Genomic DNA, 56,772 nt, shown 5'->3' on the forward strand with positions numbered 1-56,772 from the left:
ACGCACCGCCGCGGCGCAGCAGGCTGCCGATCACCGGCATGTTGAGGTTGATGCCGGCGGCGATGTGCGGCGGCGTCAGGCCGTTGCGAAACAGCAGGTACGACAGCAGCAGGTAGTCGATGTGGCTGCGATGGCAGGGCACGTAGATCACCTCGTGCCCCGGCGCGATACCTTGCACCTGTTCGATATGGTTGACCTTGATGCCGTCGTAGATCTTGTTCCAGAACCAGCTCAGCACCACTTCGAGGAAGCGGATGGCGGTGTAGGTGTAGTCCGAGGCGATCTCGTTGCCATAGCGCAGGGCCTGAGCCTCGGCCTTGGCCAGCGGGATGTTCTCGCGCTGGGCCTCGTCGCTGATGGCCTGGCGTACCAGCGGGTCGTGGATCAGGCCCTTGACCAGGTTGCGCCGGTGCGAGATGTCGGGGCCGATGACGGCGGTCTTGAGGTTGCGAAAATGCACCCGCAGCAGGCGCTGGGCCATGCGCACGGTGCGTTCGTGGCCCTTGTTGTGCTCGACCAGCTCACGCAGATGGATCGGCGCGGAAAACTGCACGCGGGTCTTGCGCCCCAGGATCAGCACGGTGAGCAGCCGGCGCAGGCGCCCGGTGACGGCCCAGCTGTCGGCGAACAGCAGCTTCCACGGGCTCGATTCGCTGGCCGGCGACTGGCCCCAGAACACGCTGACCGGAATGATCTGCGCGTCCTGTTCGGCGTGCTGGCTGACCAGGTTGACCAGGCGCGTCAGCGTCGGCGGTGCGCCGCGCTTGTCGTGGCGGCCCAGCCAGTCGGGTTCGGGGGTCAGGTAGAAGAACGCCGCCGGCTCCATCATCGGGCCTACCGCCACGGGCAGCACCGGGCGCGGAAGCCCGGCTTTGGTGCATTCGCGGTCGAGCACGGCCAGATCGGTGAGCGCGGGTGATTGCAGCACGTAGAACACCGGACGGCTGCGGTCCAGGTTCAGCGAGAAGGATGACTGGTTGATGGTTTCGGAGCGCACCCACAGGTACAGCAGTCGGCGCAGGGCGCCGAAGATCAGGCGGCGCAAGGGGGAACGGGTCATTCGGTAGGTGCCCTGGGTAATGGGATTCGAGCAGATGCTCAGTAGGTTAGTGTGCCGTATCCGCGCAAGTTCAGCAAAAAGCGCCCCGGTCATGAAAATTGTTGAATGGCTGCGTTATAGTCGGTCCGCCACTTGCAGGACAAATCCGCAAGCGGCGTAGGTGGGGCCTGGTGAGGCCCTGCCGACAAGGCGATTCCAAAATAAAAATCCGGAGTAGTTCAGATGTCGTCTCGTGAGACTGGAAGTGTGAAGTGGTTCAATGACGCCAAGGGATATGGCTTCATTCAGCGTGAGGGCGGTGCGGATGTGTTCGTGCATTACCGCGCGATCCGCGGTGAAGGGCATCGCACCCTGCTGGAAGGGCAACAGGTCGAGTACAACCTGACCCAGGGCCAGAAAGGCCTGCAGGCCGAAGACGTAGTGGGGCTGTAAAGCGGCAGGCGCCAGCCTTGCTGGCGATGGGCTGCGCAGCAGCCCCTTGGCCCGGCGATGCCGGGCTTCGCCAGCAAGGTTGGCGCCTAAGCAGAGCCGGTCAACGGCTCAACTGGTACGCCAGGTGATCTCTTCCTCGCCATCGGCGCTGATGCGGATCCAGCGGTCGGCGTCTTCTTCACCTTCCTCTTCCACCCAGCTACCCGGCGCGCAGCGTACTTCGACATTGAGTGCGGCGAATGCGGCGCGGGCGCAGGCGATGTCGTCCTCCCACGGGGTCTGGTCGCTTTCCAGGTACAGGCTGTTCCATTTGCCCACAGCCTTGGGCAGCCAGGTAACAGGTACGTTACCGGCCTTGCACTTGTAGGTCTGGCCCTTCTGCTGCCAGTCGCTGCACGGGCCGAGGGCCTGGCCCAGCCAGGCGGCGATCTGCTTGTGATCGACGTCGGCGTCCTTCAGGTAAATCTCGATATCGGGTTGGCGCATGGGGCTCTCCGGGTGCGGCTCAGTCTTGGCGCACAAAGTAATCGTAACGCATCGATACCGTCACCTCTAAGGGCTCGGGGTGATCGATGACGGCCGCGCGTCTTTCTGCGCTGGCGCGCCAGCCATGGGGGGTCATGGCCAGCAGGTTGGCGCGGTCGGCCGGGGCCGCCAGGCTCAGGCGAAACTCCAGCACTTCGCCGTGGGCGTGGTGCATGCCCTCGGGCACCAGGGCCAGGTGCTTGTCGTCGGCATAGTCGCGCACTTCATCGTACAGCCGTTCGCGCAGCTCCATCAGGTGGCCGCGGGTGGGGCCGACGCGCATCAGGCCGCCGCCGGGGCTGAGCAGGCGCTTGGCTTCCTGCCAGTCCAGCGGGCTGAACACGCTGGCCAGGAACTGGCAGCTGGCATCGGCCAGTGGCACCCGGGCCATGCTCGCCACCAGCCAGGTGAGTGCCGGGTTGCGCCGGCACGCACGCTTGACCGCCTCGCGGGAGATGTCCAGGGCATAGCCGTCGGCCTGGGGCAGGGCGTCGGCCAGTTGCGCGGTGTAGTAGCCTTCGCCGCAACCGATGTCCAGCCAGCGCGCGGGTGCGCGCTCGGCCGCAAGCTCGGCCAGGCGCCGTGCCACCGGGGCGTAGTGCCCGGCATTGAGGAAGTCGCGACGTGCCTCGACCATGGCCTGGTTGTCGCCAGGGTCACGGCTGTTCTTGTGCTGCACCGGCAACAGGTTCAGGTAGCCCTGGCGCGCCCGGTCGAAGCGGTGCCCGGCAGGGCAGCCGACACCGTTGTCCAGGGCGCCGAGCGCGGCGCTGCAGATGGGGCAGATGAGCATCAGACGAGCAACCGGGTCAGGGTCTGGTAGTAGATCTCGGTCAGCACGTCCAGGTCGCTGGCCAGGACCCGCTCGTTGACCTGGTGAATAGTGGCGTTGACCGGGCCCAGTTCGACCACCTGGGTGCCCAGGGTGGCGATGAAGCGCCCGTCGGAGGTGCCGCCGCTGGTGGAGGCCTGGGTGTCGCGGCCGGTCACGGCCTTGATGCTGGCCGACACCGCGTCGAGCAGGTCGCCCGGTTCGGTGAGGAACGGCAGGCCCGACAGCGCCCAGTCCACCTGCCAGTCCAGGCCGTGCTTGTCGAGGATCGCCGCCACGCGGGCCTGCAGCCCTTCGACGGTCGACTCGGTGGAGAAGCGGAAGTTGAACAGTGCGGTCAGCTCGCCTGGCACCACGTTGGTGGCGCCGGTCCCCGAGTTGAGGTTGGAGATCTGGAAGCTGGTGGGGGGAAAGAAATCGTTGCCCTCGTCCCAGTGCTCGGCGGCCAGTTCGGCCAAGGCCGGGGCGGCCAGGTGGATCGGGTTCTTCGCCAGGTGCGGGTAGGCCACGTGGCCCTGCACGCCACGCACGGTGAGCCTGGCGCCAAGCGAGCCGCGACGGCCGTTCTTGACCACGTCACCGACCAGGGTGGTGCTCGACGGCTCGCCGACGATGCACCAGTCCAGGCGTTCGTTGCGCGCCGCCAGGCGTTCGACCACGGCCTTGGTGCCGTGATGGGCCGGGCCTTCCTCGTCGCTGGTGATCAGGTAGGCGACCTTGCCCTTGTGGTTCGGGTAGTCGGCGACGAAGCGCTCGGTGGCCACGATCATGGCGGCCAGGCTGCCCTTCATGTCGGCCGCGCCGCGCCCGCAGAGCATGCCGTCGGCGTCGATCAGGGCGTCGAACGGGTCGTTGGCCCAGGCCTGCACCGGGCCGGTGGGCACCACGTCGGTGTGGCCGGCAAAGCACAGTACCGGGCCGTCGTCGCTGCCGTGGGTGGCCCAGAAATTGTCGACGTCTTCGATGCGCATCGGTTCGAGCATGAAGCCGGCATCGCCCAGGCGCTGCATCATCTGTTTCTGGCAGTCGAAGTCCAGCGGGGTCACCGAGGGACGACGGATCAGGTCGCAGGCCAGTTCAAGGGTAGGCGAGAGGTCGGCTGGGGCCGTCATGAAGGACTCCGGGGTGCAAGGCTGGGGCAAAAAGAAGGGGCGTTATCTTATAGCAAAAGTGCGGGGAAGGGACTGTGGATCTGTGCTGTCTGTGCGGGCCTATCGCGGGTCAAGCCCGCTCCCACAAGGTACTGCGCAATCCCTGTGGGAGCGGGCTTGACCCGCGATGGCGGTTTATCAGGCGGCAGGTGCGGGCTGCGTGACATCCGCGGGCTTGGGCAGCGACGACAGCATGGCCATGATCAGCGCCGCCAGGTACGGCAGCGATTGCACCAGCAGCATGGTCACCCAGAAGCGCATGTCGTTGCTCGGCAGGCCCTGCACCAGGTAGATGCCCAGCGCCGCGCCCCACAGCAGCAGCATGATGAACAGCTCCTCGCGGGCCTCTGCCAGTGCCACCAGCAGCCCGTGGCTGTCGGCGTTCTTCGGCGTGCGGAAGAACGGAATGCTGCTGGTGAAGAACCCGTACAGCACCGCCTTGGCAATGGTGTGCGACAACGCCAGCCCTGCCAGCGCCGCCGAGAATGCGTCCTTGAGGTTGACCCCGACCGCGCGGCGGTACAGGAACACGATCTTGCCCACCTTGAACACGAACAGCGCCAGCGGCGGGATCGCGAAGATCAGCAGCGGCGGGTCGACCCGCTGCGGCACGATGATCATGGCCGCCGACCACAGCAGCGCACCCACGGTGAAGAAGATGTTCATGCCGTCGGCGATCCACGGCAGCCAGCCGGCCAGGAAGTGGTAGCGCTGGCCGCGGGTCAGCTGGGTGTCCTTGCCGCGCAGCAGGCTGGAGGTGTGACGCTTGATGATCTGTATCGCGCCGTAGGCCCAGCGAAAGCGCTGCTTCTTGAAGTCGATGAAGGTGTCGGGCATCAGGCCCTTGCCGTAGCTCTCGTGGGAATAGGCTGCCGAGTAACCCTTCTCGAACACGCGCAGGCCCAGTTCGGCATCTTCGCAGATGCACCAGTCGGCCCAGCCGAGCTCTTCGAGCACCGAGCGCCGGGTCATGGTCATGGTGCCGTGCTGGATGATTGCATCACGGTCGTTGCGGGTGACCATGCCGATATGGAAGAAGCCCTTGTACTCGGCGTAGCAGAGCTTCTTGAAGGTGCTTTCGTTCTGGTCGCGGTAGTCCTGCGGCGACTGCACCACGGCGATCTTGGGGTCGGCAAAGTGCGGCACCATGTGCTTGAGCCAGTTGCGGTCGACACAATAGTCCGAGTCGATCACCGCGATCACTTCGGCGTCCTTGGCGGTGTGCGGGATCAGGTAGTTCAGCGCGCCACCCTTGAAACCTGCCAGCGGTGCCACATGGAAGAACTTGAAGCGCTCGCCCAGCAGCTCGCAATGGGCCTTGAGCGGCTCCCACACGGCCGGGTCCTTGGTGTTGTTGTCGATGATCAGCACTTCGAAGTCCGGGTAGTCCAGCGCCGCGAGGGCATCGAGGGTCTGCTTGACCATCTCCGGGGGCTCGTTGTAGCACGGCACATGCACCGACACCTTGGGCCGATAGGCGCTGTCGGCCTCCACCGGCAGGAACAGCCTGCGGCGCTTGTGCGTCCATACCGCCTCGGCCAGTTCATGGGCCTCGGTCAGCAGCACGATGAACACCCCCAGCGCGCCGAGCGCCAGCAGGAAACCCACAGTGAGGCTGAACCAGGTGCTGTACTGCTGGCTGTAGTCATAGCCGATCCATACCAGCACCGAGCCGCACAGGAACGCGATGAAGGTCAGGAAGGTGCGCCCGCGCTGGCGCAGCGCCGAGCCGTCGATCAGCAGCAGGGTCAGCGACAGCATCGCCAGCACCACCGAGCCCACGGCCAGCACGCGCCACTGCGGAATGGCCACCACCGGGCCCTCGAAGTTGAATTTCTGCTGGCGCGCGGCATTGAACACGCCCCAGTAGGCGCCCACCGAACCTTCGTCACTGGCTTTCCAGGGCTGGTCGTAGGCTTCGATCACGAAGTAGTTGTAGCCCTGGCGGTTGAGCAGGTTGACCAGGCTGCGCAGGTAGATGGCCTGATCCGCCTGGGTGGCGTCGGCACCGCCGCGCATGCGGCCATTGCTGGGCCAGCCGACCTCGGACAAAAGCAGCGGCTTGCGCGGGAACAGTTGCTTGAGCTCGCGGGCGCGGTCGAGCACGAACTGCTCGGCCTGGCTCACCGGGATGAATTCCCAGTAGGGCAGGATGTGCGCGGCGATCAGGTCGGCGTGCCCGGCAAGCTCGGGGTTTTCCTTCCAGATGTGCCACTGTTCGCTGGTGGTGACCGGCACCTTCACTGCGGCGCGCACGCGGTCCATGTAGTCCATCAGGGCCTGGGGGGTGACCTCTTCGCGAAACAGCGCCTCGTTGCCGACCATCACCCGCACCACGCTGCGCGAGGTGTTGGCCAACTGGATGGCGGTCTCGATTTCGCGCTCGTTGCGTTCCAGGTCGGGGCTGATCCACACACCCAGGGTCACGCGCAGGCCGAACTCTTCGGCCAGACGCGGGATCAGCGCCTGGGTGCCTTCCACCGTATAGATGCGGATGCTGTCGGTCAGCTTGCTCAGTTGCTCGAGGTCTTCGCGCAGCTCGGCTTCGGTCGGGTACTGGCCCTTTTGCGGGCTTTCGCCCAGGCGAAAAGGCGAATACGAGAAGCCGGAGATCTGCTCCGGCCAGTCGGGGGCGGACACCGGGCGGTTGATCAGTGCCCAGAACCCGGTGAATAGCGCGGCAATCGCCATGACGACCACCAGGTTGATACCAAATTTACGCGATGACATAGATATTTCGGGTTCCGAAAAGTGGAACGGGCAAGCGCCGGCGGGCACGGATCCTACGCACCAGGCAGGTAGCGTGGTATAGGAAACGGGTGCATGTAGCGCTTGGATTTTCCTCAGATGCTGAAGTTCTGAAGCCCGTACAATTGCCGTCCAAAGCAGGGTTTGCACCGGTCATTAAAGCAGGGTTGGCGCCAGGTTTACCAATTCATGGCAATCAGTGCGTCGGTTGCGGGCTGTCATCCTGCGTTGTGGGGCCTATAATGCGCGCCGGTTTTTTCAGGGTTGGGCCATGAGTACAGAAGATCCACGCTTTGCCGGTGTTGCCCGGTTGTATGGCCAGCAGGGCTTGCAACGCCTGCGCGAGGCGCATGTGGCGATCGTCGGCATCGGCGGTGTCGGCTCGTGGGCGGCCGAGGCCATGGCCCGCAGCGGCGTTGGCGAAATTTCGCTGTTCGACCTGGATGACGTGTGCGTGAGCAACACCAATCGCCAGTTGCATGCGCTGCAGGGCAACGTGGGCAAGCCCAAGGTCGAGGTGATGGCCGAGCGCCTGCGCGCAATCAACCCGGACTGCAAGGTGCACGCGGTGGTGGACTTCGTCACCCGCGACAACCTGGCCCAGACCATCACCGATCATATCGACTGCGTGATCGACTGCATCGACAGCGTGATGGCCAAGGCTGCGCTGATTGCCTGGTGCAAGCGGCGCAAGATCCAGGTGATCTGCACCGGCGGTGCGGGCGGGCAGCTCGACCCCACGCAGATCCAGGTGGCCGATCTCAACCGCACGGTCAACGACCCGCTGGCCTCCAAGGTGCGTTCGACGCTGCGCCGCGACCACGGGTTTTCGCGCAACGTGAGCCGCAACTACGGGGTGCCGTGCGTGTTCTCCACCGAGCAGTTGCGCTATCCGCTGCCCGATGGCGGTATCTGCCTGCAGAAGAGCTTCGTCGGGGACGGGGTCAAGCTCGACTGCTCGGGCGGTTTCGGCGCGGTGATGATGGTGACGGCGACCTTCGGCATGGTCGCTGCCAGCAAGGCCGTGGAGAAACTGGTGGGTGGCAAGCGCCGCCCGGCCGATCGCGTAGCGGCTCAGGCGCCGGCGGCGAGCTGAGCCATGCGCTGCAGCACGGCGTTCAGGCCGTTGCTGCGGGACGGCGAGAGCTGTCGGCCAAGGCCCAGGGCGGTGAACCAGGCGGGCAGGTCCAGCTGCTGCAGCTGGCTGCCGGTCAAGCCGTCGGCCCGCACCAGCAGCAGCGCCAGCAGGCCGCGCAGCAGCCGCGCATCGCTGGCGGCCTTGAAGTGCCAGCGACCTTCGACCTGCTCGGCCACCAGCCACACCTGACTTTCGCAACCGTGCACGCGGTTGGCCTCGCACTGCTGCGTCGCGTCCAGGGGGGCCAGGCGCTCGCCCCATTGCATCAGCAGGCGGGCGCGCTGCTCCCAGCCGGCAGCCTGTTCGAATACATCCAGCGCCTCGCGGGCGGCGTCGGGCAGGCTCATCGCAGCAGCTCCAGGGCCTGGTCCAGGGCGCTGAAGAAGCGCTCCAGGTCGTGGGAATCGTTGTACAGCGCCAGCGACACGCGGATCGCACCGTCCAGGCCCAGGCTGTTGACCAGCGGCATGGCGCAGTGATGGCCGGCGCGCACGGCGATGCCCTGTTCGGTCAGCAGGTGCGCAAGGTCGGCATTGTGCACGCCCTCGACCACGAAGCTGGCCAGGGCCAGTTGCGGCGCGCCCAGTATCCGCACCCCTTCACGATCGTTGAGGCCGCGCAGCAGATGGCGGTGCAGGGCGGCTTCATGTTCGACCATGCTGGTGGCGTCGAGGCTGGCCAGGTAATCCAGGCTGGCACCCAGCCCGATCACGCTGGCGATCGGCGGCGTGCCGGCCTCGAAACCCAGCGGGGCGGGGCGAAAGCTCGACTGCTGGTAGCCGGCCAGTTGCACCATCTCGCCGCCGAACTGCCAGTGACGCAGCAGGCCCAACGCCTCGCGGCGCCCATAGAGCACGCCAAGGCCGTCCGGGCCATACAGCTTGTGACTGGAAAACACATAGAAGTCGCAGCCCAGTTGCTGTACATCGTGACGCCCGTGCACCACCCCCTGGGCGCCATCGACCACGCTGAGGGCGCCCTGGGCGCGGGCGTGGTCGAGCAACGGTTGCAGCGGCTGCCAGGTGCCGAGCACATTCGACAACTGGCTCACCGCCAGCACGCGGGTACGCGGGCCGATCAGTTGCAGGGCCGCCTCCAGGTCGATATGCCCGTCGGCGTCGAGCGGCAGGATCACCAGCCTGAGGCCCCGGCGCTGGGCCAACTGCTGCCAGGGCAGCAGATTGGCGTGGTGCTCCAGGGCGCTGACGGCGATCTCGTCGCCCGCCTCCAGGCGCCATTCCAGGCCATAGGCCAGCAGGTTGAGCGCCGAGGTGGCGCCATGGGTGAACACGATCTGCTGCGCATCGGCGGCATTGAGCCAGGCGGCGACTTTTTCGCGGCTGGCCTCGAAGGCCTGGGTGGCGAGTGCGCCGGGCAGGTGCTGGGCCCTGTGCACGTTGGCCGCACCCTGGGTGTAGTAGTGGCTCAGGGCGTCGAGCAGGTGCTGGGGTTTCTGTGTGGTGGCAGCGCTGTCCAGGTAGGTCTGGTGCTGGCGTTGCAGGGCGGCGATGGCAGGGAAGTCTGCGCGCCAGGGAGAGGGCTGGAACATGATGTGTAGGGCCTGATATCGGGTCTGGCAGAGGGCCAGACCCGATCGTACCACTTAGTTGTGGGCGTGCAGCGCTTCGTTCAGCTCGATGGCCGACTTGTGGGTCTTGCACTCGACCGCGCCGTTTAGCGAATTGCGGCGGAACAGCAGGTCGGTCTGGCCAGCCAGGTCGCGGGCCTTGACCACCTTGACCAGCTCGTTGTTCTCGTCGAGCAGGTTCACCTTGGTGCCGGCGGTGATGTACAGGCCGGCTTCGACGGTGTTGCGGTCGCCCAGCGGGATGCCGATACCGGCGTTGGCGCCGATCAGGCAGCCTTCGCCGACCTTGATGACGATGTTGCCGCCGCCCGACAGGGTGCCCATGGTGGAGCAGCCGCCGCCCAGGTCCGAACCCTTGCCGACGAACACGCCCGCCGAAACGCGGCCTTCGATCATGCCCGGGCCTTCGGTGCCGGCGTTAAAGTTGACGAAGCCTTCGTGCATGATGGTGGTGCCTTCGCCGATATAGGCACCCAGGCGCACGCGGGCGCTGTCGGCGATACGCACGCCGCTCGGCACCACGTAGTCGGTCATTTTCGGGAACTTGTCGACCGAGAACACTTCCAGCAGCTCGCCCTTGAGGCGGGCTTCGAGTTGCTGCTCTGCCAGTTCGGCCAGGTCGATGGCGCCCTGGCTGGTCCAGGCCACGTTCGGCAGCAGCGGGAAGATGCCGGCCAGGCTCAGGCCGTGGGGCTTGACCAGGCGGTGCGACAGCAGGTGCAGCTTGAGGTAGGCCTCAGGGGTGGAGCTCAGGGTGGCGTCTTCGGCCAGCAGCGTGGCCACCAGCGGCTTGTTGCTTTCGGCCAGGCGGGTCAGCAGTGCAGCCTGGGCGGCGTCGACGCCCTTGACGGCCTCGGCCAGTTGCGCGGCCTGGGCGTTGCTGAACGCGATGGCCTGGTTGCCGCCTTCATAGCCCAGGATCGGGGCGACGGCTGCGACCAGCTCGGCGCTCGGGGCGAGCAGTGGCTGTGCGTAGAAGACTTCCAGCCAGGCGCCTTGACGGTTTTGAGTGCCGACGCCGAAGGCCAGGCTGAACAGTGAAGTGGACATGCGGTTACCTCTTGCGAAATTGAGTGAAGGCGTCGCGGTTCAGCGCAGGGCTGCCGCGTACAGGTCCGGTTTGAAACCGACCAGGGTCTTGCCGCCCAGGTCGAGCACCGGGCGCTTGATCATCGAGGGTTGTGCCAGCATCAGCTCGACGGCCTTGGCCTGGTCGAGGTCGGCCTTCTGCGCGTCATCGAGCTTGCGGAAGGTTGTGCCTGCGCGGTTGAGTACCACCTGCCAGCCGTGCTCGTCGCACCAGCGGTTCAGGTGGTCCCGGTCTATACCCTGGGTCTTGTAGTCGTGAAAGTCGTACTGGATGTGGTGTTCTTCAAGCCAGGTACGGGCTTTCTTCATCGTGTCACAGGCTTTGATGCCGAAGAGAATATAAGCCATTGAACGTTAAGGGCGCGCGGGTGTTCCCGCAGCCGCCCCGAAACTCCTCGAAGAATGGGTGGGCTGGATTATGCGACAACATCGGGCAGGGCGCCACGGCTGGCGCCGCCCAGTTGCCGCGCCTGAATGAACTGCACCCCGGCAGCCTGCATCTGTGCCATCGCCGCCGCGCAGGAGCCTGCGGTATCGATGGCGCGGCAGGCGTCCAGCACCACATAGGTGGTGAACCCTTTGCGGCGTGCGTGCAGTGCCGTCCAGGCCACGCAGAAGTCCAGGGCCAGGCCGCACAGGAACAGCGTGTCGATGCCGCGCTCGCGCAGGTTGCCGGCCAGGCCGGTGGGGGTGGTCTGGTCGGCTTCGGTGAACGCCGAGTAGCTGTCCACCTGGCGGTTGCCGCCCTTGCGCACGATCAGCTGTGCGTGGGCAATGTTCAGGTCCGGGTGAAACTGTGCGCCGGGGCTCCCTTGAATGCAGTGGTCGGGCCAGAGTGTCTGCGGGCCGTATGACAGTTCGATGACCTCGAACGGATTCTTGCCCGGGTGGCTCGAGGCGAACGAGGCGTGGCCGGCCGGGTGCCAGTCCTGGGCCAGCACCACGCGCTCGAACTGGCGGCCGAGCTGGTTGACCAGCGGCACGATCTCGTCGCCACCGGGCACCGCCAGGGCGCCGCCGGGGATGAAATCGTTTTGCACATCGATGACCAGCAGCGCACGGTTGGGGCTATCGTGGGTCAATAGGGTCGACGCGGGGGTGATCATGCGAGGCTCCTCTTTTGTAGCATTGTGTTACAGATTGCCGGCGGGTCTGCGACTTAGGTGGAGCGGTTGTGTTCATGCAGATCCCGGTAACATGTTGTTTCAATGGCATAACCCTGGCCGTTGAGCGTATTTGAAACTGAACAGGAAAAACACGCCGTATGCAGTCAGCCTATACCGTTCTCATCCTGCTGATGCTGGTCAGTGTCTCGAAACTGGTGGGGCGATTGATCCCGCTGCCACTGCCGCTGGTGCAGATTGGTGCCGGTGCGCTGTTGGCCTGGCCGACCCTGGGCCTGCACGTGGCCCTGGACCCTGAGCTGTTTCTGTTCCTGTTCTTGCCCCCGTTGCTGTTCTCCGATGGCTGGCGCATGCCCAAGCGCGAGTTCTGGCGCCTGCGCGGGCCGATCCTGACCCTGGCGGTGGGGCTGGTGCTGTTCACGGTGGTGGGGGCCGGCTATTTCATCCACTGGATCCTGCCGAGCATACCGCTGCCGGTGGCCTTTGCCCTGGCCGCCGTGCTGTCGCCCACCGACGCGGTGGCGGTGTCGGCAATCAGCCAGGATCGCCTGCCCACCCCGTTGATGCACATGCTGCAGGGCGAGGCGCTGATGAACGATGCCTCGGGCCTGGTGACGTTCAAGTTTGCGCTGGTGGCGGCGATCACCGGGGTGTTCTCGCTGGCCGAGGCCAGTGTGACCTTCGTGCTGGTGGCCGTGGGTGGCCTGGCCATCGGCGTGGCGCTGAGCTGGTTGGTGGGGCGCCTGCGGGTGTGGATGATCGCGCGCGGCTGGGACGACCCGGCCACCCACGTGGTGTTCATGCTGTTGCTGCCGTTCGCCGCCTATGTGCTGGCCGAGCGCCTGGGCGCCTCGGGCATTCTCTCGGCGGTGGCGGCGGGCATGATGCAGAGCTGGCTTGACCTGCTGCCGCGCCAGACCAGCACGCGCCTGCTCAACCGCAGTGTGTGGTCGTTGCTGGAGTTCGCCTTCAACGGCCTGATCTTCCTGCTGCTGGGCCTGCAACTGCCCGATATCGCCAAGGCGGTGACCAGCCATGAGGCATCGCTGTGGCCAACCCTGCTGTACCGCTGCCTGGATGTGGTGGCGATCTTCCTGGTGTTGCTGGCGCTGCGGTTCATCTGGGTGCAGAGCATCTGGCGCCTGATCGGGGTGATCCGGCGCTGGCGCGGCAAGGAAGACCTGGTGCTGGTACCCAACGCGCGTTCGTGCTGGCTGCTGACCGTGGGCGGCGTGCGCGGGGCGGTGACCCTGGCGGGCGTGATGTCGGTGCCGCTGCTGATCGGCGCGGGCAAGGCGTTCCCCGAACGCGACCTGCTGATCTTCATTGCCGCAGGGGTGATTCTGCTGTCGCTGGTATCGGCCTGCATTGCCTTGCCGTTGCTGCTGCGCGGGGTGGAGAAGAGCCCCGACGATACCCTGCGCCAGGAGGCGCGCGAGGCCTGGCGGCGCACCGCCGAGGCGGCGATCCATGCGTTGGAGGCCGAGGAACTGGTGGAGCCCGGCGCGCCCCAGGATGCCTCCCAGGCCGCACTGGCCGCCGAGTTGAAGGCGCGCCTGATGGCCGAGTACCGGCAGCAACTGGACGTGTTCAACGACAGTGCCGAGGCCCAGGCGCTGGCCGCGCAGATGGATCAGCTGGAGCGACGCCTGCGCCTGCGGGCGCTGCGGGCGCAGCGCCTGGAACTGTACAGCCTGCACCGCCAGCACCAGATCGGTGATGACGTGGTGCGCCAGGTGCTGGGTGAGCTGGACATGAGCGAGGCCAACCTGGGGCCGGTCAAGTGAAGTGCTCGGGGTCGCATGGCGGCCCCGCGCTGGGGGGCAGTCGCGCGGACAGGTCAGGCGCACGCTGGCGCCCAGGTCCCGCCCGCTGCCGGGCTGGGCGGGGTGCACTTCACGGGTGTACCGGGGTGAAGGGGTAGGCCTTGCCCGCCAGCGCCTTGTCGCCGTCACTGAGCTGCGCCGAGCCGGTGAAAGCCACATTGTTAAGGGTGAAGGTGGCCGGAATCGGGTAGTGCATGACCGAACCCGGGTCGTAGGCGTTGTGCAATGCCTGCGTGCGCTCGATCCTGTTGAGGAAGTTTTCAGCAATCTCTTCCATGGGCATGCCGACCTGTTCGGCGTATTCCAGCAGCTTGCCCAGGTTCCACTGGATGTCCGCATCCGGGTGCTGATGCTCATGGTCCAGGCCCAGCGCGTGCCCGAACTCATGCAGCACGCTACGCTGGAACTGCTCATCGCCAGGCCAGTCGCTGAGGGTCATGGTGCTGTCTTCGCGGAGCAAGGCGTCGGTACCGACCAGTGAATGGTTGATCCCCGTGCCGCTTGGCTTCATCTCGATCCTGATCTGTGCTTCGGCCCAGTCGACGGTGCGCTGGAACTTGAGGTTGGCGTACGCCAGCCATTGGCAGGCAACCTCGAAGATGCTCTGTTGCGTCTGTTCCGGTACGTCGGCCGCGAAGGCGATGAGCAGGGTGCGGCCCGGCGCCCAGAGGCGGCTGTGGTAGGCAACGCCGCGTTTCTGACGACCCGAGCGCGAGGGCTGCGGGGCGTTGAGCGGGTTTTCTTTCAGGGCTGTTTCGTGGGATTGCTGCTGATCGGCCACCTGGGTGACCTTGCACAAGGTTGGTATGTCCATGCTGGAGCTCCTGTTGAGTGGAGCTCCATGATTGGCGGGCCGACCGGGCCTTGGGCGTTACTTATCTATCGGTCGGCCGACCAGGCGTACCGGCTCAGCCTTCGACGAATGCGCGGATGCGCTGGGCCGCCTCGACACATTCGGCAAGCGGGGCCACCAGCGCCAGGCGCACGCGTCCGGCCCCCGGATTGAAGCCCTCCACCTCGCGAGACAGGTACGAGCCCGGCACCACGGTCACGTGCTGCTGTTCGAACAGGTCGCGGCAGAACTGCGCGTCATCGCCGGGGACCTTCGGCCACAGGTAGAAACCGCCGTCGGGCTTCTGTACATCCATTACCGGGGCCAGCACCTGCAGCACGGCGTCGAACTTCTCGCGATACAGGTCGCGGTTCTCCAGGACATGCGCCTCGTCGTTCCAGGCGGCGATGCTCGCCAGCTGGGTTTGTACCGGCATCGCGCAACCGTGATAGGTGCGGTAGAGCAAAAAGGCCTTGAGAATCTCGGCATCGCCGGCCACAAAGCCCGAACGCAGGCCTGGCAGGTTGGAGCGCTTGGACAGGCTGTGGAACACCACGCAGCGCTTGAAGTCGCTGCGGCCAAGTTCCACGCAGGCGCTGAGCAGGCCGGGTGGCGGGGCCTGCTCGTCGAAGTACAGCTCGCTGTAGCACTCGTCGGCGGCGATCACGAAGTCGTGCTCGTCGGCCAGTGCGATGAGTTTTTTCAGGGTGTCCAGCGGCACCAGTGCGCCAGTCGGGTTGCCTGGCGAGCACAGGAACAGGATCTGGCAACGCTGCCAGATCTCGGCTGGCACCGCGTCGAAGTCCGGGTTGAAGCCGTTGCTGTCCAGGCACGGCAGGTAGTGCGGCTGGGCGCCGGCGAGCAACGCGGCACCTTCGTAGATCTGGTAGAACGGGTTGGGGCTGACGATCAGCGCGTCCTCACCACGGCTGACCACCGCCTGGGTGAAGGCGAACAGCGCCTCGCGGGTGCCGTTGACGGGCAGCACGTGCTGTGCGGCATTCAGCCAGCCGGCCGGTACACCGAAGCGGCGCTCGCACCAGTGCACGATGCTTTCGCGTAGCGCGGGCAGGCCCAGGGTGGTGGGGTACACCGCCATCTTGTCGAGGTTGTCAGCCAGCGCCTTGGCCACGAATGCCGGCGAGGCGTGCTTGGGCTCGCCGATCGACAGGGCGATGGCGCGCTTGTCTGCGGCCGGCGTCACGCCATCGAGCAGGGCACGCAGTTTCTCGAACGGGTAGGGCTGAAGCTGGTTCAAAGCGTTGTTCATTGGCGCTGGGTCTCGTCAATCGGTCAAAGGGTGAGGCGGGTCATCTCGACGCCGGTGGCCTGGTCGACGCGCAACTGCTCGACGATCTCGGCCTGCAGGCGGCGGCACAGTTCAGGGTCGGACAGCGGCTGGTTGTCGGCGTCGGTGATGAAGAACACGTCTTCCACCCGCTCGCCCAGGGTGGCGATCTTGGCGTTCTGCAGTGACAGGTCGAACTCCAGGAAGATCTTGCCGATGCGTGCCAGCAGGCCCGGGCGGTCCGGGGCGCTGAGCTCGAGGATGGTCACCGGGCGCTGGGCATCGTTGAGGATGGTCACCTGGGGCGCGAAGGTGAAGTGCTTGAGCTGGCGCGGTACCCGACGCTGGATGATGGTGGGGTAGTCGTCGGGGTTGCGCAGGGCTTCAGTGAGGCCTTCACGGATTTCCTTGACGCGCTGCGGGTTGTCGCCGATCGAGCCGCCGTCGTTGTCGAGCACGATGTAGGTGTCGAGGGTGAACTGGCTGCTGGAGGTGATGATGCGTGCGTCGTGGATGTTCAGGTTGAGCTGGTCCATCGCGGCCACCGTCACGGCGAAGAAGTCGTGCTGGTCGGGGGCATAGATGAAGATCTGCGTACCGCCCTCGAACTCGCGCTGGGTGGTCTCCTTGATCAGCACCAGCGGGCCGCCGTCGGCCGGCTGCTGCAGGATCGCGTCGGAGTGCCAGGCCACGTCCGCGGCGGTGTGGCGCAGGAAGTAGTCATCGCCCAGTTGCGACCACAGTTGTTCGACGTCGTCCGGGTCGGTGCCTTCGCGTACCAGGATGTCCAAAGCTGCGCTCTGGGTCTGGCGGATCTGCTCTTCGCGTTCCAGCGGGTTTTCCAGGCCGCGGCGCAGGGCCCGCTTGGTCTCGGTGTAGAGCTGGCGCAACAGGCTGGCGCGCCAGGAGTTCCACAGGCTCGGGTTGGTGGCGTTGATGTCGGCCACGGTGAGCACATAGAGGTAGTCCAGGTGCACCAGGTCGCCGACCAGCTGGGCGAAGTCGTGGATCACCTGCGGGTCGGAGAGATCCTTGCGCTGGGCAGTGGTCGACATCACCAGGTGGTTCTGCACCAGCCACACGATCAACCGGCTGTCCCAGGCGGGCAGCTGGTGGCGGCTGCAGAATGCCTGGGCGTCCACCGCACCGATCTCGGAATGGTCGCCCTGACGCCCCTTGCCGATGTCGTGGTACAGGCCGGCGAGGTAGATCAGCTCGGGCTTGGGCAGGCGCCCCATGAGCTTGCTGGCCAGCGGGAATTTCTCGGACACGGGGGTGTACTGCAGTTTGCGCAGGTGCTTGATCAGGTTCAGGGTGTGCGCATCGACCGTATAGATGTGGAACAGGTCGTGCTGCATCTGCCCCACGATCAGGCCGAACTCGGGCAGGTAGCGCCCCAGGATGCCGTAGCGGTTCATGCGGCGCAGGTTGCGGTGGATGCCGATCTCGCACTTGAACAGCTCGATGAACAGGCTGGTATTGCGGATATCGTTGCGGAACTCGTCGTCGATCAGGTGCCGGTGCTCGCGCAGCAGGCGGATGGTATCGGCACGCACGCCCTTGATTTCGGGGTGCTGGGCCATCAGCACGAAGATCTCGAGCATGGCGAACGGGGTGCGCTTGAACACGTTGCTGCGCACCGCCTCGATGTAGCCGTCATGCAGCTGGAAGCGCGGGTTCAGCGGCTGGGTGCTGCTGGCGCTGTCATCGGCGAGGATGACTTCCTCGAAGTGCTGGATGATCAGGTCGCTGAGCTCGGCGATGCTCATCACCACCCGGTAGTACTGTTGCATGAACTGTTCGATGGCGCGCTTGGGGTTGTCATCGGTAAAGCCCAGCAACGCGGCGATGCTGCGCTGGTGGTCGAACAGCAGGCGGTCTTCGGCGCGCCCGGCGAGCATGTGCAGGGCGTAGCGCACCTTCCACAGAAACTCCTGTGACGAGGCCAGCAGGTTGTTCTCGCTCTCCAGCAGGAAGCCTTCGCCGGCCAGCGCATGCAGGTTGAGCGTGCCGTACTGGCGGCGCGCTACCCAGAGCACGGTCTGGATGTCGCGCAGGCCACCGGGGGAGCCCTTGACGTTGGGTTCCAGGTTGTACTCGGTGTCGTTGTACTTGTGGTGGCGCGCCTTCTGCTCGGCGCGCTTGGCCAGGAAGAATTCCTTGCTCGGCCACATGTGCGCCGTGCTGGTGACCTCGAGCATGCGCTGGCGCAGGTGTTCGGGGCCGCAGATGGTGCGGCTTTCCATCAGGTTGGTGACCACCGTGAGGTCGGCGCGCGCCTGTTCGGCGCATTCGTCCACCGAGCGCACGCTCTGGCCGACTTCCAGGCCGATGTCCCAGAGCAGGGTGAGGAAGCGCTCGATCGAGTCGCGAAACACCTCGTGGTCGGCGTCATCGAGCAGGATCAGCAGGTCGATGTCGGAGTAGGGGTGCAGCTCGCCGCGCCCGTAGCCGCCGGTGGCGATCAGGGCGATGTCGGCGGCTTCGCTCCAGCTGAACTGGTTCCATGCCTGTTGCAGGATGTTGTCGACGAACCAGGCGCGGTCCTCGATCAGTCGGCGGATCTCGCGGCCGCTGCGAAAGCGCCCGTCGAGCACCTCGCCGGCCTGGCGGATGGCTTTCTTGAAGGCCGCTATGGGGCTGGCCTTGAGGGCCAGTTCCGCCTGGAACTGGCCGCGGTCGAACAGCTCGGGGTCCACCTGGGGCATCGATGACGTTCCTGTGAGGGTCAGGCCGAAGTGCGCGGGATCGTGTCGTCCTTGCGCAGGGTGAAGATCTCGTAGCCGGTGGCGGTGACCACCAGGGTGTGTTCCCACTGCGCCGAGAGCTTGCGGTCCTTGGTGATGGCGGTCCAGCCGTCGCCCAGCACCTTGGTGTCGGCCTTGCCCTGGTTGATCATCGGCTCGATGGTGAAGGTCATGCCTTCCTTGAGTTCCATGCCGGTACCGGCGCGGCCGTAGTGCAGGATCTGCGGCTCTTCATGGAACACCTTGCCGATGCCGTGGCCGCAGAACTCGCGCACCACCGAGAAGCCGTTCTTTTCGGCGTGCTTCTGGATCACTTCGCCGATGTCGCCCAGGCGGCAGCCCGGCTTGACCAGCTCGATGGCCTTGTACATGCACTCCTGGGTGACCTGGGACAGGCGCTCGGCCCATACCGGCACGGTGCCGACGTGGAACATGCGGCTGGTGTCGCCGTGGTAGCCGTCCTTGATCACGGTCACGTCGATGTTCAGCGTGTCGCCATCCTTGAGCGGCTTGTCGCCCGGGATCCCGTGGCATACCACGTGGTTGACCGAGGTGCAGATCGACTTGGGGAAGCCCTTGTAGTTCAGGGGCGCGGGGATGGCCTGCTGCACGTTGACGATGTAGTCGTGGCACAGGCGGTCGAGTTCCTCGGTGGTGACACCGGGCTTGACGTGTTCTTCGATCATCTCCAGGACTTCGGCGGCCAGGCGGCCGGCGACACGCATCTTTTCGATGTCTTCGGCGGTTTTGATAGTGACGGTCATTGCAGGCTCTCTACGGCGCGCGCAGGCGCAAATGAAACGGGAAAGGCGTGATTCTAACAGAGCGAGGCGGCGGGCTGGGGCCTGGGCTGCTGGGCATTGCCTACTATTTATGTTGATTGCATCGGTCGCTGCGTGAGCAGGGCGGGTGCAACCCTCGGGTGTCGTCTGTTTTTTCGGTTTCGCTCGGCTCACTTGTGTGGTATAAAATGCGCCGCTTTCGGGGATAGCCCCGTCTGCTCAAACCCACACACGTGTCGACACGATGGCCTGGGTGCCCCTGACTTCGGTTTCGGGGTTGGTCATTGGGATACGTGGAGGCCCAACCCGACTTATCAAGGAACTATCATGTCCCAAGTCAACATGCGCGATATGCTGAAGGCCGGTGTGCACTTCGGTCACCAAACCCGTTACTGGAATCCGAAAATGGGCAAGTACATTTTCGGCGCGCGCAACAAGATCCACATCATCAACCTTGAAAAAACCCTGCCGATGTTCAACGAGGCACTGACCTTCGTAGAGCGCCTGGCCCAGGGCAAAAACAAGATTCTGTTCGTCGGCACCAAGCGTTCCGCTGGCAAGATCGTTGCTGAAGAAGCAGCACGTTGCGGTTCGCCGTACGTCGACCACCGCTGGTTGGGCGGCATGCTGACCAACTACAAGACCATCCGTGCTTCGATCAAGCGTCTGCGCGACCTGGAAACCCAGGCCGAAGATGGTACCTTCACCAAGCTGACCAAGAAAGAAGCGCTGATGCGCACCCGCGATCTGGAAAAACTGGACCGCAGCCTGGGTGGTATCAAGGACATGGGCGGCCTGCCTGATGCCCTGTTCGTGATCGACGTTGACCACGAGCGCATCGCTATCACCGAAGCCAACAAGCTGGGTATTCCGGTCATCGGCGTTGTCGATACCAACAGCAGCCCGGAAGGCGTTGACTACATCATCCCAGGCAACGATGACGCCATTCGCGCCATCCAGCTGTACATGGGTTCGATGGCTGACGCCGTTATCCGTGGTCGCAACAACGTTGCCGGCGGCACCGAAGTGTTCGCAGAAGAAGCAGCTGCACCGGCTGCCGAAGCCTGAGTAGCTGACGCTTAGCGTCGACTCGGCACGCAAAAAGGGGGCTTGGCCCCCTTTTTGCCACCTTGAAATCCTCTTGTCAGCGTCGCCGTTGCATCATTGCGAACTGCATGTGCTCTGGCAGTGGATTTCCAGAATTGAACGCCCGTCAGGTATCGGGTGGAATGGTTGAAAACCTATCCAAGAGGAATTTGAAATGGCAGCAATTACTGCAGCGCTGGTAAAAGAACTGCGCGAGCGTACCGGCGAAGGCATGATGGATTGCAAGAAAGCCCTGGAAAAGGCTGGCGGCGACATCGAAAAAGCCATTGACGACATGCGCGCTTCGGGTGCCATCAAGGCAGCCAAGAAAGCTGGCAACGTTGCCGCTGAAGGCGCCATCGCCATCAAGGCCGACGACAAGTCCGCTGTCCTGCTGGAAGTGAACTCGCAGACCGACTTCCTGGCCCTGCAAGACGACTTCAAGGCCTTCGTCGCCGAAAGCGTCGAGCAAGCCTTCGCTGAAAAACTGACCGACGCTGCGCCGCTGATCGCTGCGCGTGAAGCTGCTCGTGAAGCCCTGGTGGCCAAGGTTGGCGAAAACGTCAACATCCGTCGCCTGGTGCGCGTTGAAGGTGACGTTGTCGGTACCTACCTGCACGGCAACAAGATCGGTGTTGCAGTGGTCCTGAAGGGCGGCGACGTCCAACTGGCCAAAGAGATCGCCATGCACGTGGCGGCAAGCAACCCTGAGTTCCTGCTGCCGTCGGAAGTTTCGGCTGAAGCGATCGAGCGCGAAAAAGCCGTGTTCCTGCAGCTGAACGAAGAGAAGATCAAAGGCAAGCCTGAGAACATCGTCGAGAACATGGTCAAAGGCCGTATCTCGAAGTTCCTGGCCGAAGCCAGCCTGGTCGAGCAAGCCTTCGTCATGAACCCGGAAATCAAGGTCGGCGAGCTGGCCAAGAAAGCCGGTGCCGAAATCGTTTCCTTCACCTACTTCAAGGTAGGCGAAGGCATCGAGAAGCCAGTCGACAACTTCGCTGAAGAAGTTGCTGCACAGCTGGCTGCTGCCAAGCAGTAAGACAGAGTCACCTCTGTCGCCCCAAAGAGGCTGCCCGCTCACGCGCGCAGCCTCTTTGTCAAAGCGGGGGCGGTTTACAACGCCGCCCTTTCGCTGGCGCAGTCGCTGCGCCACGCTACAGTTAGCAGGCTGAAAACAGCCCGCCCAGATTTTTTTTCAAAACGCCGCAGGAGAGATTCGCAATGGCTCAGCAGGGCAGTGGTTATCAAGCTCGCTATAAACGCATTCTACTCAAGCTTAGCGGCGAGGCCCTGATGGGCTCGGAAGAGTTCGGCATCGACCCCAAGGTGCTGGATCGCATGGCGCTGGAAGTCGGCCAGCTGGTCGGTATCGGTGTGCAGGTCGGCCTGGTGATCGGTGGCGGCAACCTGTTCCGTGGCGCGGCGCTCAGCGCAGCGGGCATGGACCGCGTTACCGGCGACCACATGGGCATGCTGGCCACGGTAATGAATGCGCTGGCCATGCGCGATGCGCTGGAGCGCGCCAACATCACCGCCATCGTCATGTCGGCGATCTCCATGGTAGGCGTGACCGACCACTATGATCGCCGCAAGGCCATGCGCCACCTGAACTCGAAAGAAGTGGTAATTTTCGCGGCCGGTACCGGCAACCCGTTCTTCACCACCGACTCCGCCGCCTGCCTGCGCGCCATCGAAATCGATGCCGACGTGGTATTGAAGGCAACCAAGGTCGATGGTGTATACACTGCAGACCCATTCAAAGACCCGCATGCCGAGAAGTTCGATCATCTTACCTACGATGAAGTGCTGGATCGCAAGCTGGGCGTGATGGACCTGACAGCTATCTGTCTGTGCCGAGACCACAAGATGCCGTTGCGCGTCTTCAACATGAACAAGCCTGGCGCCCTGCTGAACATCGTGCATGGTGGCGCTGAAGGGACCCTGATCGAGGAAGTTCAAAAATGATCAACGAAATCAAGAAAGACGCCCAAGCGCGTATGCAGAAATCCCTGGAGTCTCTGGCTTATGCGTTCGGCCAGATTCGTACCGGCAAGGCACACCCCAGCATCCTGGCAAGCGTGATGGTGCCTTACTACGGTACCGACACCCCGATCAGCGGCGTGGCCAACGTCACCGTGAAAGATTCGCGCACCCTGCAAGTCGTGGCGTTCGAGCGCAACATGCTCGCTGCCGTCGACAAGGCCATCCAGAGCGCCGGTTTGAATCTCAATCCGACCAACCTGGGTGAGCTGCTGCTGATCAGCATGCCAGCCCTGACCGAAGAAACCCGCAAGGGCTTCACCAAGCAGGCGCGCAGTGCAGCCGAAGACGCGCGCGTTGCTGTGCGCAACATTCGCCGCGATGCTCTGGGTGAGCTGAAGAAGCTGGTCAAGGACAAGGAAATCAGTGAAGACGAAGAGCGTCGCGCCATCGCTGATATCGACAAGCTGACCAAAGATACCGAGGCCCAGATCACCAAGGCCACCGAAGAGAAAGAAAAGGACCTGATGGCCGTTTAAGGGCCGGGACTTTTTTCAATGGAAAAGACCAAACAGGGTGTGCCTCCATCGGTGCCGCGCCATGTCGCGATCATCATGGATGGAAATAATCGCTGGGCGAAGAAGCGCCTGTTGCCCGGCGTTGCCGGGCACAAGGCAGGCGTGGATGCGGTGCGCGCGGTCATCGAGGTGTGCGCCGAGGCCAAGGTCGAGGTCCTGACCCTGTTCGCGTTCTCCAGCGAGAACTGGCAGCGCCCGGCCGACGAGGTCGGTGCGCTGATGGAGCTGTTCTTCTCGGCGCTGCGTCGCGAGGCCAGGCGGCTCAACGAGAACAACATCAGCCTGCGCATCATCGGTGATCGCTCGCGCTTTCACCCTGAGTTGCAGGCTGCCATGCGCGAGGCCGAGGCGCTGACCGCAGGCAGCAATCGCTTCATCCTGCAGATCGCCGCCAACTACGGTGGTCAGTGGGATATCGCCCAAGCCGCCCAGCGCCTGGCGCGTGAAGTGCAGGCCGGGCATCTGCGCCCGGAAGACATCACCCCCGAGTTGCTGCAGCCGTGCCTGGCGACAGGCGATCTGCCGTTGCCCGACCTGTGCATCCGCACCGGTGGCGAGCACCGCATCAGCAACTTCCTGCTGTGGCAGCTGGCGTACGCCGAGCTGTATTTCTCCGACCTGTTCTGGCCGGACTTCAAACACGAGGCCATGCGCACTGCATTGGCCGATTTCGCTTCGCGCCAGCGCCGCTTCGGTAAAACCAGCGAGCAGGTCGAGGCTGGAGCCCGTGCTTAATGCTTAAACAACGCATCATCACTGCGCTGATTCTGTTGCCGATTGCCCTGTGCGGGTTTTTCCTGCTCGACGGGGCGAACTTTGCCTTGTTCATCGGCCTGGTGGTCACCCTCGGGGCCTGGGAATGGGCCCGCCTGGCCGGGCTGGTTGCCCAGGGCCTGCGCGTTGCCTATGCCGTGGTGGTCGCCGGCCTGCTGATGCTGCTGCACCTGATGCCGGAGCTGGCACCCTGGGTGCTGGGCGTTTCGGTGCTGTGGTGGGCGCTGGCTACCTGGCTGGTGCTGACCTACCCGCGTACCAGCGAGCTGTGGGCCAGTGTGGCCTGCCGCCTGCTGATCGGCCTGCTGGTGCTGTTGCCGGCCTGGCAAGGCCTGGTGCTGATCAAGCACTGGCCCCTGGGCAACTGGCTGATCATGGCGGTGATGGTCCTGGTATGGGGCGCCGATATCGGCGCCTACTTCTCGGGCCGGGCCTTTGGCAAGCGCAAGCTGGCGCCGCAGGTCAGCCCCGGCAAGAGCTGGGAAGGTGTCTACGGTGGCCTGGCGCTGAGCCTGGTGATCACGGCGGTGGTGGGCGTGACCCGCGAGTGGAGCGCCGGCGAGCTGATCCTCGGTCTGTTCGGTGCCGCCGTCGTGGTACTGGTGTCGGTGGTCGGCGACCTGACCGAAAGCATGTTCAAGCGCCGTTCCGGAATCAAGGACAGCAGCAACCTGCTGCCGGGGCATGGTGGGGTACTGGATCGCATCGACAGCCTCACGGCTGCCATCCCGCTGTTTGCCGTGCTGCTGTGGGCCGCCAACTGGGGCGCGCTGTGAGCCGCCCGCAACGGATCACGGTGCTGGGCGCCACAGGTTCCATTGGCCTGAGCACACTGGACGTGATTGCCCGTCACCCCGAGCGCTACCAGGCCTATGCCCTGAGCGGCTATTCGCGCCTGGGCGAGCTGCTGGCCCTGTGCCTGCGCCATGCTCCGGTGTTTGCCGTGGTGCCGGGCGATGAGGCCGCGCAGCAGTTGCAGGCCGACCTGCGTGCTGCGGGGTCGAGTACCGAGGTGCTGGTGGGCGAGCAGGGCCTGTGCCAGGTGGCGGCCGACCCGCAGGTGGATGCGGTGATGGCGGCCATCGTCGGTGCGGCGGGGTTGCGTCCGACCCTGGCCGCAGTGGAGGCGGGCAAGAAGGTGCTGCTGGCCAACAAGGAGGCGCTGGTGATGTCCGGCGCCCTGTTCATGCAGGCCGTGCAGCGCAGTGGTGCGGTACTGCTGCCGATCGACAGCGAGCACAACGCGATCTTCCAGTGCCTGCCCGGGGACTATGCCCGCGGCCTGGCCCGGGTGGGTGTGCGGCGCATCCTGCTGACCGCCTCCGGTGGCCCGTTTCGTGAAACGCCGCAGGCCGAGCTGGAGCACGTCACCCCGGAGCAGGCCTGTGCGCACCCGAACTGGTCCATGGGGCGCAAGATCTCCGTCGACTCGGCCAGCATGATGAACAAGGGCCTGGAGCTGATCGAGGCGTGCTGGCTGTTCGATGCCAGGCCTGCCCAGGTCGAGGTGGTGGTCCACCCGCAAAGCGTGATTCACTCGCTGGTCGACTACGTCGATGGTTCGGTGCTGGCACAGTTGGGCAACCCCGACATGCGCACGCCGATCGCCAACGCCCTGGCCTGGCCGCAGCGCATCGACTCGGGTGTGGCGCCGCTGGACCTGTTCGCCGTTGCCCGCCTGGATTTCCAGGCGCCGGACGAGCAGCGCTTTCCGTGTCTGCGCCTGGCGCGTGAAGCGGCGGACGCCGGCAACAGTGCCCCTGCGATGCTCAATGCGGCCAATGAAGTGGCCGTCGAGGCATTTCTTCAGCGGCGCATCCGCTTCCCGCAGATCCCGAGTATCATCGAGCACGTGCTCAACCAGGAAGCGGTCGTTGCCGTGCCGACGCTGGAGGCGGTGTTTGCAGCCGACCAGCGTGCACGCAGCCTGGCCGGGCACTGGTTGGATCGTCACGGGGTCTGAGGTGCGACGTCGCCACGGGTTGCGCCCGCTCCCGCTGAACGCTATTCGGAGAAAGACATGAGTGCGCTCTACATGATTATCGGCACCCTGGTCGCATTGGGAGTGCTGGTCACCTTTCACGAGTTCGGTCACTTCTGGGTGGCGCGGCGCTGCGGCGTCAAGGTTTTGCGGTTTTCCGTAGGGTTCGGCATGCCGCTGGTGCGCTGGCATGACCGCCATGGTACCGAGTTCGTGGTGGCCGCCATTCCCCTGGGCGGCTACGTGAAGATGCTCGACGAGCGCGAAGGCGAAGTGCCTGCCGACCAGCTGGAGCAGTCGTTCAACCGCAAGAGCGTGCGCCAGCGCATCGCTATCGTCGCGGCCGGCCCCATCGCCAACTTTCTGCTGGCCATCGTGTTCTTCTGGGCACTGGCCATGCTTGGCAGCCAGCAGGCGCGGCCGGTCATCGGCGCGGTCGAGGCTGGCAGCCTGGCGGCTGCCGCAGGCCTTAGCGCCGGCCAGGAGATCGTCGCGGTCGACGGCAAGCCGACCAACGGCTGGGCAGCGGTCAACCTGCAGCTGGTGCGCCGGCTGGGTGAAAGCGGCGCGCTGCAGGTCAGCGTGCGTGAAGAGGGTGCCAGCACCGACAGCAGCCATGTGCTCAAGCTCGATGCCTGGCTCAAGGGTGCCGACGAGCCCGACCCGATCCGCTCCCTGGGCATCCGCCCATGGCGCCCGGCGCTGGTGCCGGTGCTGGCCGAACTTGATCCCAAGGGGCCGGCCCAGGCCGCCGGTCTGAAAACCGGCGACCGCCTGCTGGCACTCGACGGCAAGGCGCTTGACGATTGGCAGCAGGTGGTGGACACCGTGCGCGGCCGTGCCGGCAGCCGCATCGTGCTGAGCGTGGCGCGTGATGGGGCGACGCTGGAGTTGCCGGTAACCCTCGCCAGCCGTGGCGAAGGCCAGAATGCCAGTGGTTACCTGGGGGCGGGCGTGGCGCCGGTGGAGTGGCCTGCGGCCATGTTGCGCGAGGTCAGTTATGGCCCGCTGCAGGGCCTGGGCGAGGGTGTTTCGCGCACCTGGAACATGAGCGTGCTGACCCTCGATTCGCTGAAGAAAATGCTGTTCGGCGAGCTCTCGGTAAAAAACTTGAGCGGACCGATAACCATTGCTAAAGTGGCGGGCGCTTCGGCCCAGTCCGGCGTTGGGGATTTCCTGAATTTCCTCGCCTACCTGAGCATTAGCCTGGGGGTTCTTAATTTGCTGCCCATTCCTGTACTGGATGGGGGGCATTTGCTGTTTTACCTGATCGAATGGGCGCGTGGTCGTCCGCTTTCGGATCGGGTGCAAGGTTGGGGGGTCCAGATCGGTATCAGTTTGGTAGTCGGGGTGATGTTGCTTGCCCTGATCAACGATTTGGGTCGACTGTAACGCTTCGCTCAATTGCGAACCTGCCGCGTCCCGCGGTGGGTCGTTTATTGCCAGTTGGAATAAGAAAGGACTTCATGAAACGTCTGCTGCTAACTGCGGTTCTCGCCGTACTGATGATCGCTGAAGTTCACGCCGAGTCCTTCACCATCTCCGATATTCGTGTCAATGGTCTGCAGCGGGTTTCCGCGGGCAGCGTGTTCGGCGCCTTGCCATTGAACGTTGGGGACGAGGCCGATGATCGGCGCCTGGTGGATTCCACCCGTGCGCTGTTCAAGACCGGCTTCTTCCAGGACATCCAACTGGGTCGCGACGGCAACGTCCTGATCATCACCGTGGTCGAGCGTCCTTCCGTCTCGAGCATCGAGATCGAAGGCAACAAGGCCATCAGCACCGAAGACCTGATGAAGGGTCTGAAGCAGTCGGGCCTGGCCGAAGGTGAAATCTTCCAGCGTGCCACCCTCGAAGGTGTGCGCAACGAGCTGCAGCGCCAGTACGTGGCCCAGGGCCGCTACTCGGCCGAGGTCGACGCCGAGGTGGTGCCGCAACCGCGCAACCGCGTAGGTCTGAAAATCAAGATCAACGAAGGCACCGTCGCTGCCATCCAGCACATCAACGTGGTGGGCAACACCAAGTTCAGCGACGACGAGCTGGCCAGCCTGTTCGAACTCAAGACCACCAACTGGCTGTCGTTCTTCAAGAACGACGACAAGTATGCCCGCGAAAAACTGTCCGGTGACCTCGAGCGCCTGCGCTCCTACTACCTGGACCGCGGCTACATCAACATGGACATCGCCTCCACCCAGGTGTCGATCACCCCGGACAAGAAGCACGTCTACATCACCGTGAACGTCAACGAGGGCGAGAAGTACACCGTTCGTGACGTCAAGCTGTCCGGCGACCTGAAGGTGCCGGAAGACCAGGTCAAGGCACTGATGCTGGTGCAGCCTGGCCAGGTGTTCTCGCGCAAGGTGATGACCACCACCTCCGAGCTGATCACCCGCCGCCTGGGCAACGAAGGCTATACCTTCGCCAACGTCAACGGCGTGCCGCAGCCTCACGATGACGACCACACCGTCGACATCACCTTCGTCGTCGACCCGGGCAAGCGTGCCTACGTCAACCGCATCAACTTCCGTGGCAACACCAAGTCCGAGGACGAAGTGCTGCGCCGCGAGATGCGCCAGATGGAAGGTGGCTGGGCATCGACCTACCTGATCGACCAGTCCAAGACCCGCCTCGAGCGCCTGGGCTTCTTCAAGGAAGCCAACGTCGAGACCCCTGCCGTGCCGGGCACCGACGACCAGGTCGACGTGAACTACAGCGTCGAAGAGCAGGCATCGGGTTCGATCACCGCCAGCGTCGGTTTCGCGCAGAGCGCCGGCCTGATCCTGGGTGGTTCGATCAGCCAGAACAACTTCCTGGGTACCGGTAACAAGGTCTCCATCGGCCTGACCCGTTCCGAATACCAGAGCCGCTACAACTTCGGCTTCGTGGACCCCTACTGGACTGCCGATGGCGTGAGCCTTGGCTACAACGCCTTCTACCGCACCACCGACTACGACGACCTCGACGTCGACGTGGCCAGCTATGCGGTGGACAGCCTGGGTGCGGGCGTCAGCGTCGGCTACCCGATCAGCGAGACTTCGCGCCTGACCTTCGGCCTCACCGCCCAGCAGGACAAGATCAAGACCGGTCGCTACACCGTTGACGAGATCTTCGACTTCGTCAAAAAGGAAGGCGACAACTACCTGAACTTCAAGGCATCGGCCGGCTGGTCGGAGTCCACCCTGAACAAGGGCGTGCTGGCTACCCGTGGTCACTCCCAGAGCCTGGTGCTCGAGGCGACCACCCCGGGCAGCGACCTGTCGTTCTTCAAGCTTGACTACCGTGGCCAGCTGTTCAAGCCGATCAACAACGACTACACCCTGCGTCTGCACACCGAGCTGGGCTACGGCGACGGCTTCGGCAGCACCTCGGGCCTGCCGTTCTACGAGAACTACTACGCCGGTGGCTTCAACTCCGTGCGTGGCTTCAAGGACAGCAGCCTGGGCCCGCGCAGTACCCCGAGTAAAGGCAACAACCCTGGCACTGCGCGTGACCCGGACCAGGATCCACTGCCGTTCGGCGGCAACGTGCTGGTGCAGGGCGGCGTGGAACTGCTGTTCCCACTGCCGTTCGTCAAGGACCAGCGTTCGCTGCGCACCTCGGTTTTCTGGGACGTGGGTAACGTGTTCGACACCAACTGCGGCTCCAAGCCGGATTGCGAGAAGGTCGGCCTCAGCGGCCTGGCCAGTTCGGTCGGCCTGGGCGTGACCTGGATTACTGCACTGGGCCCGTTGAGCTTCAGCCTGGCGATGCCGGTCAAGAAGCCGGACGATGCCGATACCCAGGTGTTCCAATTCTCTCTGGGCCAGACCTTCTAAGGGTCTGCCCCGCGTAAACGACAACGGATTCTGTAGGAGTGCATCGTGCGTAAGTTGACTCAACTGGCTGTACTGGCTGCGACCCTGATCGCGACCCCGGCATTTGCCGAGATGAAAATTGCCGTCCTGAACTATCAGATGGCGCTGCTGGAATCGGACGCGGCCAAGAAGTACGCGGTCGATGCGGAGAAGAAATTCGGCCCGCAACTGACCAAGCTGAAAAACCTGGAAAGCAGCGCCAAGGGCATCCAGGACCGTCTGGTCAAGGGTGGCGACAAGATGGCCCAGGGCGAGCGCGAGCGTCTGGAGCTTGAATTCAAGCAAAAGGCCCGTGACTTCCAGTTCCAGTCCAAGGAGCTGAACGAAGCCAAGGCCGTTGCCGACCGCGAGATGCTCAAGCAGCTCAAGCCCAAGCTCGACGGCGCAGTGGAGGAAGTGATCAAGAAGGGTGCTTTCGACCTGGTACTCGAGCGTGGCGCGGTCATTGATGTCAAGCCTCAGTACGACATCACCCGCCAGGTCATCGAGCGCATGAACCAGTCCCGTTGAACATGACTGCGACCATGAAACTCGGCCAGCTGGCCGAGTTCCTCGGGGCCACCCTCAGTGGCCCGGCGGAGCTCGACATCACTGGCCTTGCGACCCTGCACGAGGCTGGCCCGGGACAACTGAGTTTCCTGGCCAACCCGCAGTACCGCAAATTCCTGCCTGAGAGCAAGGCCGCTGCGGTCCTGCTCAAGGCTGCCGATGCCGAGGGCTTTGCCGGTCACGCGCTGATCGTTGCAGATCCCTACCTGGCCTACGCACGTGTTTCCCACCTGTTCGATCCAAAGCCCAGGGCTGTGGCGGGAGTTCATCCCAGCGCCGTGGTGGCTGCAGACGCACAGGTCGATGCCAGCGCCAGCATCGGTGCCTGTGCAGTGATCGAAAGCGGGGCGCAGATCGGCCCTGGCGTGACCATCGGTGCCCACTGCTTCATCGGTGCGCGCAGCGTGATCGGCGAAGGCGGCTGGCTGGCCCCGCGCGTCACGCTGTACCACGATGTGCATATCGGCAAGCGTGTGGTGATCCAGTCCGGCGCCGTGCTGGGGGGTGAGGGTTTCGGTTTCGCCAATGAAAAGGGCGTATGGCAGAAGATTGCCCAGATCGGCGGCGTGAGCATCGGCGACGATGTCGAGATCGGCGTGAACACCGCCATCGACCGCGGTGCACTGGCCGATACCCGTATCGGCAATGGCGTGAAACTCGACAACCAGATCCAGATCGCCCATAACGTACAGGTCGGCGACCACACGGCAATGGCCGCGTGTGTCGGTATTTCCGGCAGCACCAAGATCGGCAAGCATTGCACCATCGCCGGCGGTGTCGGCATGGTCGGGCATATTGATGTGTGTGATGGGGTGTTCGTCTCCGGGATGACCATGGTCACCCGTTCCATCACCGAGCCAGGTGCCTATTCGTCCGGTACGGCCATGCAGCCGCTGGGTGAGTGGCGCAAGAGTGCCGCGCGCATTCGCCAGCTGGATGAGATGGCCAAACGTCTTCAACAAGTGGAAAAGCGACTCGAGGCCGTGACCTCGGGCGACAAAGCTTCATCAGAAGGCTGATACCATTTCCTGATCAAGAGCGCCCAGCCGCTAGACTGCGCTCCTTGATTTGCTAAAGGAGCGCCGCTCGAACGTGCGCGCTCCCTATCTTTACTACAGGCTTCCCCCCGAAATGATGGACATCAACGAGATTCGCGAATATTTGCCTCACCGTTACCCGTTCCTGCTGGTGGACCGGGTGGTGGACTTGGACGTAGAGGCCCAGCGCATTCGTGCCTACAAGAATGTCAGCATCAACGAGCCTTTCTTCAACGGTCACTTCCCGGCGCACCCGATCATGCCCGGCGTGCTGATCATCGAAGCGATGGCCCAGGCAGCCGGCATCCTCGGGTTCAAGATGCTGGACGTCAAACCCGCGGACGGTACCCTGTACTACTTCGTCGGTTCCGACAAGTTGCGCTTTCGCCAGCCGGTGCTGCCGGGTGATCAACTGATCCTCGAAGCCAAGTTCATCAGCTGCAAGCGCCAGATCTGGAAGTTCGAGTGCCAGGCGTCGGTGGACGGCAAGCCGGTATGCTCGGCCGAGATCATCTGCGCGGAACGCAAACTATGAGTTTGATTGACCCTCGGGCAATCATCGATCCATCGGCAAAGATTGCCGACGGCGTCGAGGTCGGCCCATGGTCGATCGTCGGTGCCGGGGTCGAGATCGGGGAAGGGACCGTGATTGGTCCGCATGTGATTCTCAAAGGGCCGACCCGCATCGGCAAGCACAACCGCATCTACCAGTTCGCCTCTGTCGGCGAAGACACCCCTGACCTCAAGTACAAGGGTGAACCGACGCGCCTGGTGATCGGCGACCACAACGTGATCCGCGAAGGCGTGACCATTCACCGTGGCACCGTGCAGGACCGTAGCGAAACCACCCTGGGTGATCACAACCTGGTCATGGCCTATGCCCATATCGGGCACGACAGCGTGATCGGCAACCACTGCATCCTGGTCAACAACACCGCGCTGGCCGGGCATGTGCATGTGGGCGACTGGGCGATACTGTCCGGGTTTACCCTGGTGCACCAGTTCTGCCATATCGGCGCCCACAGCTTTTCCGGCATGGGTACCGCCATCGGCAAGGATGTGCCGGCCTTCGTCACCGTGTTCGGCAACCCGGCCGAGGCGCGCAGCATGAACTTCGAAGGCATGCGCCGTCGCGGTTTCAGCGATGAAGCTATCCATGCCCTGCGCCGCGCCTACAAGGTGGTGTATCGCCAGAACCTGACGGTCGACCAGGCCATCGCCGAACTGGCCGAGCCCGCCCAGCAGTTCCCCGAGGTCGACCTGTTCGTCAAGTCGATCCAGAACTCCGCCCGCGGCATCACCCGCTGACATGGCGCCACTCTGTGTAGCGCTGGTGGCAGGCGAAGCCAGCGGCGATATTCTTGGCGCCGGCCTGATGCGTGCACTCAAGGCCCGCCATCCGCAGGTACGCTTTATCGGCGTCGGCGGCCCATTGATGGAAGCCGAGGGGCTGAGTTCCTACTTTCCCATGGAGCGCCTGGCCGTCATGGGCCTGGTCGAAGTGCTGGGTCGCCTGCGCGAGCTGCTCAAGCGCCGCAAGCTGCTGATCCAGACGCTGATCGAGCAGAAGCCGGACGTGTTCATCGGTATCGATGCGCCCGACTTCACCCTCAACATCGAACTGAAACTGCGCCAGGCCGGCATCAAGACCGTGCACTACGTCAGCCCTTCGGTATGGGCCTGGCGGCAGAAGCGTGTGCTTAAGATCCGCGAAGGCTGCGACCTGATGCTCACGCTGTTTCCGTTCGAGGCGCGGTTCTATGAAGAGCAGGGCGTGCCGGTGCGTTTCGTCGGCCACCCGCTGGCCGATACCATCCCGCTGCAGGCCGACCGCACTGCAGCGCGTGAAGCGCTGGGCCTGCCCGACGGCCCCTTGGTGGCGCTGATGCCAGGCAGCCGTGGCGGCGAAGTAGGGCGCCTGGGTTCACTGTTTCTGGATACCGCACAGCGGCTTCGCGAGCTGGTGCCGGGGGTGCGCTTCGTCTCGCCCTGCGCCAACCCGGTGCGCCGTGCCCAGCTCGAACAGATGCTCGAAGGCCGCGACCTGCCACTGACCCTGCTCGACGGCCAGTCGCACCAGGCCCTGGCAGCCTGCGATGCGGTATTGATCGCCTCGGGCACCGCTACCCTGGAGGCGCTGTTGTTCAAGCGACCCATGGTGGTGGCGTACCGTGTGGCCCCGGTGACCTACTGGATTCTCAAGCGCCTGGTCAAAAGCCCTTATGTATCGCTGCCCAACCTGCTGGCCCAGCGCCTGCTGGTGCCCGAACTGCTGCAGGAGGCCGCCACCAGCGAGGCCCTGGCGCAGACCCTGGCACCACTGGTGAATGGTGGCGAGCAGCAGACCGAGAGCTTCGATCAGATTCACCGTACCCTGCGCCGCGATGCCTCCAACCAGGCAGCCGACGCGGTACTGGCCTTGCTGGAACATCGATAAATGCAAATCGGACTGGATTTCAACCTGGTCGAAGACCTGGTCGCCGGGGTTGACGAAGTCGGCCGCGGCCCGCTGTGTGGCGCGGTGGTGACCGCTGCCGTGATCCTCGACCCGAGCCGGCCGATCCTGGGCCTGAACGATTCGAAAAAGCTCACCGAGGCGCGCCGCGAAAAGCTCTTCGACGAGATCTGCGAGAAGGCCCTGAGCTTTCACATCGCCCGCGCCGAGGTCGACGAAATCGACCAGCTGAACATTCTGCATGCCACCATGCTGGCCATGCAGCGCGCGGTCGAAGGCCTGCACATCACGCCCAAGCTGGCACTGATCGACGGCAACCGTTGCCCCAAGCTCAATGTGCCATCAGCGCCGGTGGTCAAGGGTGACAGCCAGGTGCCGGCCATCGCTGCGGCCTCTATCCTGGCCAAGGTGACCCGTGACCGGGAAATGGCTGCCTTCGAGCTGATCTACCCTGGCTACGGCATCGGCGGGCACAAGGGCTACCCGACCCCGCTGCACCTTGAAGCCCTGGCCCGGCTTGGCCCCACGCCGATTCACCGGCGCTCGTTCGCCCCGGTACGGGCTGCATTCGAGGCCCGTGGCCTGCAGGCCAACGGCCTGTTGCCGGTGTAGAGGCAACCCCCGTTCAGCCTGACCACTCCCGCGCAGGCTGTAGTTTTGATCGAGGCCCGGTACAATCCGGGCCTTGTTGTTTTGTGCTGCTATAGGATCATCATGTCGGCTTCTTTCGTTCATCTTCGCCTGCACACCGAATTCTCGCTGGTCGATGGCCTGGTGCGGATCAAGCCGCTGGTCAAGGCCCTGGCCGGGATGAACATGCCGGCGGTGGCCGTCACCGACCAGAGCAACATGTGCTCGCTGGTCAAGTTCTACAAGACCGCCATGGGCAGCGGGATCAAGCCGATCTGCGGGGCCGACCTGTGGCTGTCCAACGCCGACCCCGACCTGCCGCTGTCGCGCATCTGCCTGTTGGCGATGAACGCCAAGGGCTACCGCAACCTCACCGAGCTGATCTCCCGTGGCTGGATGGACGGCCAGCGCAATGGCGTGGTGGTCATCGAACGCGAGTGGATCGCCCCGGCCAGCGAGGGCCTGATCGCCTTGTCGGCGGCCAGGGAAGGCGATATCGGCATGGCACTGCTGGGCAACAACCCGCAGGAAGCCGAGGCCCTGCTGCGCGACTGGATGGCGATGTTCCCCGATCGCTTCTATGTCGAGGTGCAGCGCACCAACCGCAGCGGCGACGAAGAGTACCTGCACGCCGCCGTGGCCCTTGCCGACCGCCTGGGCGCGCCGCTGGTGGCCACCAACGACGTGCGCTTCATCAAGCAGACCGACTACGACGCCCACGAAACCCGGGTGTGCATCGGCGAAGGCCGTGCCCTGGACGATCCGCGGCGCTCGCGCAACTACAGCGACCAGCAGTACCTGAAAAGCCCGGAAGAAATGGCCGAGCTGTTCAGCGACCTGCCCGACGCCCTGGCCAACACGGTCGAGATCGCCAAGCGCTGCAACATCGAGGTGCAGCTGGGCAAGCACTTCCTGCCCGACTTCCCCACGCCCAACGGCATGGGCATCGATGAATACCTGCGCCATGTGTCCCATGAAGGCCTGGAAGAGCGCCTGGCGGTGCTCTGGCCCAAGGACACCACGCCCAACTATGAAGAGAAGCGCCAGGTCTACCTCGACCGGCTGAAGTTCGAGCTGGACATCATCATCCAGATGGGCTTCCCCGGTTACTTCCTGATCGTTATGGACTTCATCAAGTGGGCCAAGAACAACGGCGTGCCGGTAGGTCCGGGCCGGGGGTCGGGTGCCGGCTCGCTGGTGGCCTACGTGCTGAAGATCACCGACCTCGACCCGCTGGCCTACGACCTGCTGTTCGAACGTTTCCTCAACCCTGAACGGGTCTCGATGCCCGACTTCGACGTCGACTTCTGCATGGACGGTCGCGACCGCGTGATCGAGTACGTGGCCGATGCCTACGGGCGCAATGCGGTGAGCCAGATCATCACCTTCGGCACCATGGCGGCCAAGGCGGTGGTGCGTGACGTGGCGCGGGTGCAGGGCAAGTCCTACGGTCTGGCCGACCGCCTGTCGAAGATGATTCCATTCGAAGTCGGCATGACCCTGGAGAAGGCCTACGAGCAGGAGGAAATGCTGCGCGACTTCCTCAAGACCGACGAGGATGCCAAGGAAATCTGGGACATGGCCCTCAAGCTCGAGGGTGTTACCCGGGGCACCGGCAAGCACGCCGGTGGCGTGGTCATCGCGCCGACCAAACTCACCGACTTCTCGCCGATTGCCTGTGACGAAGAGGGCGGCGGCCTGGTAACCCAGTTCGACAAGGATGACGTGGAGGCGGCCGGCCTGGTGAAGTTCGACTTCCTTGGCCTGCGTACCCTGACCATCATCAAGTGGGCAATGGAGACGATCAACCGCGAGCAGGCCAAGGCCGGCCTGCCGGACCTGAACATCGACTTCATCCCGCTGGACGACAAGAAAACCTACGACCTGCTGCAGAAGGCCGAGACCACTGCGGTATTCCAGCTCGAGTCGCGCGGCATGAAGGAGCTGATCAAGAAGCTCAAGCCCGACTGCCTGGAAGACCTTATCGCACTGGTGGCACTGTTCCGCCCGGGCCCACTGCAATCGGGCATGGTGGACGACTTCATCAACCGCAAGCACGGCCGCGCCGAGCTGGCCTACCCGCACTCCGACTACCAGTACGAAGGCCTCAAGCCGGTACTGGCGCCGACCTACGGCATCATCCTGTACCAGGAACAGGTGATGCAGATCGCCCAGGTGATGGCCGGCTACACCCTTGGCGGTGCGGACATGCTGCGCCGGGCGATGGGCAAGAAGAAGCCCGAGGAAATGGCCAAGCAGCGTGGCGGTTTCATCGAAGGCTGCGCCACCAACAACATCGACCCGGACCTGGCGGGCAACATCTTCGACCTGGTGGAAAAATTCGCCGGTTACGGTTTCAACAAGTCCCACTCAGCCGCCTACGGCCTGGTGTCGTACCAGACCGCCTGGCTCAAGACCCATCACCCGGCCGCGTTCATGGCTGCGGTACTGTCGGCGGATATGCACAACACCGACAAGGTGGTGACCCTGATCGAGGAAGTGCGCAGCATGAAGCTGCGCCTCGATGCACCGGATGTGAACACCTCCGACTTCAAGTTCACGGTCAACGACGACGGCCGCATCGTGTATGGCCTGGGCGCGATCAAGGGCGTGGGCGAGGGCCCTGTCGACGCGATCGTCGAGGCGCGCAGCAGCGGGCCGTTCAAGGACCTGTTCGACTTCTGCGAGCGGGTCGACCTCAAGCGCATCAACAAGCGCACCCTCGATGCATTGATCCGCAGCGGTGCGCTGGACCGCCTGGGGCCGTTCTTCCACGACGAAATCAAGGCCTACCAGGCCAACATCGACCGTAACCGCGCGGTGCTGCTGGGGGCGATGGAAGAGGCGATCAAGTCGGCCGAACAGACCGCACGCACCCACGACAGCGGGCACTCGGACCTGTTCGGCGGGTTGTTCGTGGAGGCCGACGCCGACGTCTATGCCAACCACCGCAACGCCCGCGAGCTGACCCTCAAGGAACGCCTGCGCGGCGAGAAGGACACCCTGGGCCTGTACCTGACCGGCCACCCGATCGACGAGTACGAAGGCGAGATCCGCCGTTTCGCCCGTCAGCGCATCATCGACCTCAAGCCGGCCCGCGATACCCAGACCGTGGCCGGCATGATCATTGCGCTGCGCGTGATGAAGAACAAGAAGGGCGACAAGATGGGCTTCGTGACCCTCGACGACCGCTCCGGGCGCATCGAGGCGTCGCTGTTTGCCGATGCGTTCATGGCCGCGCAGCCGTTGCTGCAGACCGACGCGATGGTGGTGGTCGAAGGGGAGGTCAGCAATGACGACTTCTCCGGTGGCCTGCGCCTGCGGGTCAAGCGCGTGATGAGCATGGAAGATGCACGTACCAACCTGGCCGAAAGCCTGCGCCTGAAGATCCATGCCGACGCCCTCAAGGGCGACCGCCTGGCGTGGCTGGGCGAGCTGTTCAAGCGCCATCGCGGCGCGTGCCCGATCAGCATGGAATACACCGGCAACGATGCGCGCGCCCTGCTGCAGTTTGGCGAAGGTTGGCGCATCGACCCCGCGGACGGACTGATTCAGGCCCTGCGTGACCAGTTCGGGCGTGAGAACGTCTTCCTGCAATATCGATGAATTGATGAATTTTTAATCTCGACCTGAATGCGCCTGATCCCTTAAGGTAGGGCGCCAAACGGATCAACCGGCCGGCCGCCTGGCCGTCGACCCAAGACGGATGCCTATGAACCCGAATTTTCTGGATTTCGAACAGCCGATTGCTGACCTGCAAGCCAAGATCGAAGAGCTGCGCCTGGTCGGCAATGACAACTCGCTGAACATCGGCGATGAAATCGCCCGTCTGCAAGACAAGAGCAGCACGCTGACCGAGAGCATTTTCGGCAACCTGACCAGCTGGCAGATCGCGCGCCTGGCGCGTCACCCGCGTCGTCCGTACACCCTGGACTACATCGACCACATCTTCACCGAGTTCGACGAGCTGCATGGCGACCGCCACTTCTCCGACGACGCCGCGATCGTTGGCGGCATCGCCCGCCTGGACGACCAGCCGGTGATGGTGATCGGTCATCAGAAAGGCCGTGAAGTGCGCGAGAAGGTACGCCGCAACTTCGGCATGCCACGCCCTGAAGGCTACCGCAAGGCGTGCCGCCTGATGGAAATGGCCGAACGCTTCAAGATGCCGATCCTGACCTTCATCGACACCCCGGGCGCCTACCCTGGCATCGACGCCGAAGAGCGCAACCAGAGCGAAGCGATTGCCTGGAACCTGCGCGTGATGGCTCGCCTGAAAACGCCGATCATCGCCACCGTGATCGGCGAAGGCGGTTCGGGCGGTGCACTGGCCATCGGCGTTTGCGACCAGCTGAACATGCTGCAGTACTCCACCTACGCGGTGATTTCGCCGGAAGGCTGCGCCTCGATCCTGTGGAAGACTGCCGAGAAGGCTGCTGACGCAGCCGAAGCGATGGGCATCACGGCCGAGCGCCTCAAGGGCCTGGGTATCGTTGACAAGGTGATCGGCGAACCACTGGGCGGCGCACACCGTGACCCGGCGGCGGCCTCGGCCAACATCCGCGCTTCGCTGATCGAGCAGTTGGACATGCTCAAGGCGTTCGACAACGACGCGCTGCTCAAGCGCCGTTATGATCGCCTGATGAGCTACGGGCTCTGATCTGAACTCATCGGTGGCCCTTTCGCTTCTGTAGGAGCCGGCTTTGCCGGCGAAGGGCCACCGATGATCGACCTGCGCAACACCCTGTCCCCCTGGCACCAAGCTACCGGCTGGTGCGTCGCCCTCTCTGGTGGCCTCGACTCCACCGTCCTGCTGCACCTGCTGGCCCAACAGCCGGCTGCCCCCCTTCGTGCCCTCCATGTCCACCACGGTCTGCAAGCCGCTGCCGATGCGTGGCCGGCCCACTGCCAGCGCCTGTGCGACAGCCTGGGCGTACCGCTGGACATCATCCATGTGCACGTCGCCCCAGGCGCCAGCCTGGAGCAGGGCGCCCGGGACGCGCGCTATGCAGCCTTCGCCCGGGCCCTGCGCCCGGGCGAACTGCTGCTGACCGGCCAGCACCGCGACGACCAGGCCGAGACGCTGCTGTTTCGGCTGTTGCGCGGGGCCGGCCTGCGTGGCCTGTCGGGGATGCCAGCGCAGCGGGCGTTGGGGCAGGGCAGCCTGCTGCGACCCTTGCTGAATACCCCGCGTGATGAACTGCTGGCCTACGCCACCGCGCATGGCCTGCATTGGATAGAAGACCCCAGCAACGATGACACCCAGTTCTCGCGCAACTACCTGCGCCACCAGGTGCTGCCGGCGCTGACCCGACGCTGGCCCCAGGCGTCGCGCAGCCTGGCGCGCAGCGCCGCGCACCTGGCCGAGGCGCAGGGCCTGCTCGATGAAGTGGCGCAGCAGGACCTCGCACAAGCCTCGACCCCCGATGCCTTCGCCTGGTTGGGCTGCCCGTCGCTGGATCTGGAGGTGCTGCGCCAACTGTCCCCGGCACGCCAGCGCAACGCCCTGCAGTACTGGCTGGCGGCGCGCACGCGCCTGCCGGACACTCGCCACTGGTCGGGTTGGGAAGACGTGCGCGATGCCGGCGGCGAAGGGCGTCCTGTATGGCGCCTGGCCGATGGCGAGCTGCACCGCAGTGGCCTGCGCATCTACTGGCTGGGTGCGCACTGGCTCACGCCGCCGGCGCAGCCGGGCCCCTGGCTCGACCCGCGCCAGCCGCTTGCACTGCCCGGTAATGGCCAGTTGACACTAAGCGGCAGGTTGCCGCAGGGCCCGCTGCAGGTGCGCTATCGCCAGGGCGGCGAGAGGATGGCGATCGAGGGCAGAGGCCATCGCGACCTCAAGCGGTTGCTCAACGAGCGCCAGCTACCCTTGTTCGCCCGCCAGCGCGTGCCGCTGCTGTACCGCGACGGGCAGTTGCTGGCGGTGGCCAACCTGCCGGGGCTGGGGCTTGCCGACGGGCAACTGCACTGGTGCGTACCGACAAGCGCGCAAGGTTTGAGATGAAAGGGACATTCCGGTAGACTACGCTCCCTTCTTGATACAACTTCTGTGACTTCATCTGAATCACGGCAGTTGCCGATTACCAAGCAGTTTTTTGCTGGGCGATTCTAAAAATGTTTAGCGAGCTCCTTACCGGGTTTTCAACCCCCGGTCTGACCAGGCGCGGCAGTTTTTTAAGATGCACTGTGATTGACGCAGGTGATCGGGGGCTTCGGCCTTCCTTCGCTTTCCCCGGCGGCACTGACCGCTTTAACGCAGACTTCTAGGGTTTTTCATGACGCGCTACATATTCGTCACGGGCGGTGTTGTTTCTTCATTGGGGAAAGGCATTGCCTCGGCTTCATTGGCGGCCATCCTGGAGGCGCGGGGGCTCAAGGTCACCATGCTCAAGCTGGACCCGTACATCAACGTCGACCCGGGCACCATGAGCCCGTTCCAGCACGGTGAAGTGTTCGTCACCCACGACGGCGCCGAGACCGACCTGGACCTGGGCCACTACGAGCGGTTCATCCGCACGACCATGACCCAGAACAACAACTTCACCACCGGCCGCGTGTACGAGCACGTGCTGCGCAAGGAGCGCCGTGGTGACTATCTGGGTGCCACCATCCAGGTGATCCCGCACATCACCGACGAAATCAAGCGCCGCATCATCAAGGGCGCCGGCGATGCCGACGTGGCCATGGTCGAGATCGGCGGTACCGTGGGTGACATCGAGTCGCAACCGTTCCTCGAGGCCATCCGCCAGCTGCGCTTCGAAGTGGGCGCCAAGCGCGCGATGCTGATGCACCTGACCCTGGTGCCGTACATCGCCACCGCCGGCGAGACCAAGACCAAGCCTACCCAGCACTCGGTCAAGGAGCTGCGCTCCATCGGCCTGCAGCCGGACGTGCTGGTGTGCCGTTCCGATCACCCGATCGACAGCTCGTCGCGCCGCAAGATCGCGCAGTTCACCAACGTTGAAGAACGTGCGGTGATCGCGCTGGAAGACGCCGACACCATCTACAAGATCCCGGGCATCCTGCACTCCCAGGGCCTGGACGACTTCGTCGTCGAGCGTTTCGGCCTGCAGTGCGGCAGCGCCGACCTGTCCGAGTGGGACGCGGTGGTCGATGCCAAGCTCAACCCCGAGCACGAAGTCACCATCGCCATGGTCGGCAAGTACATGGAACTGCTCGATGCCTACAAGTCGCTGATCGAAGCGATGAGCCATGCCGGCATCAGCAACCGCACCAAGGTCAACCTGCGCTACATCGACTCCGAAGACATCGAGAACCAGGGCACCGGCCTGCTCGAAGGCGTGGACGCCATCCTGGTACCGGGCGGTTTCGGCCTGCGCGGCGTGGAAGGCAAGATCACTGCCGTTCAATACGCTCGCGAGAACAAGGTGCCTTACCTGGGTATCTGCCTGGGCATGCAGGTGGCGGTCATCGAATTCGCCCGCAACGTGATGGGCTGGAAGGACGCCAACTCCACCGAGTTCGATCGCGCCAGCGGTCACCCGGTGGTGGGCCTGATCACCGAGTGGGAAGATGCCACCGGCGCGGTCGAGACCCGTACCGAAGCCTCGGACCTTGGCGGCACCATGCGTCTGGGCGCCCAGGAGTGCCAGCTGCAAAGCGGCTCCAAGGTGCACGACTGCTACGCCAAGGACGTGATCGTCGAGCGTCACCGTCACCGCTACGAGGTCAACAACAACCTGCTGCCGCAACTGATCGAGGCGGGCCTGGTGGTCTCGGGTCGTTCCGGCGACGGCGCACTGGTCGAAGTGGTCGAGTCCAAGGACCATCCGTGGTTCGTGGCCTGCCAGTTCCACCCGGAGTTCACCTCTACCCCGCGTGACGGCCACCCGCTGTTCAGCGGCTTCGTCAAAGCTGCATTGGCTCAAAAGAACAAGGCCTGATCCATGACCCAGAAGATCATTCGCGTCGGTAACATCGAGATCGCCAACGACAAGCCGTTCGTCCTGTTCGGCGGCATGAACGTGCTGGAATCCCGTGACCTGGCCCTGAAGGTCTGCGAAGAGTACGTGCGGGTTACCGAGAAGCTCGGTATCCCCTACGTGTTCAAGGCCAGCTTCGACAAGGCCAACCGTTCGTCGATCAACTCCTACCGCGGCCCTGGCCTGGAAGAGGGGATGAAGATCTTCGAAGAGATCAAGCGCACCTTCAACGTGCCGGTGATCACCGACGTGCACGAGCCGCACCAGGCGCAGGCCGTGGCCGACGTGTGCGACATCATCCAGCTGCCGGCCTTCCTGTCGCGCCAGACTGACCTTGTTGTCGCGATGGCCAAAACCGGCGCGGTGATCAACATCAAGAAGGCGCAGTTCCTCGCACCCCAGGAGATGAAGCACATCCTGAGCAAGTGCGAAGAGGCCGGCAACGACCAACTGATCCTCTGCGAGCGTGGTTCGAGCTTCGGCTACAACAACCTGGTGGTGGACATGCTCGGCTTCGGCATCATGAAGCAGTTCGAGTACCCGGTGTTCTTCGACGTGACCCATGCCCTGCAGATGCCGGGTGGTCGCGCCGATTCCGCAGGTGGCCGCCGTGCCCAGGTCACCGACCTGGCCAAGGCCGGCCTCAGTCAGGGGCTGGCGGGCCTGTTCCTCGAGGCCCACCCGGACCCTGACAATGCCAAGTGCGACGGCCCGTGCGCCCTGCGCCTGGACAAACTGGAGCCATTCCTGGCCCAGCTCAAGCAACTGGACGAACTGGTCAAGAGTTTTCCGACGGTAGAAACCGCGTAAACCTCGATTCTCCGGTAAAGTACCGCCCGTTCATCCCCTGACCCCCGGGTCAGGGGCTTGTCCTCGTCAGGCCTGCCCGTGCGCCGACCGCCTGTGACGGACCCGGTTTTTTTCTCAGCTGCGTTGTTTTCGTCAATTCTGGAGTGCTTACAACAATGGCAAAAATCGTCGACATCAAAGGTCGTGAAGTTCTCGATTCGCGCGGTAACCCTACCGTCGAAGCGGACGTACTGCTCGACAACGGCATCATCGGCAGCGCCTGTGCGCCGTCGGGTGCTTCCACTGGCTCGCGCGAAGCGCTGGAGCTGCGTGATGGCGACAAGAGCCGTTACATGGGCAAGGGCGTACTGAAGGCCGTCGCCAACATCAACGGCCCGATCCGCGACCTGCTGCTGGGCAAGGACCCGGTCGAGCAGAAAGCGCTCGACCTGGCGATGATCAAGCTCGACGGTACTGAAAACAAAGGCAACCTGGGCGCCAACGCCATCCTCGCCGTGTCCCTGGCTGCCGCCAAGGCCGCTGCACAGGACCAGGACCTGCCGCTGTACGCGCACATCGCAAACCTCAATGGCACCCCTGGCCAGTACTCGATGCCGGTCCCGATGATGAACATCATCAACGGCGGCGAGCACGCCGACAACAACGTCGACATCCAGGAGTTCATGGTGCAGCCGGTCGGCGCCAAGACCTTCTCCGACGCGCTGCGCATGGGCACCGAGATCTTCCACCACCTCAAGGCAGTACTGAAGGCCCGTGGCCTGAACACCGCCGTGGGTGACGAGGGTGGTTTCGCACCTAACCTGGCTTCCAACGAAGACGCGCTGTCGGCCATCGCCGAAGCCATCGCCAACGCCGGCTACACCCTGGGCACCGACGTGACCCTGGCGCTGGACTGTGCGGCCAGCGAGTTCTACGAGGACGGCAAGTACAACCTGTCCGGTGAAGGCAAGTCGTTCGACGCAGCCGGTTTTGCCGACTACCTCAAGGGCCTGACCGAGCGTTTCCCGATCATCTCGATCGAAGACGGCCTGGACGAGTCCGACTGGGCGGGCTGGAAGATCCTGACCGACAAGATCGGCGACAAGGTGCAACTGGTCGGTGACGACCTGTTCGTGACCAACACCAAGATCCTGAAGGAAGGCATCGACAAGAAGATCGCCAACTCGATCCTGATCAAGTTCAACCAGATCGGCACCCTGACCGAAACCCTGGAAGCCATCCAGATGGCCAAGGCCGCCGGTTACACCGCGGTGATCTCGCACCGTTCGGGCGAAACCGAAGATTCGACCATTGCCGACCTGGCCGTGGGTACCGCTGCCGGCCAGATCAAGACCGGTTCGCTGTGCCGCTCCGACCGCGTCTCCAAGTACAACCAATTGCTGCGTATCGAAGAGCAACTGGGCAGCAAGGCTGTGTACCGTGGTCGCGGCGAGTTTCGCGGCTAAGCCAGAGATGGTAAAAAGGCCGCAGTGTGAGGCTGAAAGACGCAGCTAATCTTTCAGCAACCCTGTGCAGCAAGTGCTTTCCCCACAAAGCCTGGCTTCGGTCAGGCTTCGTGCCATCAGCCCCTTGTGCACGGGCGGCCTTTTTCCAGTGGATACCCTGATGCGTAGTCCCTATTGGTTGTTCCTCGTCTTGCTCCTGTTGCTGGGTGGCCTGCAGTACCGTCTGTGGGTGGGCAACGGCAGCCTGGCCCAGGTTGCCGACCTCAAGCAGCAGATCGCCGACCAGCACGCTGAAAACGAGCGTCTGCTGGAGCGTAATCGCGTGCTTGATGCCGAAGTGCTGGAGTTGAAGAAAGGTATGGAAACCGTCGAAGAACGCGCTCGTCATGAGCTGGGTATGGTCAAGGAGGGTGAAACCCTCTACCAGTTGGCCCAATGACGGCGTCCCTGCCTGCCTTCTGGGCAGTGATTCCTGCCGCGGGTGTTGGTGCCCGCATGGCTGCCGACCGTCCCAAGCAGTACCTGCAACTGGGCGGGCGGACGATTCTCGAGCATAGCCTCGACTGTTTTCTCGACCATCCATGCCTCAAGGGCGTGGTGGTCAGCATTGCTGCCGACGACCCTTACTGGCCGGGCCTGGCCTGCGCCAGCGATACGCGCATCCAGCGTGCGGCAGGTGGGCGCGAGCGTGCCGATTCGGTGCTCAACGCCTTGCTGCTGCTGCATGCCCAGGGCGCGGCCGACAACGACTGGGTGCTGGTGCACGATGCGGCGCGGCCGAACCTGGCGCGCGACGACCTTGACCGCCTGCTGGGCGAGCTGGCGAATGACCCGGTGGGCGGGCTGCTGGCGGTGCCGGCGCGCGACACGCTCAAGCGTGCCGATGCCAACGGGCGGGTAAGCGCCACCATCGACCGCAGCACGGTGTGGCAGGCGTACACCCCGCAGATGTTCCGCCTGGGGGCATTGCACCGTGCGCTGGCAGACAGCCTGGTGGCGGACGTGGCGATCACCGACGAGGCGTCGGCCATCGAATGGTCGGGGCAGGCGCCGCGCCTGGTCGAAGGGCGCAACGACAATATCAAGGTGACGCGGCCGGAAGACCTGGAGTGGCTGAGGCAGCGCTGGGCCAATCGCGGCAATTGACCACGGTGGCCCATTCTCTGGCAAGCCAGCCTTGCACAAGGGACTGCAGTACGTTCAAGGGCGGGTGAATGATTTGTGGGAGCCCGCGACGTTTTCTACACGCTGCGGTACTCAGGCAACTGTCCCAACTTCTCCCGTAGATAATCCACCAGCTTGCGCACCTTCGGCGACAGGTGCCGCTGTTGCGGGTACAACGCCCACACCGCCGTATTCGGCGGCTGATGCGCTTCAAGCAGCGACACCAGCGCGCCACTGCCCAGATGCTCCAGCACGTAGTAGTCCGGCAACTGGCACAGGCCCATCCCCTGCAGCGCCGCATCCAGCACCGCCTGCCCGCTGTTGCAGCGCCAGTTGCCCTGCACCCGCTGACTGATTTCCCGACCCTCCTGCTGCAAGGCCCAGATATCCGTGCTGCCGATCAGGCAGTTGTGCCGCGCCAGCTCCGACACGCTGTGGGGCCGCCCATAGCGCTCCAGGTACGCCGGCGAGGCGCACAGGTACATGCGCCGTGGGGCCAGGCGTGCCGCCACCAGGCGTGACTCCTGCAACCGACCCAGGCGAATCGCCATGTCCATGCCTTCGTGCAGCAGGTCGAGGGTGCGGTTGGTCAGCTCGATGTCCACCCGCAACTGCGGGTACTGCGCCATGAAGCGGGTGACCAGCGGCACGATGAAGCGCTCGCCATAGGCCACCGCACAGGTCATGCGCAGCAGCCCCTTGGGCTCGCTGGTCAGGTCGCCTATGGCGCGCAGGGCCTCTTCGCGGCCATCCTGCAGGCGCTGGCAGTGCTGAAGAAAGGTCTGCCCGGCCTCGCTCAAGGTCACCTTGCGCGTGCTGCGGTACAAAAGGCGCGTCTGCAGGCGATCTTCCAGGCGCGCCACCGCGCGGCTCACGTGCGACGACGATACCCCCAGGCGCTCGGCTGCCGCAGTGAACTGGCCCGTTTCGGCCACCGCGACGAATTCGTCGATCCCTTCCCAGCGGCTGCTCATCGATTATCCCTGCATGGCAATAATGTTTTGTGTTTGGCTCGATTATTAATCAAAAGACGATGAATTACACTTCACGCCTGAACTGAAACCTTTGTGGAGAACCTTGATGATCAAGTCCCGTGCTGCCGTTGCCTTCGAAGCCAAGAAACCGCTGGAGATCGTCGAAGTCGACGTGGCCATGCCCAAGGCCGGCGAAGTGCTGTTGCGCGTGGTCGCCAGCGGCGTCTGCCACACCGACGCCTACACGCTGTCGGGCGCCGACCCGGAAGGCATCTTCCCGTCCATCCTGGGCCATGAAGGCGGCGCCATCGTCGAGGCCATCGGTGAGGGCGTGACCTCGGTGGCGGTGGGCGATCACGTGATCCCGCTCTACACCCCGGAATGTCGCCAGTGCAAGTTCTGCAAGTCGGGCAAGACCAACCTGTGCCAGGCCATCCGCGCGACCCAGGGCAAGGGCCTGATGCCCGACGGCACCACCCGTTTTGCCTACAAGGGTCAGCCGCTGTTCCACTACATGGGCACCTCGACCTTCTCCGAATACACCGTGCTGCCGGAAATTTCCGTGGCCAAGATCCAGAAAGAGGCCCCGCTGGAGAAGGTGTGCCTGCTTGGTTGCGGCGTGACCACCGGCATCGGTGCGGTACTCAATACCGCCAAGGTCAAGCCGGGTGACACCGTGGCCATCTTCGGCCTTGGCGGCATCGGCCTGTCGGCCGTGATCGGTGCGGTCAAGGCCAAGGCCAGCCGCATCATCGCCATCGACATCAACCCGGCCAAGTTCGAGATCGCACGCCAGCTGGGTGCCACCGACTGCATCAACCCCAAGGACTACGATCGCCCGATCCAGGAAGTGATCGTGGACCTGACCGATGGCGGCGTGGACTTCTCGTTCGAGTGCATCGGCAACGTGCAACTGATGCGTGCGGCCCTGGAGTGCTGCCACAAGGGCTGGGGCGAGTCGGTGATCATCGGCGTCGCCGGTGCCGGCCAGGAGATCGCAACGCGTCCGTTCCAGCTGGTCACCGGCCGCGTCTGGCGCGGCTCGGCATTCGGTGGCGTGCGTGGTCGAACCGAGCTGCCAAGCTATGTGGACATGGCCGAGCAGGGCGAGATCCCGCTGGACACCTTCATTACCCACACCATGGGCCTGGAAGACATCAACAAGGCCTTCGACCTGATGCATGAAGGCAAGAGCATCCGCAGCGTCATCCACTTCTGAGGTCTGCCATGAGCCTGGAAAACATCTCCTGCCAGAAGAGCTTCGGCGGCTGGCACAAGCGCTACCGGCACCGCTCCAGCGTGCTGGGGTGCGACATGGTGTTTGCCGTTTACCTGCCGCCGCAGGCGGAGCAGGGCGGCAAGCTGCCGGTGCTGTACTGGCTGAGCGGGCTGACCTGCACCGACGAGAACTTCATGCAGAAGGCCGGTGCGCACAAGCTTGCCGCCGAGCTCGGCCTGATCATCGTGGCGCCGGACACCAGCCCGCGCGGGCCACAGGTACCGGACGACCCGGACGGCGCCTGGGACTTCGGCCTGGGCGCGGGGTTCTACCTCAATGCCACCGAACAGCCGTGGGCCGAGCACTACCGCATGCACGACTACGTGGTGGATGAGCTGCCGGCGCTGGTGGAGGCGCATTTCCCGGCCTCCGCTGCGCGCAGCATCAGCGGTCACTCCATGGGTGGGCACGGCGCGCTGGTGTGCGCCTTGCGCAACCCCGGGCGCTATGTGTCGGTGTCGGCGTTCTCGCCCATCGGCAACCCGATGGACTGCCCGTGGGGCCAGAAGGCGTTCGGTCGCTACCTGGGCGAGGAGCGTTCGCGCTGGCGCGAATGGGATGCCAGCGTGCTGATCGCGCAGGCGCAGGAAACGCTGCCGCTGCTGGTCGACCAGGGCGATCGCGACGACTTCCTGCAAACCCAGCTCAAGCCCGAAGTGCTGGCCCAGGCCGCGCAGGCGGCTGGCTACCCGCTGACGTTGCGCCTGCAGCCTGGCTACGACCACAGCTACTACTTCATCGCCAGCTTCATCGATGACCACCTGCGCCATCATGCGGCGGCACTGGGGCGGGCGTAGGGCTAGTCCTACAAATAAGCCAAACCCCCGGCAAAGCAGGTAGAATCACGCCCTGACTCAATCAGGGCGTTTTTTTATGCGTATTGGCCACGGCTACGATGTGCACCGCTTCGCGGAAGGCGATTTCATCACCTTGGGTGGGGTGCGCATTGCGCACAAGTTCGGCCTGCTGGCCCATTCCGACGGCGATGTGCTGCTGCACGCGCTGAGCGATGCACTGCTGGGCGCCGCCGCGCTGGGTGACATCGGCAAGCATTTCCCCGATACCGACCCGCAGTTCAAGGGCGCCGACAGCCGCGTGCTGCTGCGCCACATCCTGTCGATCATCCATGCCAAGGGCTGGAAGGTGGGCAACGTCGACGCCACCATCGTGGCCCAGGCACCCCGGATGGCCGCGCACATCGAAACCATGCGTACCCTGATCGCCCAGGACCTGCAGGTCGAGCTCGACCAGGTCAACGTCAAGGCCACCACCGAAGAGAAGCTTGGCTTCACCGGCCGAGAAGAAGGCATTGCCGTTCACGCCGTCGCGTTGTTGCTGCGCGCATGACCGAACTCGAACTGCTCGGCCCGCAGGCAGCCGGGCCGGCGCTGGGCAGCGCCATCCTCAAGGCCACGGCCGAAGATTTCCAGGTCGATGAAGTGCTCGACATTCCCCTGTCGGGTGAAGGCGAGCACTTGTGGCTGTGGGTCGAGAAACGCGACCTCAATACCGAGGAGGCCGCCCGCCGCCTGGCCCGCGCCGCCGGCGTACCGCTGCGCACCGTGAGCTATGCCGGCCTCAAGGACCGTCAGGCGCTGACTCGCCAATGGTTCAGCCTGCACCTGCCGGGCAAGGCCGACCCTGACCTGAGCGCGGCTGAAAACGAAACCCTGAGCATCCTCAGACACACCCGTCACTCGCGCAAACTCCAGCGTGGCGCGCACTCGGCCAACGGCTTCACCCTGCGCCTCACAGCGCTCAGCGCCGATCACCAGGCCCTGGACGCGCGCCTCGAGCAATTGCGCATACAAGGCGTGCCCAACTACTTCGGCAGCCAGCGCTTCGGCTTTGCTGGCGGCAACGTGCACGATGCGCGCCAGTGGGCCGAGCGCAAGGCCCTGCCCGAGCAGCGCAATGTGCGCTCGCGGCTGCTGTCCAGCGCACGCAGCTACCTGTTCAACCGGGTGCTGGCCGAGCGGGTTGCCGATGGCAGCTGGCAACAGGCTCAGGTCGGCGACCTGCTGGCGTTCACCGACAGCCGCAGCTTTTTCGCGGCGGGCGAGGCCGAGTGCAGCGATCCGCGCCTGGCAATACTCGACCTGCACCCTACCGGGCCGCTGTGGGGCGAGGGCCTGCCGGCCACCAGTGGGGCAGGCGGTGCGATCGAGCAACGCGTGGCCGAACAGGAGGCAGCCCTGTGCCAATGGCTGGGCAATGCCAACCTCAAACAGGAACGGCGCATTCTGCGGCTGCCCATTGGCGGCTTGACGTGGCATTATCCCGAGCCTGATATCCTGCAACTGGAATTCGTCCTTCCGGCCGGATGCTTCGCCACCGTGGTGGTGCGCGAACTCGTCGATCTGGTGCCGGCAGGGCAGACGGACAGCCCATGCGTATTCTGATTTCGAACGACGACGGGGTCACCGCACCCGGTCTCGCCGCGCTGCATGCTGCGCTGGCGGATTATGCCGAGTGCGTGGTGATTGCCCCGGACCAGGACAAGAGCGGCGCCAGCAGTTCGCTGACGCTCGACCGCCCGCTGCATCCGCAGACCCTGGCCAACGGCTACATCAGCCTCAACGGCACACCGACCGATTGCGTGCACCTGGGCCTGAACGGGCTGCTGGAGCATCCGCCGGACATGGTCGTCTCGGGTATCAACCTGGGCGCCAACCTGGGCGATGACGTGCTGTACTCGGGCACGGTCGCCGCGGCGCTGGAAGGTCGATTCCTGGGGGGCACCTCGTTTGCCTTCTCGCTGCTCTCGCGCCTGCCGGACAACCTGCCCACTGCCGCCTATTTCGCGCGCAAGCTGGTCGTGGCGCATGCAAGCCTTGAGCTGCCACCGCGCACCGTACTCAATGTGAACATTCCCAACCTGCCGCTGGAGCACATCCGTGGCATCCAGCTGACACGCCTGGGGCATCGTGCACGTGCGGCGGCGCCGACCAAGGTGGTCAACCCGCGCGGCAAGGAAGGCTACTGGATCGCGGTGGCCGGCGACGCCGAGGATGGCGGCCCGGGTACCGATTTTCACGCGGTGATGCAGGGCTATGTCTCGATCACCCCGCTACAGCTTGACCGCACCTTCAACGATGCCTTCGACCGTCTCGAGGGTTGGCTGGAGGGGCTGCTCTGATGCGAGAGCCGGAGGATCTGATGCGCCATGGTATCGGTTTTACTTCGCAGCGAACCCGTGAACGGCTGATCCAGCGTTTGATCGAGGAAGGCATCAAGGACCAGCGGGTGCTCGAGGCCTTGCGCAACATCCCGCGGCACATGTTCGTCGACGAGGCGCTGTCGCACCGTGCGTATGAAGATACCGCCCTGCCCATCGGCAACAACCAGACCATCTCGCAGCCGTTCATGGTCGCGTACATGAGCGAGGTGCTGCTGGAGGACGGTCCGCTGGACAAGGTGCTGGAGATCGGCACCGGGTCTGGCTACCAGACAGCAGTGCTGTCCAGGCTGGTGGAGCGGGTGTTCTCGGTAGAGCGCATCAAACCCCTGCAGGACCGCGCCAAGGAACGGCTGGTCGAGTTGAACCTGCGCAACCAGGTGTTCCGCTGGGGCGACGGTTTCGAGGGATGGCCGGCACTGGCCCCCTACAATGGCATCATCGTCACCGCCGGCGCACCCGAAGTGCCCCAGGCCTTGCTCGACCAGCTGGCACCGGGCGGGCGCATGGTGATACCGGTGGGCGCCAGTGGCGAGACACAGCAATTGCTGTTGATCGTGCGCGAAGAACAGGGCTTCTCGCGGCGCAAACTGTGTGACGTACGCTTCGTGCCGTTGCTCAATGGCACATTGAGCTGAGTCGATTTTTTTCGCGGGCGTCGAATTCCCGGTGCATTGCCGGGTCTATGGGGCGTGCGGTTTCTTGAACGATCGCACAACCTGGCAAGCAGTTGATCTGCATTGCCTGTGCGCTCGGTTATAATTGCAACAATATTGCATTCCTACATCGGTCACCACATAAGGGAGCGGCGGGTGAGTCACACAGTCATTCGGCAGCGCATGGGTCTATCGAGCTTAAAGCTTCTGGTGATTGCACTCGCCTTGGGAACCCTGGTTTCAGGGTGTTCCAGTTCATCTTCGAGCAGCGTGCGGGTGGTCGACCGCAACAGCGCCGCGCCCAAGCGCCCGGTGGTCACTACGGGGCAGTACGTGGTTCGCCCGGGCGATACGCTGTTCTCGATTGCCTTTCGCTACGGCTGGGACTACAAGGAGCTCGCTGCGCGCAACGGTATCCCGGCGCCCTATACCATCCGGCCCGGCCAGGCGATCCGCTTCGGCTCCGGCACGGCTACCAGCAGCGGCTCGCGGGTCGTCACCTCCACCTCGCCCTCCAGCAAGACCACGGTCACCCGTCGTCCGGCAGGTACCCCGGCACCGGCAAAAACCACGTCTCCAGGCGGTACCAGCGCGCCGCCCGTCGTCGCCACCACCCCCGTCCAGGTGCCGGCTTCGGAGCGTTCGGCCGGTGGCTGGGCATGGCCGGCCAACGGTGTGCTGATTGGAAAATTCGCTTCAAACGGTAGTTTGAATAAAGGCATTGATATCGCCGGTGATTTGGGACAGCCTGTTTTTGCTGCGTCGGATGGTTCCGTTGTGTACGCCGGAAGTGGCTTGCGGGGCTACGGTGAACTGGTAATCATCAAGCACAGCGATACCTACGTCAGTGCCTACGGTCACAACCGCAGGCTGTTGGTTCGGGAGGGACAGCAGGTCAAGGTTGGGCAGACAATTGCCGAAATGGGGTCCACGGGCACCGACCGGGTGAAGCTTCACTTCGAGATTCGCCGCCAGGGCAAACCTGTAGATCCGTTGCAATTCCTGCCACGTCGTTGATAAGCATGTACCCGGCCTGTTCCTTCGCGTAGTGGGGACAGGCTCAGCGTTGCCAAGGATAAAGGCGCCGCTTGAGTCTGAGTTCGAACTCAGCAAAGGACTATAACAATGGCTCTCAGTAAAGAAGTGCCGGAGTTTGACATCGACGATGAGGTGCTCCTTATGGAAACCGGCATCGTTTTGGAAACGGATGTGGTGTCAGACGAACCTGCTGTATCTCCGGTTCGGACCCGGGCCAAACAAGGCTCACCGCTCAAACAGCACAAGTACATCGATTACACTCGAGCACTTGATGCAACTCAGCTCTACCTCAACGAAATCGGCTTTTCGCCCCTGCTTTCCCCGGAAGAAGAAGTTCATTTTGCGCGTCTGTCGCAAAGTGGCGACCCTGCCGGGCGCAAACGCATGATCGAAAGCAACCTGCGCCTGGTGGTGAAGATTGCGCGCCGCTACGTCAACCGCGGTCTATCGCTGCTCGACCTGATCGAAGAGGGCAACCTGGGCCTGATTCGCGCAGTCGAGAAGTTCGACCCCGAGCGTGGGTTCCGTTTCTCGACCTACGCCACCTGGTGGATCCGGCAGACCATCGAACGCGCCATCATGAACCAGACGCGCACCATTCGCCTGCCGATCCATGTGGTCAAGGAACTGAACGTCTACCTGCGTGCAGCACGCGAGCTGACCCAGAAACTCGATCACGAGCCGTCACCGGAAGAGATCGCCAACCTGCTGGAAAAACCCGTAGGCGAGGTCAAGCGCATGCTCGGCCTGAACGAGCGCGTGTCTTCGGTGGACGTTTCACTGGGCCCGGACTCGGACAAGACCCTGCTCGATACCCTCACCGACGATCGTCCCACCGACCCTTGCGAGCTGTTGCAGGACGACGACCTGTCCCAGAGCATCGACCTGTGGCTGAGCGAACTGACCGACAAGCAGCGTGAGGTGGTGATTCGCCGCTTTGGCCTGCGCGGGCATGAGAGCAGCACCCTGGAGGATGTCGGCCTGGAGATTGGTCTTACGCGGGAGCGGGTACGTCAGATCCAGGTGGAGGGCCTCAAGCGGCTGCGGGAGATCCTGGAGAAGAACGGTCTGTCCAGCGAGTCGCTGTTCCAGTAACTGCGACGGCTGTGAAAAGGCGCCTCGACCCAGTCGAGGCGTTTTTGTTCGTGGCTGTCTCAAGCGCTCAGACACGCGCAGAAACACCGATACCACGGCGGCAACCTTTCCCGGTTGCGTATTGTTATTGGATTTGTAGGTTATCGCTTACAAGATCCGTAAGCCTTTACATCAAGCGGGTGTAAATTCCAGTCGGTTTTGACGTGGTATTTTATCTAACCAATTGATATTGAAAGAGTTTATTGTGAGGTGGCGTCACCTTCCGGACTTTTTTTGAGAGCTTTTACCAGTTGCTCTGCCGGCTGCAGGGGATAGTATCTGAACTGTGTCTACGGACTGACACAGGTTCTCAAGGATGAGCGCCAAGGACATCGCGGGATGCGATTCATCAGGATGATGATAGGGAATACAGGGACTACGGAAAAAAATGTGGGCGGGTCATACCGCCCCTTTTTTTTGCCTGCGAAAAAGTGGGTGGCCCTGCAGCGAACATAAAAAAAGGCCCCGAAGGGCCTTTTTCATTGATCCGGCGTCGATCAACGCTCCAGATCTGCAATCTTGCCCGGCTTGCCATCCCACTCTGCAGCGTCTGGCATCGAATCCTTCTTCTCGGTGATGTTCGGCCAGATTTCGGCCAGCTCGGCGTTGAGCTCGATGAAGTTTTCCATGCCGGCCGGCACTTCATCTTCCGAGAAGATCGCAACGGCGGGGCACTCAGGCTCGCACAGTGCACAGTCGATGCACTCATCCGGGTGAATGACCAGGAAGTTCGGGCCTTCGTAGAAGCAGTCCACCGGACAGACTTCTACACAGTCGGTGTACTTGCACTTGATGCAGTTGTCGGTGACGACGAAGGTCATTTCTAATTTTCTCCTCAGGCGACGGCAGCGTTCCCTTCCAGACAGGGCCGCTCGGTTCGGTAGGTCGGCAGCGAGCCAGGCTAATAACTCGCTGCCCCGCCGAACCGCGCGGGATTCTATCAGTTTGTGCGATGGGGCGTTATAACAGAGTCTTTAGTGTATAGAGCATTTCGATAGCTTGGCGTGGCGTCAGGTTGTCCACGTCGAGCTTGCCGATCTTCTCGATCACCGGATGCGGCAGGCTGGCGAACAGGTCACTCTGGTGCGGCGTGCTGGGCGCTCCCGGGCTTGCTGGCGCGGTTTCGTGGGGCAGGCTGTTGGTTTCCAGGCGGCCCAGGTGCTCGCGGGCACGCTGGATCACCGGTGCCGGCACGCCTGCCAGTTGTGCCACTGCCAGGCCGTAGCTCTGGCTGGCAGGCCCTGGCAGCACATGGTGCAGGAATACGATGCGTTCGTTGTGCTCGGTAGCGTTCAGGTGCACGTTGGCCACCAGCGGCTCGCTTTCGGGCAGCACGGTCAGTTCGAAGTAGTGCGTGGCGAACAGCGTGTAGGCGCGCAGCTGGGCCAGGCGCTCGGCGGCGGCCCAGGCCAGCGAGAGGCCGTCGAAGGTACTGGTGCCGCGGCCCACTTCGTCCATCAGCACCAGGCTGCGTTCTGTGGCGTTGTGCAGGATGTTGGCGGTTTCGCTCATCTCCACCATGAAGGTCGAGCGCCCACCGGCCAGGTCGTCGCTGGAACCGATACGGGTGAAGATGCGGTCCACCAGCGACAGCTCGCAGCTGGCGGCCGGCACGAAGCTGCCGATATGCGCCAGCAGCACGATCAGTGCGGTCTGGCGCATGTAGGTGGACTTACCACCCATGTTCGGGCCGGTGATCACCAGCATGCGCGTGTTGTCGTCCAGGCCCAGGTCGTTGGCCACGAACGGCGTGGTCAACACCTGCTCGACTACCGGGTGGCGACCCTGGCTGATGCGCATGCACGGTTCGTCGACGAATGTCGGGCAGTTGAGGTCAAGGTTCAGCGCACGCTCGGCCAGGTTGCTGACCACATCCAGTTCGGCCAGCGCCGCGGCGGTGTCCTGCAGCGGGGCCAGGTGGCCGATCAGGGTTTCGAGCAACGCATCGTAGAGCATCTTCTCGCGCGCCAGGGCGCGGCTCTTGGCCGACAGCGCCTTGTCTTCGAACGTCTTGAGCTCTGGGGTGATGAAGCGCTCGGCGCCCTTGAGGGTCTGGCGGCGGATGTAGTCGGCCGGCGCCTGTTCGGCCTGCTTGCTCGGCAGCTCGATGAAGTAGCCATGCACGCGGTTGTAGCCGACCTTGAGGTTGGCAAGGCCCGTGCGGGCCTTTTCGCGGGCTTCGAGGTCGATCAGGAACTGCCCGGCGTTCTCGCTCATCGACAGCAGGTCGTCGAGCTCGGCGTCATAGCCGACCTTGAGCACGCCGCCATCACGGATCACCGCAGGCGGGTTGTCGATGATCGCCTTCTGCAGCAGGTCGGCCAGTTCCGGGTAGGTACCGGCGATGGCCGCCAGGCGCGCCAGATGCGGTGCCTCCAGCTCGGCCATGGCGTTCTGCAGTTCAGGCAGCGCGCCAAGCGCGTCGCGCAGGCGCGCCAGATCCCGTGGGCGAGCATTGCGCAGGCCGATACGGGCGAGAATCCGCTCGATATCGCCGATGTCCTTCAGTTGCGGTTGCAGCTTCTCGAAGCGGTAGCCGTCGAGCAGGCAGCGAATCGAGCTCTGGCGGGCCTGCAGCACCTTCAGGTCACGCAGCGGCCGGTTCAGCCAGCGGGTCAGCAGGCGGCTGCCCATGGCGGTCTGACAGCGGTCGATCACCGATTGCAGGGTGTTGTCGCGGCCCCCGGCCAGGTTGACGTCCAGCTCCAGGTTGCGCCGGCTGGCGCCGTCGAGCACCACGGTGTCGTCCAGCCGCTCGTGCTTGAGGCTGCGCAGGTGCGGCAGGGCGGTGCGCTGGGTTTCCTTGGCGTAGGCGAGCAGGCAGCCGGCGGCGCCGATGGCCAGGGTCAGCTTCTCGCAGCCGAAGCCCTTGAGGTCCTGGGTTGCGAACTGCTGGCACAGGCTCTTGCGCGCCGAGTCACGGTCGAAGTCCCATGGTGCGCGGCGGCGCGAGCCACGGCGCTTCTCGGCGGGCAGGCCCTGGGGCCAGTCGTCGGGGATCAGCAGCTCCACGGGGTTGACGCGCTCGAGCTCGGCCAGCAGGTTTTCCCAGCCCTTGAACT

General features: G+C 64.0%; 51 protein-coding genes (2 of these 51 running past the window's edge). 34 read left to right on the forward strand and 17 right to left on the reverse strand.

Going from position 1 to position 56,772, the window contains the following annotated elements:
* Positions 1–1,060: the start of a glycerol-3-phosphate 1-O-acyltransferase PlsB gene (plsB, locus tag N0B28_RS06055; protein WP_043863237.1), read on the reverse strand. 1,436 nt of this gene lie to the left of the window's left edge; only the first 1,060 of its 2,496 coding nucleotides appear in the window; its start codon is at positions 1,058–1,060; its stop codon lies off the left edge, out of view.
* A 222-nt stretch (positions 1,061–1,282) separates the two neighbouring features.
* Between plsB and N0B28_RS06060 the strand changes: the two genes are divergently transcribed.
* Positions 1,283–1,492: a cold-shock protein gene (locus N0B28_RS06060; protein ID WP_038996759.1), complete on the forward strand. Its 210-nt coding sequence runs from the start codon at positions 1,283–1,285 to the stop codon at positions 1,490–1,492.
* 108 nt (positions 1,493–1,600) lie between these two features.
* Here N0B28_RS06060 and N0B28_RS06065 read toward each other — a convergent pair whose 3' ends face one another.
* From N0B28_RS06065 to N0B28_RS06080, 4 genes are all read right to left on the reverse strand, one after another.
* A complete protein-coding gene (locus tag N0B28_RS06065) occupies positions 1,601–1,978 on the reverse strand; it encodes a hypothetical protein (RefSeq protein WP_043863238.1) in 378 nt (125 codons plus the stop codon).
* 19 nt (positions 1,979–1,997) lie between these two features.
* Complete coding sequence (locus tag N0B28_RS06070) at positions 1,998–2,810, reverse strand: putative RNA methyltransferase (RefSeq protein ID WP_043863239.1); 813 nt, start codon at positions 2,808–2,810, stop codon at positions 1,998–2,000.
* Complete coding sequence (dapE, locus tag N0B28_RS06075) at positions 2,810–3,961, reverse strand: succinyl-diaminopimelate desuccinylase (RefSeq protein WP_043863240.1); 1,152 nt, start codon at positions 3,959–3,961, stop codon at positions 2,810–2,812. The genes N0B28_RS06070 and dapE overlap by 1 nt, the downstream gene beginning before the upstream one ends.
* Positions 3,962–4,138: 177 nt before the next feature.
* Positions 4,139–6,730 carry a glycosyltransferase gene (locus tag N0B28_RS06080; RefSeq protein WP_043863241.1) on the reverse strand — a complete coding sequence of 864 codons (2,592 nt, stop codon included), beginning with the start codon at positions 6,728–6,730 and terminating at the stop codon, positions 4,139–4,141.
* Between the two features lie 289 nt (positions 6,731–7,019).
* Between N0B28_RS06080 and tcdA the strand changes: the two genes are divergently transcribed.
* Positions 7,020–7,844 (forward strand): tRNA cyclic N6-threonylcarbamoyladenosine(37) synthase TcdA, encoded by an 825-nt coding sequence (tcdA, locus tag N0B28_RS06085; RefSeq protein ID WP_058541484.1) that lies wholly within the window; start codon positions 7,020–7,022, stop codon positions 7,842–7,844.
* Here tcdA and N0B28_RS06090 read toward each other — a convergent pair.
* The 5 genes from N0B28_RS06090 to pncA form a co-directional block, all read right to left on the reverse strand.
* Positions 7,823–8,233, reverse strand: coding sequence for a SufE family protein (locus N0B28_RS06090; protein WP_100633075.1), 411 nt, complete (start codon positions 8,231–8,233; stop codon positions 7,823–7,825). The two genes, tcdA and N0B28_RS06090, sit on opposite strands and share 22 nt — an antisense overlap.
* A complete protein-coding gene (locus N0B28_RS06095) occupies positions 8,230–9,435 on the reverse strand; it encodes a cysteine desulfurase (protein WP_275730899.1) in 1,206 nt (401 codons plus the stop codon). Before N0B28_RS06095 ends, N0B28_RS06090 begins: the two co-directional genes overlap by 4 nt.
* 54 nt (positions 9,436–9,489) lie before the next feature.
* Positions 9,490–10,524, reverse strand: coding sequence for a 2,3,4,5-tetrahydropyridine-2,6-dicarboxylate N-succinyltransferase (dapD, locus tag N0B28_RS06100; protein ID WP_043863245.1), 1,035 nt, complete (start codon positions 10,522–10,524; stop codon positions 9,490–9,492).
* Between the two features lie 39 nt (positions 10,525–10,563).
* On the reverse strand, positions 10,564–10,911 hold the full coding sequence (locus tag N0B28_RS06105; RefSeq protein ID WP_043863246.1) for an ArsC family reductase: 348 nt from the start codon (positions 10,909–10,911) through the stop codon (positions 10,564–10,566).
* Between the two features lie 68 nt (positions 10,912–10,979).
* Positions 10,980–11,669 carry a bifunctional nicotinamidase/pyrazinamidase gene (gene pncA, locus N0B28_RS06110; protein ID WP_123752964.1) on the reverse strand — a complete coding sequence of 230 codons (690 nt, stop codon included), beginning with the start codon at positions 11,667–11,669 and terminating at the stop codon, positions 10,980–10,982.
* Between the two features lie 158 nt (positions 11,670–11,827).
* Between pncA and N0B28_RS06115 the strand changes: the two genes are divergently transcribed.
* Complete coding sequence (locus N0B28_RS06115) at positions 11,828–13,474, forward strand: Na+/H+ antiporter (protein ID WP_043863248.1); 1,647 nt, start codon at positions 11,828–11,830, stop codon at positions 13,472–13,474.
* Positions 13,475–13,583: 109 nt separating this feature from the next.
* Here N0B28_RS06115 and N0B28_RS06120 read toward each other — a convergent pair whose 3' ends face one another.
* The 4 genes from N0B28_RS06120 to map all read right to left on the reverse strand — a co-directional run bounded on the left by N0B28_RS06120 (position 13,584) and on the right by map (position 19,144).
* Positions 13,584–14,327, reverse strand: a complete 744-nt coding sequence (locus tag N0B28_RS06120) for a M12 family metallopeptidase (RefSeq protein WP_123752965.1) — start codon at positions 14,325–14,327, stop codon at positions 13,584–13,586.
* Positions 14,328–14,421: 94 nt separating this feature from the next.
* Complete coding sequence (gene dapC / locus N0B28_RS06125; RefSeq protein WP_054915003.1) at positions 14,422–15,615, reverse strand: succinyldiaminopimelate transaminase; 1,194 nt, start codon at positions 15,613–15,615, stop codon at positions 14,422–14,424.
* 23 nt (positions 15,616–15,638) lie between these two features.
* Entirely contained in the window at positions 15,639–18,341 is a 2,703-nt protein-coding gene (locus tag N0B28_RS06130) for a [protein-PII] uridylyltransferase (RefSeq protein ID WP_043863250.1), read from the reverse strand.
* A 20-nt stretch (positions 18,342–18,361) separates the two neighbouring features.
* Entirely contained in the window at positions 18,362–19,144 is a 783-nt protein-coding gene (gene map, locus N0B28_RS06135) for a type I methionyl aminopeptidase (RefSeq protein WP_043863251.1), read from the reverse strand.
* Positions 19,145–19,489: 345 nt separating this feature from the next.
* Here map and rpsB point away from each other — a divergent pair, with 345 nt between their 5' ends.
* From rpsB to ispD, 23 genes are all read left to right on the forward strand, one after another.
* Entirely contained in the window at positions 19,490–20,230 is a 741-nt protein-coding gene (rpsB, locus tag N0B28_RS06140; protein ID WP_043863252.1) for a 30S ribosomal protein S2, read from the forward strand.
* A 193-nt stretch (positions 20,231–20,423) separates the two neighbouring features.
* Positions 20,424–21,287, forward strand: coding sequence for a translation elongation factor Ts (gene tsf, locus N0B28_RS06145; RefSeq protein WP_043863253.1), 864 nt, complete (start codon positions 20,424–20,426; stop codon positions 21,285–21,287).
* Between the two features lie 182 nt (positions 21,288–21,469).
* The gene (gene pyrH, locus N0B28_RS06150; RefSeq protein WP_038614006.1) at positions 21,470–22,213 is read left to right on the forward strand and encodes a UMP kinase; all 744 of its coding nucleotides are present in this window, start codon (positions 21,470–21,472) and stop codon (positions 22,211–22,213) included.
* Positions 22,210–22,767: a ribosome recycling factor gene (frr, locus tag N0B28_RS06155; protein WP_043863254.1), complete on the forward strand. Its 558-nt coding sequence runs from the start codon at positions 22,210–22,212 to the stop codon at positions 22,765–22,767. Before pyrH ends, frr begins: the two co-directional genes overlap by 4 nt.
* A gap of 18 nt (positions 22,768–22,785) precedes the next feature.
* Complete coding sequence (gene uppS / locus N0B28_RS06160) at positions 22,786–23,541, forward strand: polyprenyl diphosphate synthase (RefSeq protein WP_043863255.1); 756 nt, start codon at positions 22,786–22,788, stop codon at positions 23,539–23,541.
* Positions 23,541–24,356 carry a phosphatidate cytidylyltransferase gene (locus N0B28_RS06165; protein ID WP_123752966.1) on the forward strand — a complete coding sequence of 272 codons (816 nt, stop codon included), beginning with the start codon at positions 23,541–23,543 and terminating at the stop codon, positions 24,354–24,356. The genes uppS and N0B28_RS06165 overlap by 1 nt, the downstream gene beginning before the upstream one ends.
* Positions 24,353–25,543, forward strand: coding sequence for a 1-deoxy-D-xylulose-5-phosphate reductoisomerase (gene ispC, locus N0B28_RS06170; RefSeq protein ID WP_123752967.1), 1,191 nt, complete (start codon positions 24,353–24,355; stop codon positions 25,541–25,543). The genes N0B28_RS06165 and ispC overlap by 4 nt, the downstream gene beginning before the upstream one ends.
* Positions 25,544–25,600: 57 nt before the next feature.
* On the forward strand, positions 25,601–26,953 hold the full coding sequence (rseP, locus tag N0B28_RS06175; RefSeq protein WP_054915001.1) for an RIP metalloprotease RseP: 1,353 nt from the start codon (positions 25,601–25,603) through the stop codon (positions 26,951–26,953).
* Positions 26,954–27,027: 74 nt separating this feature from the next.
* The gene (bamA, locus tag N0B28_RS06180) at positions 27,028–29,376 is read left to right on the forward strand and encodes an outer membrane protein assembly factor BamA (protein WP_275730922.1); all 2,349 of its coding nucleotides are present in this window, start codon (positions 27,028–27,030) and stop codon (positions 29,374–29,376) included.
* A 45-nt stretch (positions 29,377–29,421) separates the two neighbouring features.
* On the forward strand, positions 29,422–29,925 hold the full coding sequence (locus N0B28_RS06185) for an OmpH family outer membrane protein (protein ID WP_043863260.1): 504 nt from the start codon (positions 29,422–29,424) through the stop codon (positions 29,923–29,925).
* A gap of 2 nt (positions 29,926–29,927) precedes the next feature.
* Positions 29,928–30,983 carry a UDP-3-O-(3-hydroxymyristoyl)glucosamine N-acyltransferase gene (gene lpxD / locus N0B28_RS06190; RefSeq protein ID WP_058541488.1) on the forward strand — a complete coding sequence of 352 codons (1,056 nt, stop codon included), beginning with the start codon at positions 29,928–29,930 and terminating at the stop codon, positions 30,981–30,983.
* Between the two features lie 112 nt (positions 30,984–31,095).
* A complete protein-coding gene (gene fabZ, locus N0B28_RS06195; RefSeq protein WP_038613986.1) occupies positions 31,096–31,536 on the forward strand; it encodes a 3-hydroxyacyl-ACP dehydratase FabZ in 441 nt (146 codons plus the stop codon).
* Positions 31,533–32,309 (forward strand): acyl-ACP--UDP-N-acetylglucosamine O-acyltransferase, encoded by a 777-nt coding sequence (gene lpxA / locus N0B28_RS06200; protein ID WP_043863262.1) that lies wholly within the window; start codon positions 31,533–31,535, stop codon positions 32,307–32,309. The genes fabZ and lpxA overlap by 4 nt, the downstream gene beginning before the upstream one ends.
* Before the next feature lies 1 nt (position 32,310).
* Positions 32,311–33,438 carry a lipid-A-disaccharide synthase gene (lpxB, locus tag N0B28_RS06205; protein WP_123752969.1) on the forward strand — a complete coding sequence of 376 codons (1,128 nt, stop codon included), beginning with the start codon at positions 32,311–32,313 and terminating at the stop codon, positions 33,436–33,438.
* A complete protein-coding gene (gene rnhB / locus N0B28_RS06210) occupies positions 33,439–34,068 on the forward strand; it encodes a ribonuclease HII (protein ID WP_054914999.1) in 630 nt (209 codons plus the stop codon).
* Between the two features lie 102 nt (positions 34,069–34,170).
* A complete protein-coding gene (gene dnaE / locus N0B28_RS06215) occupies positions 34,171–37,692 on the forward strand; it encodes a DNA polymerase III subunit alpha (protein WP_058541490.1) in 3,522 nt (1,173 codons plus the stop codon).
* 106 nt (positions 37,693–37,798) lie between these two features.
* The gene (locus N0B28_RS06220) at positions 37,799–38,746 is read left to right on the forward strand and encodes an acetyl-CoA carboxylase carboxyltransferase subunit alpha (RefSeq protein WP_043863266.1); all 948 of its coding nucleotides are present in this window, start codon (positions 37,799–37,801) and stop codon (positions 38,744–38,746) included.
* A gap of 63 nt (positions 38,747–38,809) precedes the next feature.
* Positions 38,810–40,093, forward strand: a complete 1,284-nt coding sequence (gene tilS / locus N0B28_RS06225) for a tRNA lysidine(34) synthetase TilS (RefSeq protein WP_275730929.1) — start codon at positions 38,810–38,812, stop codon at positions 40,091–40,093.
* A gap of 271 nt (positions 40,094–40,364) precedes the next feature.
* The gene (locus N0B28_RS06230) at positions 40,365–41,993 is read left to right on the forward strand and encodes a CTP synthase (RefSeq protein WP_043863268.1); all 1,629 of its coding nucleotides are present in this window, start codon (positions 40,365–40,367) and stop codon (positions 41,991–41,993) included.
* A 3-nt stretch (positions 41,994–41,996) separates the two neighbouring features.
* Positions 41,997–42,842 carry a 3-deoxy-8-phosphooctulonate synthase gene (gene kdsA, locus N0B28_RS06235; RefSeq protein ID WP_043863269.1) on the forward strand — a complete coding sequence of 282 codons (846 nt, stop codon included), beginning with the start codon at positions 41,997–41,999 and terminating at the stop codon, positions 42,840–42,842.
* Between the two features lie 155 nt (positions 42,843–42,997).
* Positions 42,998–44,287 (forward strand): phosphopyruvate hydratase, encoded by a 1,290-nt coding sequence (gene eno / locus N0B28_RS06240; RefSeq protein ID WP_043863270.1) that lies wholly within the window; start codon positions 42,998–43,000, stop codon positions 44,285–44,287.
* Positions 44,288–44,447: 160 nt separating this feature from the next.
* Positions 44,448–44,726: a cell division protein FtsB gene (gene ftsB, locus N0B28_RS06245; RefSeq protein ID WP_043863271.1), complete on the forward strand. Its 279-nt coding sequence runs from the start codon at positions 44,448–44,450 to the stop codon at positions 44,724–44,726.
* A complete protein-coding gene (gene ispD, locus N0B28_RS06250) occupies positions 44,723–45,433 on the forward strand; it encodes a 2-C-methyl-D-erythritol 4-phosphate cytidylyltransferase (protein WP_054914996.1) in 711 nt (236 codons plus the stop codon). Before ftsB ends, ispD begins: the two co-directional genes overlap by 4 nt.
* A 95-nt stretch (positions 45,434–45,528) precedes the next feature.
* Here the strand turns inward: ispD and N0B28_RS06255 are convergent, their stop codons facing one another.
* On the reverse strand, positions 45,529–46,425 hold the full coding sequence (locus N0B28_RS06255; RefSeq protein WP_123752971.1) for a LysR substrate-binding domain-containing protein: 897 nt from the start codon (positions 46,423–46,425) through the stop codon (positions 45,529–45,531).
* A 106-nt stretch (positions 46,426–46,531) separates the two neighbouring features.
* On the opposite strand from N0B28_RS06255, the gene N0B28_RS06260 reads away from it, so the two are divergent.
* From N0B28_RS06260 to rpoS, 8 genes are all read left to right on the forward strand, one after another.
* Positions 46,532–47,644 (forward strand): S-(hydroxymethyl)glutathione dehydrogenase/class III alcohol dehydrogenase, encoded by a 1,113-nt coding sequence (locus N0B28_RS06260; protein ID WP_043863274.1) that lies wholly within the window; start codon positions 46,532–46,534, stop codon positions 47,642–47,644.
* A gap of 8 nt (positions 47,645–47,652) precedes the next feature.
* Positions 47,653–48,501: an S-formylglutathione hydrolase gene (gene fghA, locus N0B28_RS06265; RefSeq protein ID WP_229589592.1), complete on the forward strand. Its 849-nt coding sequence runs from the start codon at positions 47,653–47,655 to the stop codon at positions 48,499–48,501.
* 76 nt (positions 48,502–48,577) lie between these two features.
* Entirely contained in the window at positions 48,578–49,051 is a 474-nt protein-coding gene (ispF, locus tag N0B28_RS06270; RefSeq protein ID WP_043863276.1) for a 2-C-methyl-D-erythritol 2,4-cyclodiphosphate synthase, read from the forward strand.
* Complete coding sequence (gene truD / locus N0B28_RS06275; RefSeq protein WP_043863277.1) at positions 49,048–50,106, forward strand: tRNA pseudouridine(13) synthase TruD; 1,059 nt, start codon at positions 49,048–49,050, stop codon at positions 50,104–50,106. Before ispF ends, truD begins: the two co-directional genes overlap by 4 nt.
* On the forward strand, positions 50,094–50,843 hold the full coding sequence (gene surE / locus N0B28_RS06280; protein WP_275730942.1) for a 5'/3'-nucleotidase SurE: 750 nt from the start codon (positions 50,094–50,096) through the stop codon (positions 50,841–50,843). Before truD ends, surE begins: the two co-directional genes overlap by 13 nt.
* Positions 50,843–51,520, forward strand: coding sequence for a protein-L-isoaspartate(D-aspartate) O-methyltransferase (locus tag N0B28_RS06285; RefSeq protein WP_162484879.1), 678 nt, complete (start codon positions 50,843–50,845; stop codon positions 51,518–51,520). Before surE ends, N0B28_RS06285 begins: the two co-directional genes overlap by 1 nt.
* Positions 51,521–51,694: 174 nt before the next feature.
* Positions 51,695–52,555, forward strand: a complete 861-nt coding sequence (locus N0B28_RS06290; RefSeq protein ID WP_043863279.1) for a peptidoglycan DD-metalloendopeptidase family protein — start codon at positions 51,695–51,697, stop codon at positions 52,553–52,555.
* 108 nt (positions 52,556–52,663) lie between these two features.
* On the forward strand, positions 52,664–53,671 hold the full coding sequence (rpoS, locus tag N0B28_RS06295) for an RNA polymerase sigma factor RpoS (RefSeq protein ID WP_054914992.1): 1,008 nt from the start codon (positions 52,664–52,666) through the stop codon (positions 53,669–53,671).
* A gap of 536 nt (positions 53,672–54,207) precedes the next feature.
* Here the strand turns inward: rpoS and fdxA are convergent.
* Both fdxA and mutS read right to left on the reverse strand, forming a co-directional pair.
* The gene (fdxA, locus tag N0B28_RS06300; RefSeq protein ID WP_043863281.1) at positions 54,208–54,531 is read right to left on the reverse strand and encodes a ferredoxin FdxA; all 324 of its coding nucleotides are present in this window, start codon (positions 54,529–54,531) and stop codon (positions 54,208–54,210) included.
* Positions 54,532–54,670: 139 nt separating this feature from the next.
* Positions 54,671–56,772, reverse strand: partial view of a DNA mismatch repair protein MutS gene (gene mutS, locus N0B28_RS06305; RefSeq protein WP_054914991.1) — the 3' portion only. The gene runs 466 nt beyond the window's last position; only the last 2,102 of its 2,568 coding nucleotides appear in the window; its start codon lies off the right edge, out of view; the stop codon is at positions 54,671–54,673.

The organism is Pseudomonas sp. SD17-1 (genome assembly GCF_029201585.1).
GTDB lineage: Bacteria > Pseudomonadota > Gammaproteobacteria > Pseudomonadales > Pseudomonadaceae > Aquipseudomonas > Aquipseudomonas palmensis.

Excerpts from the sequence above, each read along its gene's own strand:
- lpxA (WP_043863262.1), top strand. The coding sequence starts at position 31,533 with ATGAGTTTGATTGACCCTCGGGCAATCATCGATCCATCGGCAAAGATT.
- N0B28_RS06060 (WP_038996759.1), top strand. The coding sequence starts at position 1,283 with ATGTCGTCTCGTGAGACTGGAAGTGTGAAGTGGTTCAATGACGCCAAG.
- dnaE (WP_058541490.1), top strand. The coding sequence starts at position 34,171 with ATGTCGGCTTCTTTCGTTCATCTTCGCCTGCACACCGAATTCTCGCTG.
- dapE (WP_043863240.1), bottom strand. The coding sequence starts at position 3,961 with ATGACGGCCCCAGCCGACCTCTCGCCTACCCTTGAACTGGCCTGCGAC.
- tsf (WP_043863253.1), top strand. The coding sequence starts at position 20,424 with ATGGCAGCAATTACTGCAGCGCTGGTAAAAGAACTGCGCGAGCGTACC.
- frr (WP_043863254.1), top strand. The coding sequence starts at position 22,210 with ATGATCAACGAAATCAAGAAAGACGCCCAAGCGCGTATGCAGAAATCC.
- pyrH (WP_038614006.1), top strand. The coding sequence starts at position 21,470 with ATGGCTCAGCAGGGCAGTGGTTATCAAGCTCGCTATAAACGCATTCTA.
- ispD (WP_054914996.1), top strand. The coding sequence starts at position 44,723 with ATGACGGCGTCCCTGCCTGCCTTCTGGGCAGTGATTCCTGCCGCGGGT.
- N0B28_RS06130 (WP_043863250.1), bottom strand. The coding sequence starts at position 18,341 with ATGCCCCAGGTGGACCCCGAGCTGTTCGACCGCGGCCAGTTCCAGGCG.
- bamA (WP_275730922.1), top strand. The coding sequence starts at position 27,028 with ATGAAACGTCTGCTGCTAACTGCGGTTCTCGCCGTACTGATGATCGCT.
- N0B28_RS06115 (WP_043863248.1), top strand. The coding sequence starts at position 11,828 with ATGCAGTCAGCCTATACCGTTCTCATCCTGCTGATGCTGGTCAGTGTC.
- N0B28_RS06090 (WP_100633075.1), bottom strand. The coding sequence starts at position 8,233 with ATGAGCCTGCCCGACGCCGCCCGCGAGGCGCTGGATGTATTCGAACAG.
- lpxB (WP_123752969.1), top strand. The coding sequence starts at position 32,311 with ATGGCGCCACTCTGTGTAGCGCTGGTGGCAGGCGAAGCCAGCGGCGAT.
- N0B28_RS06070 (WP_043863239.1), bottom strand. The coding sequence starts at position 2,810 with ATGCTCATCTGCCCCATCTGCAGCGCCGCGCTCGGCGCCCTGGACAAC.
- tcdA (WP_058541484.1), top strand. The coding sequence starts at position 7,020 with ATGAGTACAGAAGATCCACGCTTTGCCGGTGTTGCCCGGTTGTATGGC.
- kdsA (WP_043863269.1), top strand. The coding sequence starts at position 41,997 with ATGACCCAGAAGATCATTCGCGTCGGTAACATCGAGATCGCCAACGAC.
- fghA (WP_229589592.1), top strand. The coding sequence starts at position 47,653 with ATGAGCCTGGAAAACATCTCCTGCCAGAAGAGCTTCGGCGGCTGGCAC.
- uppS (WP_043863255.1), top strand. The coding sequence starts at position 22,786 with ATGGAAAAGACCAAACAGGGTGTGCCTCCATCGGTGCCGCGCCATGTC.
- dapC (WP_054915003.1), bottom strand. The coding sequence starts at position 15,615 with ATGAACAACGCTTTGAACCAGCTTCAGCCCTACCCGTTCGAGAAACTG.
- rnhB (WP_054914999.1), top strand. The coding sequence starts at position 33,439 with ATGCAAATCGGACTGGATTTCAACCTGGTCGAAGACCTGGTCGCCGGG.
- N0B28_RS06260 (WP_043863274.1), top strand. The coding sequence starts at position 46,532 with ATGATCAAGTCCCGTGCTGCCGTTGCCTTCGAAGCCAAGAAACCGCTG.
- N0B28_RS06255 (WP_123752971.1), bottom strand. The coding sequence starts at position 46,425 with ATGAGCAGCCGCTGGGAAGGGATCGACGAATTCGTCGCGGTGGCCGAA.
- map (WP_043863251.1), bottom strand. The coding sequence starts at position 19,144 with ATGACCGTCACTATCAAAACCGCCGAAGACATCGAAAAGATGCGTGTC.
- fabZ (WP_038613986.1), top strand. The coding sequence starts at position 31,096 with ATGATGGACATCAACGAGATTCGCGAATATTTGCCTCACCGTTACCCG.
- ispF (WP_043863276.1), top strand. The coding sequence starts at position 48,578 with ATGCGTATTGGCCACGGCTACGATGTGCACCGCTTCGCGGAAGGCGAT.
- N0B28_RS06095 (WP_275730899.1), bottom strand. The coding sequence starts at position 9,435 with ATGTTCCAGCCCTCTCCCTGGCGCGCAGACTTCCCTGCCATCGCCGCC.
- N0B28_RS06220 (WP_043863266.1), top strand. The coding sequence starts at position 37,799 with ATGAACCCGAATTTTCTGGATTTCGAACAGCCGATTGCTGACCTGCAA.
- fdxA (WP_043863281.1), bottom strand. The coding sequence starts at position 54,531 with ATGACCTTCGTCGTCACCGACAACTGCATCAAGTGCAAGTACACCGAC.
- N0B28_RS06080 (WP_043863241.1), bottom strand. The coding sequence starts at position 6,730 with ATGTCATCGCGTAAATTTGGTATCAACCTGGTGGTCGTCATGGCGATT.
- ftsB (WP_043863271.1), top strand. The coding sequence starts at position 44,448 with ATGCGTAGTCCCTATTGGTTGTTCCTCGTCTTGCTCCTGTTGCTGGGT.
- N0B28_RS06285 (WP_162484879.1), top strand. The coding sequence starts at position 50,843 with ATGCGAGAGCCGGAGGATCTGATGCGCCATGGTATCGGTTTTACTTCG.
- surE (WP_275730942.1), top strand. The coding sequence starts at position 50,094 with ATGCGTATTCTGATTTCGAACGACGACGGGGTCACCGCACCCGGTCTC.
- N0B28_RS06105 (WP_043863246.1), bottom strand. The coding sequence starts at position 10,911 with ATGGCTTATATTCTCTTCGGCATCAAAGCCTGTGACACGATGAAGAAA.
- dapD (WP_043863245.1), bottom strand. The coding sequence starts at position 10,524 with ATGTCCACTTCACTGTTCAGCCTGGCCTTCGGCGTCGGCACTCAAAAC.
- lpxD (WP_058541488.1), top strand. The coding sequence starts at position 29,928 with ATGACTGCGACCATGAAACTCGGCCAGCTGGCCGAGTTCCTCGGGGCC.
- rseP (WP_054915001.1), top strand. The coding sequence starts at position 25,601 with ATGAGTGCGCTCTACATGATTATCGGCACCCTGGTCGCATTGGGAGTG.
- truD (WP_043863277.1), top strand. The coding sequence starts at position 49,048 with ATGACCGAACTCGAACTGCTCGGCCCGCAGGCAGCCGGGCCGGCGCTG.
- eno (WP_043863270.1), top strand. The coding sequence starts at position 42,998 with ATGGCAAAAATCGTCGACATCAAAGGTCGTGAAGTTCTCGATTCGCGC.
- tilS (WP_275730929.1), top strand. The coding sequence starts at position 38,810 with ATGATCGACCTGCGCAACACCCTGTCCCCCTGGCACCAAGCTACCGGC.
- N0B28_RS06065 (WP_043863238.1), bottom strand. The coding sequence starts at position 1,978 with ATGCGCCAACCCGATATCGAGATTTACCTGAAGGACGCCGACGTCGAT.
- rpsB (WP_043863252.1), top strand. The coding sequence starts at position 19,490 with ATGTCCCAAGTCAACATGCGCGATATGCTGAAGGCCGGTGTGCACTTC.
- N0B28_RS06230 (WP_043863268.1), top strand. The coding sequence starts at position 40,365 with ATGACGCGCTACATATTCGTCACGGGCGGTGTTGTTTCTTCATTGGGG.
- rpoS (WP_054914992.1), top strand. The coding sequence starts at position 52,664 with ATGGCTCTCAGTAAAGAAGTGCCGGAGTTTGACATCGACGATGAGGTG.
- pncA (WP_123752964.1), bottom strand. The coding sequence starts at position 11,669 with ATGATCACCCCCGCGTCGACCCTATTGACCCACGATAGCCCCAACCGT.
- N0B28_RS06120 (WP_123752965.1), bottom strand. The coding sequence starts at position 14,327 with ATGGACATACCAACCTTGTGCAAGGTCACCCAGGTGGCCGATCAGCAG.
- N0B28_RS06165 (WP_123752966.1), top strand. The coding sequence starts at position 23,541 with ATGCTTAAACAACGCATCATCACTGCGCTGATTCTGTTGCCGATTGCC.